Raw genomic sequence first — 55,843 nt, 5'->3', positions numbered from 1 at the left:
GCGGGCGGCGCGGCGCAGGTCGGCGTGCACGGCACGGAACGCGGCCGGCGAGTTGAGGTCGTGCCACGTCCCGTACGGGGTGGGCTCCCACTTCGACAGCCACTGCTCGTTGGCGCGGCGGACCTCGGCCCACAGGCGGGCGTCGGCGCGCCGGTAGGGCCGGAGGGTGACGGGACCGTCGGTCAGGACCGCCGGCCATCCAGGCTGACTCATCGCCGTCTATCCAACATGATGACGTCCACTGTAGAGCCCGCGGCGGCGCTGATCACCTTCTCGCCCAGGACCATGAGCCCGTTGGCGTCGGCGAGGCCCGACAGCGTGTACGGGCCACCGGCGAGCGGCATCACGGTGTAGCCGCCACCGCGGCGCTCGGTGATGTACGCGGGCCGGAACTCCCGCATACCGGAGGGCGAGCTGACGGTCTCCAGCAGGTGTGCGCGCACGCTGGGCCGGAAGACCGGGTCCGCGCCGGCGAGCAGCTGGATGACGGGCCGGGCGAGCACCTCGAAGCCGATGAGCGCGGCGCCGGGGTCGCCGGGCAGACAGACGATCGGCACGCCGTTGACGCCGGCGGCGCCGCCGATGGTCCCGTAGCCGAGCGACGAGCACGGATACACGGAGAGGTCGGAGAAGACCACGGACCGTGACAGGATGCGCCGGACCATGTCGCCTGGGCCGGTGCCGGTGCCGCCGGTCGTGATGATGAGGTCCGCGCGCAGCATCTGGTCGTCGAGCAGGCCGCGGAGCCCTTCGGGGTCGTCGTCGCAGATGCCGACGCGGTACGCGTGCGCCCCGGCCTCGGCCGCCGCGGCGGTGAGGGCGTGGGAGTTGGCGTCGACGACCTGGCCGGGCTGGCTGGCGCGGCCGACGTCGACGAGCTCGTCGCCGGTGGCGATCACGACGACGCGGGGGCTGGGGCGCACGACGACGTGCCCGATGCCGCTGGCGGCGAGGACGGACACCAGCGGCGGGGTCACGTACGCACCGGCGCGGGCGAGGACCGCCCCGGCGGGCAGCTCGTCGCCGGCGCGGCGCACCCCGTGGCCACGCTTCGTCGGGTGGTACACCTCGACCGCCGCCATGCCCTGGTCGGTCATGCCGGGCGGGACCACCACGTCCGCCGACACGGGCATGAGCGCGCCCGCGGCGACGGAGAAGCAGGTGCCCGGGGTGAGCCGGACCGGCCGCCAGCTGGAGGCGACGAGGTCACCGACGACGCTGAGCCGGACCGGGCGGCCCGGCTGCGCGTCGCTGATGTCGTCGAACCGGGCGGCGTAGCCGTCGATCGCGGAGTGGTCGAACGCGGGCACGGGGCCCGGTCCGACCACGTCCTCGGCGAGCACGTTGCCGTGCGCGGCGGTGATCTCAAGGTCCAGCGGGGGCAACGGGCGCAGGCCCCGGAGCACGCCGGCGAGATAGTCGGCGAGTGGGACGCGCGCGTTCGACCCGACGCCCGCATCGCGTGCGGCGTCGTGGTGGGAGCCCGTCGCTGGAACCGCTGTCACCCGCGCAGATCCTTCTCCACGAACTGGGTCAGCCACTCGCTGAACGCCGGGCCGAGGTCGTCGCGCTTGCACGCGAGCTGGACGACGGCCTGCAGGTACCCGAGGGGCATGCCGGTGTCGTACCGGGTGCCGCGGTAGACGATGCCGTGCACCGGGGTGCCCTCGGCGAGCAGCAGGGCCATCGCGTCGGTCAGCTGGATCTCGCCGCCGGCACCGGGGCCGATGCGGCGGATCGCGTCGAAGAGGGTGGGGGGCAGCACGTACCGGCCGATGACCGCGAGGTTGCTCGGCGACTCCGCCGGCTTCGGCTTCTCCACGAGGCCGGTCACCTTCAGTACCTCGCCCGCCTCCGCCGACAGGTCGGACGGCTCGACGGACGCGATCCCGTAGCGGCTGGTCTCGTCGGGCTCGACCTCGATGAGCGCGAGGACGATGCCGCCGGTCTGCGCCTGGAGGTCGAGCATCGCGGGCAGCAGCGGCTCGGTCTCCTCGACGAACTCGTCGCCGAGCAGGCACGCGAACGCTTCACTGCCGACGTGCGACTCACCGTACGAGATGGCGTGACCGAGGCCGAGGGGCTCGCCCTGCCGGCAGGTGTAGATCTCGGCGAGCTCGCTGGGGCGCTTGACCGCGGCGAGCCGCTCGTCGTCACCCTTCTCCTGCAGGCGCGCCTCAAGGTCGGGACGGCGGTCGAAATGATCGACCATCGATGTCTTGCCCCTGCCGGTGACCAGCAGGATGTCTCGGATGCCGGCTGCCGCGGCCTCTTCCACGATGTACTGGAGGACGGGCCGGTCAACGACCGGCAGCAGCTCTTTCGGCACGGCTTTGGTCGCCGGGAGGAAGCGGGTGGCCAGGCCCGCCGCCGGGATCACGGCTTTGACAGCCCGCTGGCGCTGCGCCGCGGGCTGGTGAGGAGTCGTGTCAGGCATGTGGCAAGGCTAGCCGCCGCGGCTCTGTCGTGGCGGTTGTGCCGCCTTTGGCGCGCCGGGCGTCACCTCCGTACTAGCCTTCGCGGGCCCCTGCGCACCCGTGAACGACTCCTGCCCACCCGGAAGCGCACCCGGAGGCGCGCCCGGAAGCGCACCCGGAGGCGCGCCCGGAAGCGGCACTGCCACGACCGCGTCGGGGGCGATCTTGTACGTGTCGCGGCCGGCGGCCTTGGCCGCGTAGAGCGCGTCGTCCGCGGCCTCCAGCACGGCCGCTCCCGTCGCGCCGTGGATCGGGAAGACCGCGATGCCGATCGAGACCGTCACCGGGATGCGCCGCGGCGGCTGGCCGGGCGTGGAGGAGACCACGAGGACCGGGCTGCGCCGTACCGCGGCACCGAGGCGCTCGGCGAGGACCGCGGCGCCGGCCGCGTCGGTCTCCGGCAGCAGCACGACGAACTCCTCGCCGCCCTGCCGGAACGCGAAGTCGACCTCGCGGATCTCCGCCCGGAGCCGGCGGGCGAACTCGGCCAGCACCGCGTCCCCGGCCGCGTGGCCGTAGGTGTCGTTGACCTCCTTGAACCGGTCGAGGTCCAGGGCGAGCGCGGCGAGGCTGCGGCCGAACCGGCTGGCCCGTTCGACCTCGCGGCGCAGCGACTCGCGCAGGTACCGGTAGTTGGACAGGCCGGTCAGCGGGTCGGTGAGGGACAGCCGCTGCGCCTCCTCGTGCACCCGGACGTTGTCGACGGCGACGGCCGCCTGCCCCGCGAACGTCCGCAGCGTGATCAGGTCGGCGTCGTCGAACTCGTCGAAGCCGTGCCGGTCGTACAGGGCCAGGACCCCGCGCGCGGCGGGCGGCAGGTCGGACTGGGGCTCCAGGCCGGTGGTGGGCCCCACGCCGGGCGCCGCGATCGGGACCGCGACGTACGTGATGCAGCGCGGCTCGACGGGCGCCAGGACCGGCCCGTCCCGGTCGACCCGGCCGCGCCGCGGCTCACCGGAGGCGGCGACCGTGCCGAGCAGCCCGTCGCCGAGCTGGAGCCGCAGGTCGGCGACGTCGAACCCGGCGAGCCCCTCGGCCACCTGCCCGCGCAGCTCGCCGCTGGCCGGGTCGACCATCAGCACCACCCCGGACTGCGCGCCGGTCGCGGCCGTCGCCGTCTGCAGGATGACCTGGAGGATCCGGTCGAGGTCATGGGTGCCGGCAAGGGTGTCGCCGAGGACGCCGAGCTGCCCGCGCAGCTGGTCGCGGCTGGCGGTCAGCGCCTGCACGTACCCCTGCATCTCGCGGGTCATCCGGTTGAACGTCTGGCCGAGCCTCCCGACCTCGTCCTGGCTGCGGACGGGCACGCGGGCGCTGAGGTCGCCGTCGGCGACGCGCTCGACCGCCTGCGCCAGCTCGGTCAGCGGGTGGGTGGTGGAGCGGGCCAGCCACCAGGCGACGCTGACCGCGACCACCCCGGCGCAGGCGACGACGGCGACGAGCACCGCGTAGAGGCCGCCGGTGTCGGGCTCGGGCACCGACAGGGCCAGGGTCAGCGGCTGGTCGGGCCGCGGCTCGAGCCGCCGGACCAGCAGGCCGCCGGGCGTGGTGCCGGTCGCGTCGCGGTCGAGCTTGGCGGCGACGCGCACCGCCTCCGACTCCGTCCGGTCCGTCGCGAGCGAGTCGACCCGCACGCCGCTGGCGTCGGTGAGCCAGGCGAGGAGGGTGGCGTCGACGGGCTCGACCGCGTACGCCCGGCCGATGCGCCGCGAGCTCGGGTCGAGCACGTCGACAGACGCGGCGATCGCGGCGAACGGCGCGCGGGCCGGCGCGGCGCAGTCGGCCCACGGCTTCGGCGGCAGCACGCCCGCGGTGGTGAGCACGGTGCCGTCGGCGCCGCTCACCTCGACCGCGCGGGCGAGCCCGCGCTGGACGGCCCGCTGGGCCGCGTCGGGCTGGTCGCCGTCGGCGGTGACGAGGGCCGTGGTCTCGGCGGCGAGCCGCAGCCGCTGGCAGGTGACGGCGAGGGCGGCCTCGACGTTCTGCGCGCCGGACTCGAGCCGCTCCTTGGCCCGCTGCTGGCTGACGGCGGACACGGCGATGCCGACGAAGATCGCGCCGAGCAGCACCGGTCCGAGCACGACCGCCAGGAAGGCGGCGGTGAGCCGCGCCCGCAGCGTCACGTCCGTCCTCCCGAAGCTGTGTTTCTGCGATGCTGTCACAGATGAGGAGGATTTGAGCGGTGCCGCCTGCGGTGTCCCCGAAATCCGAGCTCCGGTCGCACATCCGGTCCGCTCGGCGCTCCTCCGCGCACCCATTTTCCGACAAGTCGCTCATTGAGGCTGTTTCCGCCATGGTACGGGCAGCCGGCGCACGCACGGTCGCCGCTTACGCGCCGCTGCCGTTCGAGGCGGGCGGCCCGGGACTCCTGCCCGCCCTGGCCGCCGTGGCGCCACGGGTCCTGCTGCCCGTGCTGCTGTCCTCGCGCGACCTGGACTGGGCCCGCTACGACGGGACGCTGGCCGGCGGCCCGCTCGGCCTGTCCGAGCCGACCGGACCGCGGCTCGGCGTCGACGCGGTCCGGTCGGTCGACCTGATGCTGGTCCCGGCGCTCGCCGTCGGGCTGGACGGGACGCGGCTCGGCCAGGGCGGCGGCTCCTACGACCGGGTCCTCGCCCGGGTCACGGCCCCGACGATCGCCCTGCTGCACCCGGGCGAGCTCCTGCCGTCCGTGCCCGCCGAGCCGCACGACCAGCGGGTCTCGGGGGCCCTGGTGGGGGCTACCGCCAGGTATGAGACCGCCCACCTCCACTGGACGAAAGGATGTGCGATACCGCACTATTGGCACTCGATAGGGTTGAGTGCCAATGATGGAGGCTGAACGGTGCCTACCTACCAATACGCCTGCACGGCCTGCGGCCACCAGCTCGAGGCGGTGCAGTCGTTCACGGACGACGCGCTGACCGAGTGCCCCGAGTGCCAGGGCCGCCTGCGCAAGCAGTTCTCCGCGGTGGGTGTGGTCTTCAAGGGCTCGGGCTTCTACCGCACCGACTCCCGCTCCTCGACGAAGTCGAGCAACTCCTCGTCGACGGCGTCCTCGTCGTCCTCTGAGTCGAAGTCGTCGGACTCGAGCTCGTCCGCGTCGTCGTCCTCCGACTCGAAGCCGGCCGCGGCCGCGTCGTCGAGCACCTCCTCGGCGGGCGCGTCGACGAAGTCGGCCTCCTCGACCGCCTGAGGTCGCCAACGTCACCCGGCGCTACGCCCCACCGGTCACCGGTCCGGGGCGTAGCGCTGTCTGTGCCGGTCCGTCAGTCCCAGTGCGGGGGGCGGTCGGCGAGCAGGCGGTCGTCGTTGGACGCACTGCGCTCGCCCCAGCCGGCGTCGGTGTCGTCGGTCGTGGTGTCCGGCAACACGACCAGCTCGTCGGCGAAGTCTTCGAAGCTCACTTCGCGCTGCTCATCGGTGGATGCCCACTCGTTCGTCGTCGCCACGCCGCGAGCGTACTCCGGCGAGTTTGCGGGAAGTTGGCCGAATGACGACAGTCGCCCTTCCGTCGACAGGTCACACTCGGCGGCATGACAGACGACAGTGCCCCCCAGCACCAGACCGACCCGCAGCAGGCGGAGCAGGCGGCGGACGAGCAGCCGACCGTGCGCCTGGACCAGGGCGACCCGGACGCCACCCGTCCGATGTCGCTCGCCGATCTGCTGAACAGCGACTGAGGTTCCCCCACCGGGCCGGGTCTGGCGGCCGGGCCCGGTGGGTACGCTCGTGGCGTGAGTGACGACGCCTTCTGGCGGCGGCCGCCGGAGGGGGCCGCACCGCCACCGCCGGCAGCGCCGGCCGAGCCCGCGGCTGTCCCCTACACCGGCGCGCCGCGCAGCGCGCCGCCCCCGCGCGGGTGGCGGCCGCCGACCGTCGAGCGACCGGCGGCGCCACGGAAGCTCCCGGCCCAGGATCCCGAGCGGATCGACCGGGAGGAGCAGGCCGCGACGATCCTGACCAAGGGGATGGGGATCTTCGCCGGCGCGGTCATCCTCGTGCTGCTGCTGATCTTCTGCGGCCGTCTGCTGTTCTGAGGGCTAGAAGCCGTCCCAGACCATCTTGGCGCCGGTGTCGCCGGCCTTGAAGACGTAGTAGAGGGCGGCCACCGCCAGCACCACGGTCAGCCCGCTGAGCGCCCAGTGGGCGACGGCGGGGCCGATCGGCTCGCCCGGGGCGGGGCGGACGACGTACGCCATGACGAGCGCGACCAGAGCAAGACCCACCACGATCAGGAACAGCGTGCTGCCGAAGTCCTCGTGCTCGCTGATCTTCGCCTGCAGCTGGTCGGACTGGAAGTTGGGGCTCTCCTCGAACGCCTCGCCGGACTCCTTGGCGGCGAACACGGCGCCGGGGGTGGCGACGGCCAGGACGATCATCGTCCAGCGGGCGTGGCGGCGCGCGGCCGGCCAGACGGCGTACAGGATGCCCGCCACCGCCAGCAGCGGCACGAGCACGACTGCCGCATGGATGAAGAACGGGTGAGCCGGTAGACCGAGCACACGTTCGAACACGGGGCCTCCTCTTCGTCGGGTGCGATCCTCCCCCACCGGACGTGTACACAACCCGAGTACCGGCAGTTCAATCAAGAGCCCGGAAACATTTGAACGGTTCCAGGGTGCGTGGTGTTATTGAAAGCGTGTCGGGTGAGGACTTGCTGCGCGCCCGGGGTCTGCGGGTGACGCGGCCCCGGCTGGCCGTGCTGGAGGTCCTGGAGGCGTCGCGGGGGCAGGCACAGGGTCACCTGGACGTCGACCAGATCGCCGCGCGGGTCCGGGCCCGGCTCGACACCGTCTCCACCCAGGCCGTGTATGACGTGCTCAGCGCGCTGTCCAGGGCCGGCCTGGCGCGGCGGATCGAGCCCGCCGGCAGCCCCGCGCGATACGAGTCACGCGTCGGCGACAACCACCATCACATCGTCTGTCGCGGGTGCGGGGAGATCGCCGACGTGGACTGCGCGGTCGGCGACGCGCCGTGCCTGACGCCGTCGCAGGCGCACGGGTTCGTCCTCGATGAGGCCGAGGTCACGTTCTGGGGGCTGTGCCCCGCCTGCCAGCAGCGGCTCGCCGACGACACGGTCGAGGACCTGCCGAGTTGAGCGACCCGGGGCTCTTCGGACCGGACTCGGTCACCTGGCGGGTGCACCGGGAGCCCATCGTCACCGTCGGCGGCCTGCGCAGCCTGTACCTGCAGGCGCTGCTCCCCCGGGCGGTCGCGGGCGTGGAGCAGAACAGCCGGTACCGCAAGGACCCGTGGGGCAGGTTCCAGCACACCGCCATGTACGTGGGGACGGTCGTCTACGGCACGACCGAGCAGGCCGAGCGCGCCGGCCGCCGGGTGCGGGCGATCCACGCGAAGATGACCGCGACCGACCCGCGCACCGGCGAGCGCTTCCGCGTCGACGACCCCGACCTGCTGCGTTGGGTGCACGTCACGGAGGTCGAGTCGTTCATGGAGGCCGCCCTGCGGGGCGGGCTGCGGCTGAGCGGGCCGGAGATCGACCGCTACTACGCGGAGCAGACCAGGGCGGCGGAGCTCGTCGGCCTCGACCCCGCCACGGTGCCGGACTCGGCGGCGGCGGTCGCGGACTACTACGAGCGGATGCGCCCCGAGCTGGGGCTGACCGTCGACTCCGCGGCCACGGGGCTGTTCCTGACGCTGCCCCCGCTGCCGTACGGGTTAGGCCTCACCCCCGTCCGGGGCGCCGCGTTCGGGGTGTCGGCGCTGGCGATCGGCCTGCTGCCGGCGTGGGCGCGCCGCCTGTACGGGCTGCCCGGCCTCCCCGGGACGGATCTCATCGCGTCGGCGAACGCGCTGGTCCTCGGCCGGATGCTGAGCGTCATCCCGATCGACTGGATCTCCCCGCTGCGCCGCGACGCGATGCGCCGCCTCGCCTCCTGAGGACCGTCACCGTCACACCTGGGCGCTGCCTCGCGTTGAGCGGTTGGCATGAAATTTCCATGGCTCGCGCTCGCCCTGGCCACCGTCGCGCTTCCGCTGACGCTCGGCGCTTCCCTGCTCGACGTCGTCCGATATTTCGGATATTTCGTTTATGCCGTCGTCGTGCCGGGGACGCTGCTGTACCGCGCGATCCGGCCCACGCCGCGGTCGCTGCTCGAAGATCTCACGTACGGCACGGTCGTCGGGCTGCTCGCCGAGACGGTCTCCCTGACCGTCGCGAGCCTGCTCGACCTGCGCGGCTGGCTGTGGGTGTGGCCGCTGCTGGTGATCGTCCCGCTGGCCCGCTTCCGGAAGCGGCCCGACTATCCCGAGCGGCCGACGGCGGCCTGGTCGTGGGCGGTCGCCGGGATCGCGGCCGGGTTCCTCGCGTACCTGACGGCGGCGTTCCTGGCGGTCAACCCGGCGCTGCCGCCCGCCGGCGCGCACGACTACATGATCGACCAGCTGAACCTGCTCGCCGTCAGCGCCGACCTGAAGCACCACTTCCCGCTCACCGTCCCCGAGCAGGGCGACCGGACGCTGGGCTACCACTGGTTCGCGTACGGTCACGTCGCCGCGAGCAGCCTGATCAGCGGCGTCGACCTGCCGGTCGTGTGGTTCCGGCTGGACCTGCCGGTGCTCGCCGTGCTGGCCGTGTGCCTGCTCGCGGTCACCGGCCGGCGGGTCGCCGGGCATCCGTGGGCGGGCCCCGTCGCGGCGGCGCTGATGTTCACCGTCGGCGAGCTCGTCCCGCAGCGGCAGGCGCCGGCGTTCTTCGGCTCGATCACCGCCTACTACAGCTGGTCGAGCCGCTCGCTGCTGTTCGGCGCGGCGCTGAGCATGCCGCTGATCGCGGCGGTCGTGTCCGTGCTGCGCGGCGGCGGGCGGCGGGACTGGCTGCTCGTGCTGCTGTTCGCGGCCGGGACGACCGGCGCGAAGTCGACGATCGTCCCGCTCTTCGGGGCGGGGGTCGCGGCCGTCTGCGCGGTACACCTCCTGCGGCGACGCCCACAGCGGACCCCTTGGCTGCTCGGTGCGCTCCTTGCCGCGGTCACGGTGACTGCGGTCGCCGTCCTCTACGGGTTCGAGGGGCAGGGCCTGCGATGGGGACCCTTCGCGATCATGCTGGACTTCGTCGGGAGCCAGCGGCACGGCACCACGGTGCGCGACGTCCCGCTCATCCTGTGGGGCCTCGGCGCGTACGGCATCGCGATGGGCGCCCGCCTCGCCGGCGTGCTGTTCGTTCGCCGCTGGGATGACGCCTGCGTCTTCCTGGCGGGCACGACCGTGGCGGGTGTCGCCGGCACGCTGTGCGTCTGGCACGTGTCGTGGAGCGAGCACTTCTTCGTCGTCGCCGCCTGGCCGTGCGCGGCGATCCTCTCGGCGACCGGCCTGGTCCGCCTGCCCGGCGCACCGCGCGCGCTGTGGACGGCGCTCGCGGTGGCGGCCGTGCTCGCGGTGGTGTCGGTCGCGTTCACCCTGCCGGTGCCGCGGCATCGCTGGTGGGTGCCGCTGCCGGTGTACGCCCTGGGCGCCCTCGTCCTGGTGACGGCCCTGCTCCTGCACCGGCGCGCCGGGGTCTTCGGGGCCCTGGTCGTGGTGCTCTTCGCCGGCGCGGCCCGGCTGCCGTTCGACGCGGCGACGAACGCGAACCTCGGCGTCGCATACCACATCCGGATCACACCCGACCAGGTCGCCGGCGCCCGCTGGCTGCGCGCCCACAGCACCCCCGCCGAGTACGTGGCCACGAACGTGCACCGTGTCGGCGGCAGCGGCCTGATGCAGGGGCAGAGCCTCGCCTACTGGATCTCCGCGTACAGCGAGCGCCGCGTCCTCCTGGGCAGCTGGGGCTACTCGCCCGAGTCGACGGAGTCGCAGTCCCGCGCGCACCGCATCGGCCCGGCGCTCACCTACTGGGATCCGGAGCGACTGGCGCTCAACGACGCGGCCGTGCTCGACCCGACCCCGTCACGACTGTCGTGGCTGTGGCGGCAGCGCGTCCGCTGGATTCTCGTCGACCGCGCCCACGGTACGCCGACCGCGGCCCTGCCCGCACTCACCGACCTGTCCTGGCAGCGCGGCGACGTCGCGGTCTACCGGCTCCGCGCGCCCTCGAACTGCACGCCCGTCAGCTGCTCCGACAGGCACCTCGTCGGCGAGTAGCTCCTGGTGACACCGAGTGTCAGTCGTGCGCTTAGGTGCCATAGTTGTCGTACGGCGAATAGAATGCCGTGTGTGAGCCTCGCCGAACGCAAACGCCAGCTGGTCCGCGACGAGCTGACCGATGCCGCGCTGCGGCTCCTGGCGTTCCAGGGGTTCGAGGAGACCACCATCGACCAGATGGCCGCCGCCGCCGGCGTGTCCCGCAGGACGTTCTTCCGCTACTTCCAGTCCAAGGAAGACGTCATCATCGAGCACCTCAGCGACCTCGGCCGCCAGCTCACCACCACCCTGTCCACCCGCCCCGCCGCCGAACCTCCCGCCGTCGCCCTCCAGCACACCCTGCACACCTTCACCGACACCTTCCGGGAGCACCCCGAGAAGTCCCGCCGTCTGGCAAAGATCATGGTCACCACCCCACCGCTGCTGGCCCGCTACCTGGAGCGCCAGGTCAGCTGGCGCGCCGCCCTCTCCACCGAGCTCGCCACCCGGCTGGGCGCCGACCCCACCACCGACCCCCGCCCCGCCGTCCTGGTCGCGGTCGCGTTCGCCGCCTTCGACACCGCCCTGATGCGCTGGGTCGCCGAGGACCCCGCCCCCGACCTGAACACCCTCCTCACCACCTGCTTCACCGCCGCCTTCCCCGATTGATCGGATGACGGATCCGGCCGTGGGGATGACCGGATCCACGTTCCGATCACGCTTGACCGGCAGAACAGGTCGGGACGGAGCCGGCGCCGGTTGTCAGCGCCACAGAACCCGATGACACCGCCCGACCAGAACGGCCGGTCTCCAGCGTGACCCCCGGCCCTTCAGCGCGACGACGGCGGGGCATGACCAGCGCACAGCCCCGGAGGCAACCGGCAAACCTCGCCACCAGACACGGCACCCGCGGCACGCCCACGACCGCAGTCTCCGGCAATCGGGAGTTGGCCCCTGATCCTGGACACCTGAGGCCCGGACGGCCACCAGCCCGACCACCGCCAAGGTCGAGCACTGCGCACAGCAGGCCGGTCCCGCGCCGCAAGCCCGGCACCACGCTTGGCGTGCCGGCGATCCCGCCACCGGCCACCGCGAACAGGCTGCGCCGGCAACAAAGGCGCCAGCACAGACCACTCGCCACACCGGTTCAACGAACAAACCCATGATCCGCGAGACAGAACCCAGCCCCTCTACCGGCAACCACTCCGCCGGCGCCACCACTCAGCCCCGCCTCGCCCACACGGCCGCTTGAGCACCGCCGGATCGACTGGCAGGCCCTTCCTCCTCCCTCTCCCACCCACCCGCCCTCAACCCACAGACATTGATCAATGCCCGCGTTTGCACCCTTTGTTCCATCGAGGTTGCGCGATCCACCCACAAAATGATCTCCGATTTGTAGGTGGATCGCGCAACGTCAATGCCGAGATGGGACATCTTGGGGCATTGACCAACGTCATGGCGTGAGCCGGGCAACCAGACCGGGCAACCAGACCGGGCAACCAGACCGGGCAACCAGACCGGGCAACCAGACCGGGCGACCCAGACCCGGGCAACCAGACCAGGCGGCCGTCGGGATCGGTGTCGGCCAATCACTGATCCCAATCCGCATGAAGGACGGGCCCGTCCTGGTCGATACACCAGCGCCTCCTGCATCGAGGGCGCGTGAGGGCCAGACCAGGCGGCTGAGTCCTGCCTCGCGGATGCCGAAATGGGGCATCTCTGGGCATTGACCAACGTCATGGCGTGAGCCGGGCAACCAGACCGGGCAACCAGACCGGGCGACCCAGACCGGGCGACCCAGACCCGGGCAACCAGACCAGGCGGCCGTCGGGATCGGTGTCGGCCAATCACTGATCCCAGTCCACATGGAGGGCGGGCCCGTCCTGGTCGATACGCCAGCGCCTCCTGCATCGAGGGCGCGTTGAGGGCCAGAACAGGCGGCTGGGTCCTGCCTCGCGGATCATGGTTGTCGGGAACCGCCCGTAGCCAGTCGAGCATCTCGACCAGGTCGAGGGTGGCTTGGAAGCGGCTTCCCAATGTCGTTGCGGGTGGCCCGCCCGCGCCGGCGTTTCGCCGGTTGAAGCCGCGTCCGACCTGGTTGCGCCGGCAGTAGGCAAGCGCGGGCGAAGTTCGGTGGTCTGCCGCCGGCTCGCTGGACCGATACCCGATCCAGCAGCGACTCCAGCTGACGGGTGCCCGCCGCCCGGCCAGGGGTGATCCGGGTGGCGAATGAAACGAACCAACCCCATGATCCGGGAGACGGAACCTAAGGGGAACGGGGAGCGGGGCGGGCTACGTGGCGGGGCGGTCTACGGCGGTCCAGGGGTCCTTCGGGGTGGCGTCGAGGCCGGCGGGGCAGGAGCGGCGAAAGTCGCACCAGGAGCACTGCGGGCCGGGGGCGACCGGGAAGGCCTCGTCGGCGGGGGTGCCGGCGGCCAGGGCGGCGTCGGCGGTGGTGATGTCGGCGGCGGTGGCCTCGGCACGGCGGAGGTGGCGGGCGAGGGAGTCGTCGGTGTGGTCGTGGGCGGCGACGGTGCCGGTCGGGAGGTGGTGCAGCTCGACGCGGTGGCAGGGCTTGCGGAACACGCGGGAGGCGGCGATCGCGTAGAGGGCGAGCGCGCGCGAGCCGCGGGCGTCGTCGGGGGTGACGCCGGAGCGGCCGGTCTTGTAGTCGACGATGACGAGGTGGCCGTCGCGCTGGTCGATACGGTCGACGCGGCCGGAGAGGGCGAGGGTGTCGGTGCGGGCGGCGACGGTGCGCTCGACGCCGAGTGGCTCGTCGTGGGGGTCGAGGCCGTCCACATAGGACTCGAGCCAGCCGAGGGCCCGGCGGAAGACGTCGCGCTCCTGGGCCTCGTCGCGGTAGCCCTCGCTGACCCAGGTGGCCTTCAGCAAGGTGGGCAGGGCGGAGCGGTCGCGGCGGTCGGGGTCCAGCGCATACCAGCTGCGCAGTGCCGTGTGGACGGACGCGCCGAGCGAGTTGTGCGCCCAGGGCGGGCCCTTGGGCGGGGTGGGGCGGTCGACATAGGTGAACCGGTAGCGGCGCGGGCAGTCCTCATAGCTGCCGAGCTTGCTGGGCGTGCAGGTGAACAGGCGCCGGGGCGGGGCGAATAGGCCGAGCTGCTCGTTCTCCACACCCCCGATCCTGCCACCGAGGTACGACAAAACCTCAATGGGGCGAGTGCAGATACTCGGTGACGAACGCCCCGATGGCGTCGGCCAGCAGCTGGACGGCGATGGCGGCGACGAGCAGGCCGGCGATGCGGGTGACCACCTCGATGCCACTGGGCCGCAGGATGCGCACCAGGATGCCGGAGAAGCGCAGCACCAGGTAGACGATGGCCATGACGGCCACGATGCCCAAAGAAATAGCGACATATCCAGAAACATTCGACGCCTGCCGCACGAACAGCATCGTGGCCACGATCGCACCGGGGCCCGCCAGCAGCGGGGTGCCGAGGGGGACGAGCGCGACGTTGGAGGTGGCCTCCTGGCGGGGGTCGTCGGTCTTGCCGGTGAGCAGCTCGAGCGCGACGAGGAGCAGGAGCAGGCCGCCCGCGCCCTGCAGGGCGGGAAGGTCGATGTGCAGGTACGTGAGGATCTGCCGCCCCACGAGCGCGAACGCCACGATGACGCCGAGCGCGAGCAGCACGGCCTGCAGGGCGGCGCGGTTGCGGTGCTTCGCCGCCATCGATCCGGTGAGGGCGAGGAAGATCGGCACGGCGCCCGGCGGGTCGAGGATGACCAGCAGGGTCACGAATACTTCGCCGAAGAGCTTGAGATCCACTCCCGGATTGTCGTGGTGTGCCTACATAGACCGGAAACCAGGGTCTTGACGGCACCGGGCGGCGCCCCTACGTTGCCCATCAACAGCAAGGTTTCCTTACAGTCATGGAGGGTTCATGGGCAGACGCTCCGTCCTGGCCGGGTTGGCGGTGTCGCTCACGCTCGCGTCACTGGCGATCGTGCCCGGCACCGCCTCGGCGCACAGCGCGTCGCATCAGGACCAGTACAAGCGCGTCGGGTACTTCATCCAGTGGGGCATCTACGGCCGCCAGTACTACGTCAAGAACCTCGAGACGAGCGGGCAGGCCAAGAACCTGACCCACATCAACTACGCCTTCGGCAACGTCGACGCGACCGGCAAGTGCGTCTCCGCCGACCCGTGGGCCGACTACCAGCGTCCGGTCTCCGCCGAGGAGAGCGTCGACGGTGTCGCGGACGCGCCGGGCCAGGCGCTGAACGGCAACTTCAACCAGCTGCGCAAGCTGAAGCTCAAGCACCCCGGGCTGAAGGTCATGCTGTCGCTCGGCGGCTGGACGCTGTCGGCGAACTTCTCCGACGCCGTGCTGACCGACGCGTCGCGCAAGGCACTCGTGAAGTCGTGCATCGACACGTTCTGGTCGACCGGGGTCTTCGACGGCTTCGACTTCGACTGGGAGTGGCCGGGCTCCGAGGGCAACCCGGGCAACGTGATCCGCCCCGAGGACAAGCAGAACTTCACGCTCATGGTCGCCGAGTTCCGCAAGCAGCTCGGCAAGAAGGCCACCCTGACCGCGTTCCTGCCGGCGAACCCGGCGAAGATCGACGCGGGCTTCGAGGTCAACAAGATCTTCAAGTACCTCGACTTCGGCACCATCCAGGGTTATGACTTCCACGGTACGTGGGAGCCCACCACCAACCAGCAGTCCGCGCTGTTCGTCCCGCGCGGCGCGCCGACCACGCCGGACTTCAGCGGTGCCACCACGCTGAAGGCCTGGACCGACCGCGGTGCCCCGAAGAAGGCCCTCGTCCTGGGCATCCCGTACTACGGCCAGGGCTGGACCGGCATCACCAGCACCGCCAACCACGGCCTCTTCCAGCCCGCGACCGGCCCCGCGCCGGCCACCTGGGCCGCCGGCAACGAGGACTACAAGGTCCTCGCCACGCTGCCGCAGCAGGGGTACAAGGTGTACCGCGACCTCCTCTCGGGCCACGCGTGGCTGTTCAACGGCACCACGTTCTGGACCTTCGACGACCAGCTCACGGTCGCCCAGAAGTCGCTGTACGTCCGGCTCAACGGCTACGGCGGCGCGATGGTCTGGTCGCTGGACGGCGACGACGCCAGCGGCACGCTGACCAAGACGATCGGCACCGTCCTGAAGTAACACCCGAAAGCACCACGAATGGCAACACCACGAACAACCTGGGCCGCCTTCAAGGACGAAGGCGGCCCAGGTGCGTCTCGATCCCGTCCAGCACCCGTTCGAGGCCGAAGGAGTACGCGCGCACCGGGTCGCCCGCGCCGTACTCCTCCCCCGCCGCCTGCCCGACCCGCGCCGCCGTCGGGAAGCGCGCCGGGTCGAGGACCTCGCCGAGCAGCGGCGCGTAGGCCGCCCACCACTGCTCCTCGCTCATCCCCGTGCTGTGTTCGGCCTGGTCCGCCTGTACGGCCGCGCGCACGGCACCCGCGACGTAGTTGAGCACGAGTCCGAGGAGCAGGTCGGCGTCGACGTCCGGCACGGTGCAGGACTCGAAGGCCCGCAGCTCGAAGTCGTACTTCGCGATCACGTTCGGGCCCAGGACGGGCCGGCTCGTGGCCACCTGCAGGAGCCACGGGTGCCGCCGGTACAACTGCCAGTTCGACGAGGCGATCTCGACGAGCCGCTCGCGCCACCCCGCGGCCGTGAACGCCGGACGGACGGCCTCGGCGCTGACCGTGTCGACCATGACGTCGAGCAGCTCCGCCTTGCTGGGGACATAGGTGTACAGCGACATCGCCGTCACCCCGAGCTGCTCGGCGACGCGCCGCATGGAGACGGCGGTGAGACCCTCGGCGTCGGCGAGCGCGATCGCGGCCGCGGTGACGTCCCCGACGGTGAACTTCGCCTTCGGGCCCCGCCGCGACGGCGCCGCGGTGCCCCACAGCAGCTCGATGCTGCGTCTGGGATCGCCGGCGCCGCTGTACTCCGTGGTCACGCCGCCACCTCCACTGCGCTCCGGCGCCGGCCCGACCCGAACCTGCCACATGACGACCGGGCCGAGCCGCTTCGCTGCCCGGTCACCCGACCACACCGGACCCGGTCGCGGCCGCCACGATCCGCTCGAACACCTCGGGTGCCGTGGTGCGGGCGCCGAGGCGGACGGTCTTGTTGGTGCCGTGGTAGTCGCTGGAGCCGGTGACGACCAACCCGAGCCGGTCGGCGATCGCCCGCATGTGCGCGCGCTCGGCCGGGGTGTGGTCGGTGTGGTCGGCTTCCACCCCGAAGAGCCCTTCGCCGGCCATCTCCTCGATCGCCACGTCGGGGACAACCGGGCCGCGGATGCTGGCCCGCGGATGGGCGAAGACCGGCACGCCGCCGGCCCCGAGCACCAGCCGGATGGCGTCGAAGACGTCGAGGTCCTCCTTGCCCACCCGGTACCGGTGACCGAGCCACTCGGGAAGGAACGCCTCCGACACCGTGTCGACGAGTCCCCGGCGCATCAACGCCTGCGCGAGGTGCGGACGGCCCACCGTGCCGCCGCCGGCGTGCTCGAGGACCTCGGCCCACGTCACGTCGATGCCGTCGGCGCGCATCAGGTGCACCATGCGCTCCGCGCGGGTCTCGCGGGACGCCCGGATGCGGGCCATCTCCCCCGCCAGGGCCGGCTCGGCCGGGTCGAACAGGTACGCCAGCAGGTGCAGCGAGATCGGCCACGGCCCGCCGTGCCACCGGCACGACAGCTCGGCGCCTGGCACGAGCGTGAGCCCGGGCGGGCGGGCGGCGATCGCGGCGGCCCACCCGGAGGTCGTGTCGTGGTCGGTCAGCGCGACGACGTCGAGCCCGGCGGCGGCCGCCTCGGCGACCAGCCCGGCCGGGCTCGACGTGCCGTCACTGGCGGTCGAGTGACAGTGAAGATCGATCCGCACCCAACAAGGTTAGAGCAGTTCGATCAGCACGACGCCGTCGCTTTCGACGTTGAGCGGCTCGGAGAAGCCGGCCGCCCCGGTCGGGGTGATCACGCGGAACTTGCCCCCGCTGTCGACCACGAACGTCGTGGCGTTCATCCACACCGTCTTCGTGGTGACGGGCAGGGTCCAGGTCTTCACCGCTGCCGCCACCGTCGCCGCGTCGAAGACCTTCGTCAGGTCCAGCATCGCGACCTGCTTGAGGCCGTCGACCGGGTACGCGAGCCAGTGCCCGTCCGGGGAGACCCGGCCGCCGGCCTTCGCCGCCACCGGCAGCCCGCACCGCCGCTGCGCGACCCTGAACGGCTGGTCCAGGGTCAGCATCGCCAGGCACATGCGCTCGTCCTTGTCGCCGGGCTTCACCTCGGCGTAGACGCTCTTCGTCCCGGGGTCGACGCCGAAGATCCGCACGACGTTGGCGTCCCACGACTGGGTGTAGTCGCGGCCCGAGAACCAGACGTCGTAGCCGGCGCCCTCCTCGCGGCCGAGGAGCAGGTCGGAGCCGACGAACCCGACCGCGACCGCGGTCTCCGGCACGTCCGCCGTCACCTGCCCGGTCAGCTGCTGCTTCTTGCTCTTGTCGTCAGTGGTGGTGCGCGTGGCGACGGTGACCTTGCCCTCCTGCGCCCACGCGACCTTGTCGCCGCCCTTCGCGACGGCGATGTTCGACGCCTTCTTCACCAGGACCTGCTGCTTGTCGTGGTCGTCCTGGAGCACCAGCTGCTTGTCGCCGTCGGCCTCGGTGTTGACGACCAGGTAGCCGTCCTTCGCCTTGTACGCGGCGGCGACGGTGCCGTTGTCGGGCAGCTTGAGCCGCACCGTGGTGGACGGCTGCGCGTCCCCGTCGATCGCGGGGACCTCCTTGCCCACGGCCGGCGGCGCGGTCTGCGTGGTGAGGGGGGGCTGCGGCTGCGAGCTCTGCGGGTCGTGGTCGCCCTGCGCGACCGGCGCCGAGGGCGAGCCCTGGCCGACCACGTGGAACGTGGCGATGGCGGCGACCGCCATGACGACGAACGCGGCGAACCCGGACGCGGCGACGCGCCGGCGCCGGCGGACCCGCCCGGCGTTGCGGATGGCGACGTCGGCGATGCCGTTCAGCGACGTCGGCGGCGCGGTGCCCGCCTTCGCCTTGAACGCCTCGCGAAGCGCATCTTCGATCATGGTCACGTCACCAGTCCCACTTCCACCGGCCCGGAGGTCTCCACCAGAACGGCCTCGCGTCCGGACATGTCGCACTCGTCTTCGGGTGCGGGCTGCTCCTTCGGCACGTCTTTCTCTGCCTGTGCGGTTTTCGCCACGTTCGCGGTCAGGGCGGACATCTTGGCGTTCGCCGTGGATCTTGCCGTCGCGGACACCGCCGCGTTCGCCGTGGCGGGCGTCGCCGGCCTGAGCCGCACCGTCGGCGGTCTCGCCGGCCTTGCGGCGGGCTCGATGCCCTCCGCGCTGAGCCGCTGGCGCAGCGTGGCGAGCGCCCGGGACGCCTGGCTCTTCACCGTGCCGACCGACACGCCGAGCAGGCGGGCCGTCTCCGCCTCCGACTGGTCCTCGTAGAAGCGCAGGACCAGCACGGCGCGCTGCCGGTTCGGCAGCTCCCGGACGTGCCGCCACAGGGCGTCACGCTCCAGGCTCTCCTCGACCCGGTCCGCGGCGACGGACTCCGGCAGGATCTCGGTGGGGCGTTCGCCGTGCCACCGGCGCCGCCACCAGCTCGTGGAGGTGTTGACCAGGACCCGGCGGGCGTAGGGCTCGACGGCCTCGATGTGGCCGAGTCGCTTCCACGCCAGGTAGGTCTTGGTCAATGCGATCTGCAGCAGGTCCTCGGCGGTCGCCCAGTCCCCGGCGAGCAGGTACGCGGTGCGCAGCAGCGCACTGGACCTGGTCTCGACGAAATCACGGAAGTCTTCCTCACGGAACCCCGCCTCGTCCGGCACCGCCGCTCCCTCCCCCGCTCCGCCCACCAGGCAAGACGCGATGGAGGGGCGGCACGGTTGCAACCCCGGAGAAAAAGTTTCTAGGTTCCGTCGTCCTCGACGCCGGCGGCACGGCCCAGGCGGGCCTCGACGGCCTCCGGCTCGTACATCTCCTCGACGATGCGCAGGTAGAGCTCATTCGGGTTGGGCAGGTTGCGGATGTTTCGCAGCGCCTGGTCCTGACCGGCGGACTCCAGCTCGAAGTGCCCGTAGCCGAACATGCGGCCGGTCAGCGACTGCACGTATTTCATGTCGGTGACCCGCAGCAGCGGCATCATGGCGACATTGCGGGTGAAGATCCCGGAGACCACCATCACCCGTTTGTTGGTGAGGATGAATCGGTCATACCACCAGTCAGCGACCCGCCACGCGCAGTAGAGGATCACGACGGCCCAGATGACCAGGACGACGGTGCGCAACTGCGTCTGGTTGTGCTTGGTCAGCCAGCCCGCGATGTAGCCCATCGCGATCGTGGCGGCCACGGCGATCCCGCCCTCCTTGGCGAGCTGGATCCAGTGCCGCTTCCACTCGCCGCGGAACTTCTCGGTCGGGAAGAGATAGCGGGCCGCGTGCCGGCTGGCCTCTTCGTCGAGGGGCGCCATGCGGCTGCCGGGCGGCACGGAAGGGCCGGCGTCGCCACCGCCGCCGCGCAGGCCGGAGAACTCGTCCTCGGTGAAGGTCGGCGGGCCTTCCTCGACGTAATAGTCGCCGCGGTCGTAACCGCCGAGGGTGGCCGACTGGGCGCCGTCGCTGTAGGGGTCGTGGTCGGCATAGTCGGCGGGGCCGGGATTCGCGGGCCGGGCCCGCGGGATCGGCTCGGTGTCGCGATCTTCCCAGCGACGTGCACCCGGTTCTTCGGCGGAAGGCTCAGGCCCGGTTGACATCGCAGTCAGGCGACCAGACTGGAGAAGAAGTCCCCGAAACCGGTGGCGATGTCCATGATGCCGCCGCCGATGGACTTGAAGACCTCGGCCGCCGACTGCGGCCGATATGCCACAAAGAAGATGAGGAAAGCAATGCTTCCCCAGGTGAGGACCTTTTTGACCATTGCCGTCAATCCCCTCCCCACGGCGTCGTGCACGTGCACCGCGGCGAACTCAGCGTATCAGTTGCGCGGCACACGGTGAATGTATGGCGCGCCGACATCGACCCCATCGACTAAGGGTCGATCCTAGTCGTGAACTTCTACGCCTTGCCGTGAAGATACGGCGACGGCGCGCCGTAGACGAGATGGGTTGGCACATCGTCGGCGAGATCGTGCAGGTCGAGCTCCTCCTCCAGGAGGTAGCCCGCGGCGGCCGGCCACGTGACGACGTAGAGCCACACGCCCATCGCCTCACCGACGTAGGCGCAGCGGTCCTCGGGCGACTTCGCCATCCACAGCGGCGTCGGCCAGCCGGCGGCGCGGACCTTGGCGTGCGCGGTGGTGGTGGCGATGTCGCCGTCGAAGAACGGGCCGGGGTCGGTGCCGGGGATGCCGGCGAAGCGGGTGCCCAGGCCGATGCCGGGCTCCTCCGCGATGATCACGCAGTCGGCGGGCCCGTGCTCGACCGGACCGGGGCCGCTGCACGCGACGGCCGTGGCGCGCACGCCGGAGCGCTCGTCGCCGACCCAGCCGACGCCGGTCACGGTCCAGCCGGTCGGCAGCGGCCACGGGCACCACAACGGGGTGGGCCGCCGCTCACCGGCGCGCTGCGCCGCGGCGATCAGCCTGGCCTTCGCCGCCTCGACGATCTCCGGTCCGATGTGCTGCGCGACGTGCAGCGGCAGCACTTCGCCGTCCTCATCGCACCTCCACTCGGAGTGCATGAGGTCCGGTGACCGCACCGGGCCGCCACAACGGGGACAGCTGACTGCGACGCCCATGTACCCACGGTAATGGGTCCTATGGGCTGTTGTCGCCGTACGCCCGGATCCAGGTGTGCATCGCGATCCCGCTGGCGACTCCGGCGTTGATCGACCGGGTCGAGCCGTACTGCGCGATGGAATACACGGCAGCACATGCCTTCCGGGCAGGTTCCGAGAGGCCAGGGCCCTCCTGACCGAACAGCAGCACGCACCGGCGGGGCAGCTCGGCCCGCTCCAGCGGCAGCGCGCCCGGCAGGTTGTCGATCCCGATCACCGGCAGGTCCTGCGCGACCGCCCAGTCAAGGAACTCCTCGACCGTCGGATGGTGCCGGACATGTTGATAGCGGTCAGTGACCATCGCGCCGCGCTTGTTCCACCGGCGGCGGCCCACGATGTGCACCTCGGCGGCGAGGAACGCGTTGGCGTTGCGCACGACCGTGCCGATGTTGAGGTCGTGCTGCCAGTTCTCGATGGCGACGTGGAACGTGTGCCGGCGGCGGTCGAGGTCGGCGACGATCGCGTCGAGCCGCCAGTACCGGTAGCGGTCCACGACATTGCGCCGGTCACCGGCCGCGAGCAGCTCAGGGTCGTAGTGGGGACCGGCCGGCCAGTCGCCGTCCCACGGCCCCACGCCGATGTCGTCGTCGTTGTGCATCTACCGTGAATCCCCGGGCCGACACTCATTCACCCTGTGGCGCTCACCCGATACGCTACGTTCCTTGCAATCGCAGACCCGGAGGGGATTGCCGAAAATGGTCAAGAAGGTCCTCACCTGGGGAGGCATTGCCTTCCTCATCTTCTTCGTCGCGTATCGGCCGCAGTCAGCGGCCGAGGTGGTCAAGTCCATCGGCGGCGCCCTGATGGACATCGCCGGCGGCTTCGGTGACTTCTTCGCGAGCCTGTTCGGCTGAGCCGTCCGGCTTCGGCCGCAGCAGCAGCCGGCGGGTCCAGCGCACCGGCGTGACCTTCTCCAGGGGCAGGAAGCACGCCATCGCCACCTGGTGCGGGACGAACGAGATCGTGATCAGGCAGAAGGTCACGAGGTGGAAGGCGTAGAAGCCGGCGACGACCGCGGCGCGCACCTTCGGCTTCACCACGAACACCAGTGGGCTGAGCAGCTCGAAGCCCACGATGCCGATCTGGCTGGCCGTGGTGAAGCCGGGGATGCCGAGCAGCCAGTGCGCGAGCACGGTGCCGCGGCGGATGAACGCCCTGGTCAGGGTGGCGCCGGTCAACCATTCCAGCCCGCCGAAGCGCAGCTTGGCGAGCGAGGACAGGAAGTACGTGCAGACGACGCCGATCTGGGTGAGCCGCAGCGCCCAGCCGCCGGCCTCGGTGAGCTCCTTGTCGCCGTGCCTGGCGCGGCCCGCGGCCGGCAGCACGGCGAGCGCGACCAGCAGGCCGAATCTGTCGTGGTCGATCTTGCCGTAGCTCATCGCGACGATCATGTACTCGAGGTACAGGACGAACACGCTCCAGCCGAGGAGCCGGTGCGCGCGGCCGGTCGCGGCGGCGAGGCTCAACGGGATCAGCGCCCAGTAGATCGTGCCGACGACCAGCGGGGTGGGCGTGGGCAGCGGCAGCACCTCGCCGACGACGAGCGGCTGGTACAGGTTGCCGGGCAGGTCGCCGTGGCTCTTGATCCAGGCGCTGAAGAAGACCACGTCGAGGGCGACGAAGACGTAGACCAGGGTGCGGAAAGCGGCGATGCGCCCCTTCGGCACCGGCTCGAAGAGCCAGTCGCGCAGCTTGGTCACGGCCTTGTGGCTCATGATTTCCACCTGGCGAGCACGACCTCGGTGATCACGCCGGTCGGCTGCGCGTTGCGCAGGTGGTGCTGGACCTCGACGATGTCGACCTCCACGAGGGGCGGCTTGCCCGGGTTGCGGGCGGCGTAGGCGTCCTGGACCGAGCGCAGCAGGCTGGGGTCCGCCTTGAACCGGTCGATCTGCGCCTCGATCTCGGCCCGGCGCACCCCGGCGTTGCGCTCGTCGAGCACGATCCGCTTGCCGGTGGTGTCGACCCCGTCGGTGCGCAGCACCAGGACCGGCTCATTGGGCTTGTCGGCGATCGCGAACATCTGGAACGGCGCGAACGGGAACCAGAAGTCGTTGCCGACGAGCGTGCCGGCGAAGGTCAGCACGACGACCACCAGCGTGACCGCCACCCGCGTCACGCGCCCCCGCGTGCTCAACCGTTCCATCGGCGCCAGACTTTACCGTCCGCCGTCTCGCACTCCAGACGCCCACTACGCTGTGTAGTGAGACCATCGGCACAGTCCGTAGTGCTTGCGCTCAATTTTCGTCTCATTTCTATAACTGTGATCTGCGTCTCTATACGGAGCGTGGCCTTCGCGACCAAGATACTGATCACACAGCGTGGGCGGCGGGCGCCAGGGAGGGCCCCGCCGCTCACTGCGTTTTTGTCACACTCGGCTGAATTTCCCGTCCGTACCCGGCATGCTTGCAGACCCCACAACGACGAGGGAGTCGCTGATGCAGTTCGGCCGGTATTTCGAGGAGTTCGAGGTCGGCGCCGTCTACCGGCACTGGCCCGGCAAGACGGTCACCGAGTCGGACGACCACCTGTTCTGCCTGCTGACGATGAACCATCATCCGCTGCACCTCGACGTCCACTACGCGGAGACGTCGACGCATTTCCAGCGCAACGTCGTCGTCGGCAACTACGTCTATTCGATTCTGCTCGGCATGTCGGTGCCCGACGTGTCCGGTAAGGCGATCGCCAATCTCGAGGTCGAGTCCCTGCGGCATACCGCGCCGACCTTCCACGGTGACACCATCTACGGCGAGACCACGGTGCTCGACAAGCGCGAGTCGGAGTCCAAGGACGACCGCGGCGTGGTCACGGTGCAGACCAAGGGCTACAAGCAGGACGGCACGCTGATCTGCGTCTTCCGGCGCAAGGTCATGGTGCCGAAGAAGTCCCACGCGGGGCCGGAGATGCCGAGCTTCCCGGAGCCGCGCGAATGACGCTCGTTTAGGAGGACGGCAGTGGGGTTGCTGCGCAGGCTGCTGGGGCGCGAGCCGGCATGGGTCGAGCGCTGGGCCGTGTATCCCGGCGAGATCGGCGCCGGGCTGGCGATGTACAACATCGACCTCGGCGCCGTCGAGGCGGCTCCCGTGGCGCGGCTGCCGCAGCGCTTCGACGTCGAGTTCACCTACACCGGTGACGGCGCCAGCGGCATGCCCGCCGAGTCCGAGCTGGGCGCCATCCACGCGCTCGACGAGGCCGTGCGGCAGGCGCTGCGCGGCGCCCGCGGGGCGATGGTCGGCCGGGTGGTGACCGCCAACACCGGGCGCATCACCGGCTACCTGCCCGAAGGCGCGGCCGCGCCGGCGCTGCCGGACATCCCCGAGCTGTCCGCCACCGGCAGGCTCGAGCCGGACCCGGGCTGGAGCAGGGTCCGCGAGGAGCTCACCCCCAACGGCTGGCAGCGCAACATCATGGAGGACAACCAGGTCGTCCAGGAACTGGAGGGCCACGGCGACCGGCTCAGCCAGCCGCGGCCGGTCGAGTTCCTCGCGTACTTCCCCGACACCGACCGCGCCGAGGCGGCCGCGCAGGAGCTGCGCGACCTCGGGTTCGCGGTGACCGTCGAGCGCGGCGACGAGGCCGATTTCGTGCTGCAGGCGATCCGGCGGGACGCGGTCGAGCCGCCGGCGCTGCACGAGGTCACCTGGGAGGTGCGCGGCGTCGTCGAGCGCCACGACGGCGCCTATGACGGCTGGGGCTGCATGGTGCAGGCCTGACCGCTCTTGTGTGCGTTTGCGGCTTCTGTACGGCGGCCGGGTGTGTTGGAGGCCAGCCGGATGAGAAGGTTTGCCCAGCCCACCCGACCGGCGACCGCCGACGCGTCCTCTACTGGCGGTGCAGAGCCAGCGCCAATTCCCTGCCGATCTCGTTGACGAACTCCCGCTCGGCGAGCAGGATCTCCACCCCGCCGAGCCGGATCACGCCGGGCCGCCACGCGGTGCGGCCGACGCTGGCCGCGACGTCCATCAGCCACTCGCCGTAGGCGAGCGCGACGTCCGCGCCCAGCCGGGCGGCCAGCATCCGCACGGCCGCGCCACACTCCGCGAGGACACCCTCGCGGTCCAGCGGCTCGGTGCCCGTGACCTGCTCGTGCTCGGCGAAGATCGCCGCCACGACGCCCCGGACGAGCAGCGCCCGGGAGCGCTGGCCCGCCGCGATGGCCTCGACCCCGGCGACGGCGTCGACATTGTCGTCCCCGGCGCTGGCGACGACGAGGACGTGGCGGGGCAGCCGGACGAGCCGGTCCCACTCGTGCCTGTGCAGCGGCAGATCGACCCCGGCGCTGGGCTGGCTCGGTGTGGGCTGGCTCGACATGGCGTACCTCCCACTCGCGAGCGTATGCCGAAAAGCCCGGCTCAGCCGCAAATCTCCGGGTTTGCCCCCTTACCCGCCGCGCTCCCGGCTCAGCCGTGAGGTGGGCTCCCGGGTCAGCGTCCCGCTCGGGCGGGGTGGTTCGGCGGCAGCGCGCAGGCGGCGGTCCCGCCGGGCATGCGGTGCCGGTTGCGGGCGACCCACCGGTACACCGGCCACGCCAACGCCGAAACGAGCCGCAACCCCAACAGTGCGCCCAGCGGGCGCCACAGGAACCGCCCGGCCGCTCCGGGCACCGAGCGCAGCATGTCGGCGATCGCGACCGGGCCCGCGGTGGGCGCGCGACCGGCGGTCACCCACTGCACGGCGGCGCCCGCCTCGTCCTCGGTGACGCCGAGCTCGTCGAGGTCGGCGAACTGCCACGCCACGACATGCGCGGCCGGCCTGATACGCCGCTCGATGAACCGGGCGCATGATGAGCAGAACGCGCAGTCACCGTCGAAGACGAACGTCGGCCGATCCATGTCCTCCATCATGGATCACGCGCCGGCCCACGCCATCGTGAGCCCTGCCACCGGTTGGGAATGCCCGTAAGGGGTACGTGGTTATGACGGTGCGTACCCGACCGCCCGAAAGGATCGGACAGACATGGCAACCGTTGAACTGACCGCCGAAAACTTCGCCGAGAAGGTCGGCGGCGAGGGCATCACCCTCGTCGACTTCTGGGCCGAGTGGTGCGGGCCGTGTCGTGCCTTCGCCCCCACGTTCGAAAAGGTCTCGGAGAACAACCCGGACCTGATCTTCGGCAAGGTGGACACGGAGGCGCAGCAGGAGCTCGCGATGGAGTTCCAGATCCGCTCCATCCCCACGCTGATGATCGTGCGTGACGGCGTCGCGGTGTTCTCCCAGCCGGGCATGCTGCGCGAGCAGCAGCTCGAGTCGCTGATCCAGCAGGTCCGCGACCTCGACATGGACGAGGTGCGGGCGCAGATCGCCGAGCACGCCGCCAAGCACGACGCGCCCGCCAAGGCGGCGCCGGCGGCCAAGGCCGAGACGAGCAAGACCGAGGCGGCGAAGGCCGACACGAGCAAGACCGAGACCGCCGAGGCGGAGACCGCGAAGGAGCCTGAGGCCAAGCCCGCGGGCGTCACGGAGCGCGAGAACGCTGTGGGCGAATCCGTCGAGGCGTAGCTTGCGATTCGTTCGTACACGTGTTCGAATTGGCGTGTGCGATGGGACAACCTGAAGGCGACTGGCGGTCCCGGCACCGGTGACGCCGGGCCAGTGCGAGCGCTTCCGCTCGCACTGCCCGGGGCCGTCGCCCGCACCTTCGACACCCCCGAGTTCCGCGGTGTCACGTTCTATGAGGTGCAGGCAAAGTCCCTGATCAACCGGGTGCCGGGCCAGTCACGTGTGCCGTTCGAGTGGACGATCAACCCCTACCGCGGGTGCTCGCACGCGTGTGTCTACTGCCTCGCCGGCGACACCGCGATCCTCATGGCCGACGGCACCACCCGGCCACTCGCCGACCTGCGCCCCGGCGACGACATCATCGGCACGGTCCGTGACGGACGGTTGCGACGCTATGTCACGACGAAGGTCCTCGCGCACTGGTCGACCGTCAAGCCCGCGCACCGCGTCACCCTCCACGACGGCACCACCCTCGTCGCGTCCGGCGACCACCGGTTCCTGTCCGACCGCGGCTGGAAGCACGTCACCGGCGCCCGGCACGGCCGCGCCCGCCGGCCGCACCTGACCACCGCCAACCGGCTCACCGGCTTCGGCGCCTTCCCCGAGCGTCCCCGGGTGACCCCGGGTTACCGGCGGGGCTACCTGTGCGGGTTCGTCCACGGTGACGGGCACGTCGGCCCGGTCGCGCCCGCCGCGCTGCGCCGGGCCAGGGCCTACGCGACCGCCTGCGGCGGGCTGCACGCGATGGCCGCCGATGACCGGGAGTTCGCCGGCGCCAGCGTCCGCGACACGAGCGCCGTCATCGACTGGCCCGAGGTCCCCACCCGCGCGTGGCGGCAGGGGTTCGTCGCCGGTCTGTTCGACGCCGCCGGCGACATGTCCGGCGAGCTGCCCGCCTTCGACCTGGTCGACAAGGTGGTCGTCGACTGGCTCGTCGAGTGCCTGACGGTCCTCGGCTTCGCCACTGTCACCGAGGGCACGCTGACCAGGATCCTCGGCGGGGTGCGGGAGCGGCTGCGCTTCGGGCTGATGTTCGCCCCGGCCACCCCCACCGGCACCGTCGCCGGCGAGCTCGTCCGCGGCGACGAGAGCCTGCGGGTGACCGCGATCGAACCGCTCGGCGTCGACGTGCCCATGTTCGACATCACGACCGGCACGGGCGACTTCATCGCGGGCGGCGTGGTCAGCCACAACTGCTTCGCCCGCAACACCCACACCTATCTCGACCTCGACGCCGGCCACGACTTCGACTCGCAGATCGTGGTCAAGGTCAACGCCGGCGAGGTGCTGCGCCGCGAGCTCTCCGCCCCCTCGTGGACCCCCAGGCACCTGGCGATGGGCTCCAACGTCGACTGTTACCAGCGCGCCGAGGGCCGCTACCAGCTGATGCGCGACATCCTCGCCGCGCTCCGCGACCACGCCAACCCGTTCTCCATCCTCACCAAGGGCACGCTCATCGCCCGCGACCTCGACCTGCTGACCCAGGCCGCGCAGGTGACGACCGTCGGCGTCTCGATGTCGATCGGCTTCGTCGACGAGCCGCTGTGGCGCTCCGTCGAGCCCGGCACCCCCAGCCCCCGCCGCCGCCTCGACGTGGTGCGCCGCCTCGCCGACGCGGGCTTCGCCGTCGGCGTCCTCATGGCGCCGATCCTGCCCGGCCTCACCGACACCGCCGAGTCGATCGACACCACCGTCGCCGCCCTCGCGGCCGCGGGCGCCGCCAGCGTCGTCCCCCTGGCCCTGCACCTGCGCCCGGGCGCCCGCGAGTGGTACCAGGCCTGGCTCGCCCGCGAGCACCCCCACCTCGCCCCCCGCTACCGCCAGCTCTACGGCGACGGCGCCTACGCCGGCCAGGCCTACCAGCGCGAGGTCGCCGCCCGCGTCCGCCTCGCCTGCCGCCGTCACGGCCTGCCCACCGGCGACACCAGCACCACCCGCCGGCTTTCCGCCGCCCCGTCCCCACCCCCCGCCGACACCTTGCCGCTGCCCTTCCCCCCGACCACCACCGGCGCTTCGACCATCACCGGCGCCCCGCCCATCGCCAGCGCCCCGCCGGCCGGCGGCCCGCCCATCGCCGGCGCCCCGGCACCCAGATCCACCAGCGCACCGCCCAACAGCTCCACCAGCGGCCCGGCGACCAGCCCCACCACCGCCCCACCCAACAAGCTCACCGGCAGCCGGGCGACCACCGCCACCCCGCCGCGGCCCACCACTCGCACCCCGCCCGACAGATCCGCCGGCGGGTCGGCGACCACCACCGTGGCCTTGCCACTGCCCATCCGTCCGACCGCTGCCGAAACGCAGGTGAAGAGCACCACGCCACAGCCAGCTGCTGTGGTCGACCCAGCACCGCCGAACAGGCCCACCGGCCGGGCGGTGACCACCGCCACGCCCTTACCGCTGCCCGTCGGCCCGACAGCCACCAACCCGCAGGCAGGGAGCGTTACACCGCAGCCGGGCACGGGCGACACGGCCCCACCGCCGCCGCCCACGCACACCTCGACCGGCTCAGCAGCAAGGAACGCCACACCACAGCCGACCGCGGGCGACACGGCCCCACCGCCGCCGCCCACGCACACCTCGACCGGCTCACCGGCAAGGAACGCCACACCGCAGCCGGGCGCGGGCGACACGGCCCCACCGCCGCCGCCCACGCACACCTCGACCGGCTCACCAGCAAGGAACGCCACACCACAGTCGAGCGCCACCGGCGACCCAGCACCACCGCTCACTCACACCTCCACCGGCCCGCCGGGCAGCAGGTCTGCACGCGAGCCTGCGACCACCCCTGAGCCGCTGCCGCTGCCCATCAGCTCAACCTCCGCCGAAGCGCAGGTGAGGAGCACCCCGCGGCAGCCGGCGGCGATGGGCGGCCCAGCCCCGGCGGACAGGACCACCGGCGGGCCGGCGACCACCACCGAGCCGTTGTCGGCACCGGTCGTGGAAGGGGGCCGGGCGGGGGTGGTGGAGGTGGGTGAGCAGCTGTCGTTGCTGTGATCGGCGGTCAGGAAACGGTCAGCTAGCGTGCATAAGCTCGGTTGTATGCGTGCTCGTGCCGGTGACTTCCTGGTGCTCCTCGCGCCGACCCTCGTGGTCGGCGTGTTGGTGCCGGTGGTGACCAGAGACGACCCGGCCGCGTACGTGCCGGTGCTCCTGGTGTTGCTGATCGTCGCGACGATCGGGATCGCGTTCGGGTTGATTCTCCTGGCGCACACGACGCGAGGGCCGTCGACGTTTGCGATCGTGGTGTGGCAGGAGCAGGCGGCGTTCAGGGTGCAGCCGAACTTCCGGCGGCAGTGCGTGTTCTACGGGGTGCTGGGCGCGGCGCTGGTGCTGATGGCGTTCAACGGGTTCCGGGTCGGGCACCTGTCGGTGCTGCGCGCCATGTCGTACGGGATCATCGTCCTGACCACGCTGTTCCTGCTGGTGTTGTCGGTCAGGATGCTGCGCAGCGGCCCGCTCGTGCTGACCTCGGAAGGGCTGGCGATCGACGGGGGGCGCTCGTTCGTGCCGTGGGACGCCCTGGGCGCCAGGTCGGAGTCCGGCGCGTGGGCGGTCGGCAGCCCCGAACTGGTGCGGGGGCGGCGGGTGCGGGAGTTCCGGCCCGGCGAGGACGTGCCGCTCGAGGTGTCGCTGTACTTCCTGACCAGGGTCATCGACCTGTACGTCCGGCAGCCTGAGCGGCGCGCGGCGATCGGCACGCCCGAGGAGCTGGAGCGGCTCCGGGGCGCGCTCACCCGGCAGGTCACCTGACCGCAGGGCCGCCGTGGGGCACGGTGGAGCTGTGCGGAGACCGGTCCGGCGCGTCGCGTGCACGGTCGCGGCCGCCGGGTTCCTGTATTACCTGGTCCCGCTGCGCCTGATGCGCACCGCGGGCGACTGGGCGCAGGCCGGCGGTGCCGTGGTGCTGCTCGCGGTGCTGGTCGTGGTGTTCCGGCGGCAGCTGCTCCGGCAGGTCCGCAGCGGCGGGCGGACCGCCGCGCACCTGGAGGCGCTGGTGAATCTGCTGGTCGTCACCGTGTTGTCGTTCTCGCTGGTGTACGTGCTGCTCGCCGGCCACGAGGGGCAGTTCACCGGGCTCGCCACGAGGACCGACGCGCTGTACTTCACGCTGTCGACGCTCGCGACGGTCGGCTACGGCGACGTGCACGCGGTGGGGCAGGCGGCCCGGATCGTGGTCATCGCGCAGATCCTGTTCAACCTCGTCTACGTCGGCGCCGCCGTCACCGTCCTCGGCGGTGTGGTCCGCCGCAGGATCGGCGACGCCGGCGCCGGCGCGGGCGGCGAGGCCGATCGGGTGATGCCGGGCGGAGACGGGAGTGGCTAGCGTTTTGGCCATGAGCGCGCCACGTCGCAATCCGTCGAACTGGTTGTGGGTCGCGGTCCCGCCCGGGGTGACGCTGCTCGCGGGTGCGTCGCTGCTGGCGCTCGCAGGGCCGGAGGGCAGCTCGGTGCTGGGGCCGTTCGTGCTGGCCAACGCGGTCGTGCACGGCACCAACTTCGCCGTCAACGAGCTGCGCCGGCGGGACGAGGCGCCGGCGCGACCCGGGTGGGAGCTCCACCGGCCGTTCCGCGAGGCGTGCGCGCGGGTCGGGCGGGTGTTCGCGGTCGGGTCGGTGGTGCTCGTCTGGGCGCTGCTCGCGGACGTCGGGCCGGTCGGCGCCGTGCTCGCGCTCGGCGCTGCGACGGCCATGTACGTGTCCGGCGCAAGGGGCCTCCTGCGGCTGGTGCGCGGCACGCCCTCGGTGCGGCTCACGGGCGACGGCGTGCAGGTCGGCGGCCGCTCGTACACCTGGAGCAGCATCGAACGGGTCGAGCTCAACGGCAACCGGGCGCAGCCCAGGGTCGACCTGCTCGTCGCGGGGCGGTCGCGGCCGGTGACGGTGCGGCCGGAGGACGTGGACGGCAGTCTGCTGTTCCTGATGGACCTGATCGGCTACTACGTGGCGCATCCGGAGCGCCGGGCGGCCGTCGGCGAGCCGGGTGAGGCGGTGCGGGTGCATGCGCTGCTGCTCGACGCGCGACTGGCGGCAGGACTGACCGGCGGACCGACGCCCATCGCCGCGGCGTGAGCCGCCGGCAGGGCCCGTGGCCGACCCCCATCGCCGCGGCGTGAGCCGTCAGCGGGAACAGGGCGGCCGGCGCCCATCGCCGCGCGTGCATCGCCGCGCGCTACGGTCGAGGCATGCGCAGCGCTGAGCAGATCCTGCGGGAGTCGGCCACGATCGCCGTCGTCGGGGCGTCGCGGGACCCGCGGAAGACCGCCCACTCGGTGCCGCTGGCGATCCAGCGGCGCGGCTGGCGGATCATCCCCGTGAACCCCTTCGCGGACCAGATCTTCGGGGTCCGCGCGTATCGCAGCCTCGCCGACATCCCTGAGCCGGTCGACTTCGTGAACGTCTTCCGCCCGTCCGCCGACGCGACGCAGGTCGTGAAGGACGCGATCGCGATCGGCGCGCCGGCGGTCTGGCTGCAGCAGGACATCGTCTCGCCCGAGGGGCGCGCCCTGGCCGAGGCCGCCGGCGTCGACTACGTCGAGGACACGTGCATCGCCGTGGTGCGCGCCGTGCACGCGATCAGCGGACCCCGTACTCCTTGAGCAGCCCCCGGCTGATGATCGTCTTCTGGATCTCGCTGGTGCCCTCGCCGATGAGCAGAAAGGGCGCCTCGCGCATGAGGCGCTCGATCTCGTACTCCTTGGAGTAGCCGTAGCCGCCGTGGATGCGGAAGGACTCCTGCACGACCTCGGCGCAGTACTCGCTGGCCAGGAGCTTCGCCATGCCGGCCTCGACGTCGTTGCGCTGGCCGGCGTCCTTGAGCCGGGCGGCGTTGACCATCAGCGCGTGCGCCGCCTCGATCTTCGTGGCCATCTCGGCGAGCTTGAACGCGATCGCCTGGTGCTTGACCAGCTGCGCGCCGAACGTCTGGCGCTGCTGCGCGTACGCGATAGCCAGCTCGAACGCGCGGATCGAGATGCCGCACGCGCGGGCCGCGACGTTGACCCGGCCGACCTCGATGCCGTCCATCATCTGGTAGAAGCCGCGGCCTGCCTTGTCGGCGCCGCCGAGCACCGCACTGCCGGGCACCCGGACGTTGTCGAGGACCATCTCGGTCGTCTCGACGCCCTTGTACCCCATCTTCTCGATCTTGCCGGGGATGGTGAGGCCGGGCAGCGCCTCGTTCTCGCCGAAGCCGGGGGTCTTCTCCAGCAGGAACGTGGTCATGTTCCCGTACACCGAGTCGGCGCCCAGGTCGGTCTTGACCAGGGTGGCGACGACGGAGGAGTACGCGCCGTTGGTCAGCCACATCTTCTGGCCGTTGATGACATAGTCGGCGCCGTCCGGGACGGCCTTGGTGCGGATGGCGGCGACGTCGGACCCGCAGCCGGGCTCAGACATCGAGAACGCGCCGCGCACCTCGCCGGCGGCCATCCGTGGCAGGAGGCTCGCCTTCTGCTCCGCCGAGCCGTGCTGCGCCACCAGGTAGGCGACGATGAAGTGCGTGTTGACGATGCCCGACACCGACATCCAGCCGCGCGACAGCTGCTCCACGACCAGGGCGTATGTCAGCAGCGACTCGCCGAGACCGCCGTGCTCCTCGGGGATGGTGAGGCCGAACAGGCCCATCTCGCGCATGCCGTCGACGATGTCCGCCGGGTAGACGTCGTCGTGCTCCAGGTGCTGGGCGTGCGGGATGATCTCCTTGTCGACGAACTCCCGCACCGTCTCCAGAATCGACTGCTGCACATCGGTCAGACCGGGCGTCTGGGCGAGGCGGGCCATTGATCGACCTCCATTGGTCAGCGTCCTGCTTGTTACCGGCAGGTATGGAGGGAAGTATTCCGGCTCGGCCTAGCCCAGGCCAACGTGAGCAGCCCACACACCCCTGTGAAATGGTTCTCAGGTGGCCTACAACAAGATGGCGATCGCTGCCCTGGTCTGCGCGGTCCTGGTGCCGCCCTTCGGGATCCTGATGGGGCACATCGCGTGGGCGCAGACGGGCCGCACCGGCCAGCGCGGGCACGGGCTCGCGCTGGCGGCGCTGGTGATCGGCTACGTGGAGCTGCTGGTGCTCTGCGGCATCCCGATCGTGACGCTCGGCTTCTGACGCCGGTGTGACGCCTCCGGCGCCCGGGTCACCGGTACTGGGCCTCGCGGACGCTGTTGCCACCGTCGATCACGAGCATCTGTCCGGTGATGTACGAGGCGCCGGGCGAGCACAGGAAGGCGATCGTCGCGGCCACCTCCTCGGGGGTCCCGGGGCGGCCCATCGGCGTGCCGAAGCCCTGCTTGAGCTCGACCAGCGTCGACGCGCCGGTGTGGATGATGCCGGGGGCGACCGCGTTGACGGTGATGCCGTCGGCGACGAGCTCCATGGCGAGGGCGCGGGTGAGACCGACGACGCCGGCCTTCGCGGCCGCGTAGCCCGCCTCGGCGGGCAGGGCGTTGACCGGGCCGGCGGTGGCGGCGAGGTTCACGATGCGGCCCCAGCCGTGCTCGGCCATGCCGCCGACGAACGCCCGGCTGACCAGGAACGCGGTGGTGAGGTTGCGGTCGATCTCGGCGCGCCACTCCTCGTAGGTGAGCTGCGCGACGGGGCGCAGCACCTCGGGGCTGGCCTTACTGGCCAGGCCGGCGTTGTTGACGAGGATGTCGACGGTGCCGACCTGGTCGACGATCGCGTCGGCCAGCGCGCCGACCTCGGCCTCGACGGTGAGGTCGGCGACGAAGCCGGTGACGCCGAGCTCGGTGGCCCGGTCGTGGATGCGCCGGGTGGTGGAGACGATGGCGACCGCCGCGCCCATCGCCTTCAGCCGGCGGGCGGTGGCGTAGCCGATGCCGTCCGGGCTGCCGGCGCCGGTGACCAGCGCGACACGGCCGTCGAGGCGGTCGATCGCCGCGCCCTCGTCCTCCGCAACCGGCTCCTCGGCGAGCTCAGGCCCGGACGACGGGACGGCCCGCAGGGTGCGGCGGGCCGAGGAAGGGCGGCTCGCGTCGCGCCGGTTGCCTTTGCCCGCGGGGCCGGTGGAACGTAGGTCGGGTGCCATAGGGCAAATCCTGCCTGCCCGAGCCGCTCCCGGGCAATGCGACACGGATTTCTCAGGCCGCCGGGTTGCCCGGGGCGTGCCCGACCACGCGCGCGGGTCGCTCAGGCGGGCGGCGTGAACGACGTCGTGCGGGACATGCCGGCGGCGCGGCCCTTCGCGGAGATGACCAGGGCCATCTTGCGGGACGCCTCGTCGATCATCTCGTCGCCGAGCATGACGGCGCCGAGCTTGCCGCCGGCCTCCGAGGTGTAGTGCTCGTAGGCGTCGAGGATGAGCTCGGCGTGGTCGTAGTCGTCCTGGGCGGGCGAGTAGACCTCGTTGGCCGCGTCGATCTGCCCGGGGTGCAGCACCCACTTGCCGTCGAAGCCGAGCGCCGCGCTGCGGGTCGCCACCTCGCGGAACGCGTCGACGTCCCTGATCTGCAGGAACGGGCCGTCGATCGCCTGGAGGTCGTGCATCCGCGCGGCCATCAGGATGCGCATGAGGATGTAGTGGTACGGGTCGCCCGGGTACCCGGGGATGAGGCCGCCGACGACGAGCGACTTCATGTTGATCGACGCCATGAAGTCGGCCGGGCCGAAGATGATCGTCTCGATCCGCGGGGAGGCGGCCGCGATCGCGTCGACGTTGACGAGGCCGGCCGCGTTCTCGATCTGCGCCTCGATGCCGATCCTGCCGACCTCGAGCCCCATCGTCTTCTCGATCTGGGTGAGGGTCAGGTCCAGCCACTCGACCTGCGCCGCCGACTGGACCTTCGGCAGCATGATGCAGTCCAGGTTTTCGCCGGCGCCCTCGACGACCTCGATGACGTCGCGGTACGTCCACGGCGTGGTCAGGTCGTTGACCCGCACGACCCTGGTCTTGCCGCCCCAGTCGCCGTCGTTGAGCGCGGCCACGATGTTCTTGCGCGCGTCGGGCTTCGCCAGCGGCGCGACGGCGTCCTCGAGGTCGAGGAACACCTGGTCGGCGGGGAGCCCCTGGGCCTTGTCGAGCATCTTGACGCTCGAGCCGGGGACGGCGAGGCAGGACCGGCGTGGGCGCATGGCGGTGCTCCTTAGGCTTCATTAAGGGGACCTTCGCCACGGTAGCCTCGTCGCGTGATGGCACAGAATGCACCTGTGGGAGATCTCACCGGCCGCACGGTGGTGATCACCGGTGCCAGCTCCGGGATCGGCCTGGCGGCCGCGGTCGACATGGCCCGGCGCGGCGCGCACGTCGTCCTCGTCGGCCGCGACCCGGACCGGCTGAACGCGGCGGTCGCCCAGGTGGCCGCCGCCGGTGGGCGCACTCCCCCGGCGTACCGGGCCGACTTCAGCCGCCTCGACGACGTGCACGTGCTGGTGGATCAGCTGCGCCAGCGGTACCAGCGGATCGACGCCCTCGCGAACAACGCCGGCGGTGTGGTCGCCGGGCACGCCCGCACCGTCGACGGCTTCGAGCCGACCATCCAGTCCAACCACCTGGCCGGGTTCCTGCTGAGCCACCTCCTGCGCGAGCAGCTGCGCAGCGGCCGGATCGTCAACACCGCCTCCGCCGCCCACTCGATGGGCGCGATCGACCCCGCCGACCTGCGGGGGGACCGCAAGGCGGGGATGTGGAAGCGGTACGGCGCGGCGAAGCAGGCCAACATCCTCTTCGCCGCGGAGGCGGCCCGGCGGTGGCCCGACATCATGTCGGCGAGCTACCACCCGGGCTTCGTGCGCAGCCGATTCGGCGCCGGCGTCGGGGTGAACCTGATGTCGAAGGTGACACCGTTCGCGAAGACGCCCGAGCAGGGCGCGGACACGCTCGTCTGGCTGGTGGCGACGCCCCGGCCGCAGCTCGTCTCTGGCGGCTACTACGAGAAGCGCAAGCTGATCAGGCCCAACGCGGCCACCGAGGACCCCCGGCTGGCGGCGCAGCTGTGGGACGCGAGCCTGGCCGCGGTCGGCTTCTGACGCCGCTCTTCGTTACTTGGCGCCGCGGACCCGGTGCAGGCGGAAGGGGCGCTTCGGCAGGCGGGTCGCCGGGGAGGGCTTCGGCGGTGCGGCCTGCGAGTCGTCGGGCATCGGGACGAGCGGGGCGTCCTCGACCGGGGTGAGGCGGCTGACCACGCAGTCCGTGGCCCACCTGGTCGCGAGGTCGGTGCCGCCGTTGAGCCGCTTCCCGGCCAGCTGCGGCACGAGCTCCGCCCAGGCCTCCCCGGCCGGGTCCATGCGCTCCACCGCCGCGGTCCAGGTGACGATCCGGCCGCCGTGGTCGCCGCGGAGGGAGACCTCGACGGTGCCGGCCTCGGCCAGGCCGGGGGCGGACTGCTCGCCGGGGCCGCTCACGACCAGCAGCGACCCGCCGAGCCACGCGCACCAGACCAGGTAGGCCGGGCCGGCGCCGGGCACGGCGAGCCAGGCGACGGCGGCCTTCTTGGCGGCCTCTTCGACCAGCGGTTCCACGCCTGCCATCCAATCACAACGGTGGCCCGTCAGGTCGCCGTCGCCGCCCCGTTCAGCGGCGGGCGCGGGGAGCGGTCCTCGAACTCGGCCGAGGTGTAGGCCAGGGCCCGCAGGCCCGGCGGCCAGGAGGCCCAGCCACCCTTGCGGAGGAGGGCGTCGAGGAACTGGGGGGCGGTCGGCAGATTGGCCCAGACCGCCGGCAGGAAGGTGGCGCGGCGGGCGCCGTCGGTCAGGATCAGGCCGTGCACCCCGGGCTCCAGGACCGCCAGCAGGGCCTCCCGGCTGCCGGCGGCGGGCAGGTCGGCGGGCTCGGTGAGGACGGAGACCTTGATGTCGAGCTCGGGCCAGTCGGCGGCGGTGACCGGCGGCACCCGCGGGTCGCGCATGGACCGCACCGCGTTGTCCACGACGTCGTGGTGCAGCGGGCGGCCCGGCTCGAGGCTGCCGACGCAGCCGCGGAGGGCGCCGGCCCGCTCGAGCGTCACGAAGGTGGCGCCGGGGTCGTGCAGGGGTCCGGTCGACGGGATGCGGAACATGAGGCGCTCGCCGGTGAGGCGGGCGCGGACGGCGGCCGCCGCGAGTCCGGCCAGCAGCCGTCCGTCCTTCGGCGACAGAAGCCCAGACGGCGCCGTCACCAGTCCAGCATAGGCGCGCCGATCGTCGCGGGCAGCGGCATACGGCCGGCGACCAGGTCGGGGATCTGGTCGAGGCCGGTGATGCGGGCGCCGTCCCAGTCGAGGTCGGCGTGGAAGGTGAGGTGCCCGCCGAGGTCGGGCGCGTCGAGCTGGACGGCGGTGAGGCCGAAGCGACGGGCGCCGGTGAGCTCGTGACCGCCGCCGTCGCCCACGTACAGGCAGGCCTCGGGGTGGACGCCGAGGCGTTCGCAGGCCGCGCGGTACATCGCCGGGTGCGGCTTGGCGTGGCCGACCTGCGACGAGTAGACGCCGGCGTCGAAGAGGCGGCCGATGGGGGTGCCGGGCAGGACGGTCGGCAGCTCGAACCAGCAGTCGCTGACGACGGCGGTGCGGATGCCCTGGCCGCGCAGCCAGCGCAGGACGGGCTCGGTCTCGGGGCGGGGTGACGCGTCCTGCTGGAGCGAGGCGATGCGCAGCTCGGCGGCCTCGCGCAGCTGGGCCGGCGTGGGCTCGACGCCGAGCTCGACGCACAGCGCGCGGAGACCCGCTAAGACACTGCCGTAAGCACCCTTGGCCCGCGCGTCGAAGGTGCGGTCGAGGAGGCTGAGCCACGCTCCGGGGTCGACGCCGAGCACCTCAGCGGTCCTGCGATGACCGTCGCCGCGGACGACTGCGGTGGTGCACGTATTGAAGTAGTCGAAAAGGACAGCGCTAAACACCGTTCGGACCTCCTGGCATCGTCCGAAAGTACGAATGCAGACCGCTCCGGTCTACTGCCTAAGAGCGCTACCAAGTGTCGGATCGCTGACAATTTTCACCTGGTGACAACATCGGCGCATGCGCCAGATCGGGTTAGCCGCAATTGTCGCCCTCACGGTCGCGATCATCGCGGTCTCGGCGTCGGCGCCGTTGATCGCCTACGCGGCCGCGCCCGCGCTCGCGATCGCCTTCTGGCGCAACGCGCTCGGGGTCGCCGCGATCGCCCCGGTGGCCCTCACGGCGCGCCGCGAGGAGTTCCGGTCGCGGGCGATGCGCGTCAGCGCCGCGTCCGGCGTGCTGCTCGCGGTGCACTTCGCCACGTGGGTGCCCAGCGCCAAGCTGACGAGCGTCGCCATGTCGGTGGCGCTGGTGAGTACGACACCCATCTGGACGTCACTGATCTCCGTTGTGCGGGGCGTGCGGGTCCCGGCCAGCACATGGGCCGGGGTGGGCGTCGCCGTCGTGGGCGTCGCCCTGGCGACGGGCGCCGACCCGGACCTGTCGGGCCGCGCGCTGCTCGGTGACGCGCTCGCGCTGGCCGGCGGGATCGCGGCGGCCGGGTACACGATGCTCGGCGCCCACGCGCGGGGGACGATCTCGACCAGCACCTATGCGACCGTCTGCTACTCGGTCTGCGCGGCGCTGCTCGGGCTGGCGTGCCTGCTCGGCGGGCAGGAGCTGGGCGGCTACACCACGCGGACGTGGCTGGCGATCGTGGCGATGACCGCCGGCCCCCAGCTGCTCGGCCACACCCTGATCAACTACGCGCTGCGCCGGGTGCCGCCGACGACGGTCGCCGTGCTGCTCCTGCTGGAGGTGCCGGGCGCGCTGCTGCTGGCGTGGCTGATGCTCGACCAGCTGCCGGCGGCGCAGACGCTGCCCGGCATCGCACTGCTGCTCGCCGGCGTGACGATCGTGGTGGTCGGCGGCCGGCGCGCCTCGGCGCCCGCCGCCTCATCCGGATCGGATCAGCCCACGAAGTCCGGGTCGGGTCAGCCCACGAAGTCCGGGTCGGGTCAGCCCACGAACGGCGGCACGATCATCTCGCCGGAGGCGATCGGCACGACGTGGCCGGCCACGGTCGCCGACACCGCCTCGCCGCCGGTGGCGGTGATCGAGCAGCTCAGCAGCGAGGGCCGGCGCATCTCCGAGCCCTGACGGATCTGGTACCGGCTGAGCCCGTCACCCGGCAGCAGCCCCGACGCGACCAGCCACACCCCGAGCCCCATCGCCGCCGAACCGGTCGCGGGATCCTCGGCGACGCCGGCGTCGGGGACGAGGACCCGTACGTGAGCCTCGTGCCGCTCGGCGTCCCAGTGCAGGACGCTCAGGTTGTCGACGAGCCCGCGGGGCCGCAGCCGCCCCACCGCCTCGTCGGTCACGGACAGGAACGTGAACGGCAGCCCGCACCCGGCCCTGCGGGGCGCCGGCCCGACGAAGTCGGCCTCCGTCAGGCCGACGGCGGCGAGCAGCGGCGCCGGGTCGAGGGCCGGCTCGACGGTCGGGGTGCCGCCGGTGACGGTCGCGGTGCCGTGCACGTCGTCGATGGTGATCGGCAGCAGGCCCGCACCGCACTCCATGATCACGTCGGTGGTCTTGACCAGGCCGTCGCGGTGCAGGGTGACGGCGCAGCCGACGCTGGGGTGCCCGGCGAACGGCAGCTCGGTGCCGGGGGTGAAGATCCGCACCCGGTAGGTCGCCTCGGGCGTGGTCGGGCGCAGCACGAAGATCGTCTCGGACAGGTTGAACTCGAGGGCGATCGCCTGCATCTGCTCGCCGGCGAGGTGATCCGCGTCGAACACGATGGCGAGTGGGTTGCCGGTGAACGGCCGGTCGGTGAAGACGTCGACCACCTTGTACCGCAGCATGCTCATGCACCCGAGCCTAGGCGAGCGGGCAGGTGCGGGAGGCGGTCCAACGGCGAGCCGGTGGTCTTCTTCAGTAGTCTTGAGCCTCGTGAGCACCGCGCCCAGGGTCTATGTCGCGCGCCTCGCCGGCCTGAGCGTGTTCGACCCGAACGGCGACCAGGTCGGGCGGGTGCGTGACGCGGTCGCGCGGGCCCGCACCGACGACCAGCCGCCGAGGGTCGTGGGGCTCGTCGCGGAGATGCCGATGCGGCGGCGGATCTTCCTGCCGATCGGCCGGATCACGGCGATGGAGCCCGACGCGGTGGTGCTCAACACCGGCACGCTCAACCTGCGCCGCTTCGAGAAGCGGCAGGGTGAGCTGCTGGTCCTGGAGGACTTCATCGACCGGCACGTGAGCATCCCGGCGACCGGCCGCACCGGCACGGTCGTGGACGTCGCGATGGAGGCCGACCGGACGGGGACCTGGGCGTTGAGCCGGGTCGCGGTCCGGGAGTTCAGCGGCCGGTTGACCCGCCGCGGTCACCTGAACCAGCTCGAGTGGGGTGAGGTCGTCGGGCTCGCCGGCACCCCGCACGCGCAGGGCACGGCCGGCATCCTCGCGGTGCTGGACAACATGCGCCCCGCCGACCTCGCCAACGTGCTGCAGGACCTGTCCGAGACCCGCCGCGTCGAGGTCGCGACCGCCCTGGACGACGAGCGGCTCGCCGACGTGCTGGAGGAACTCCCCGAGCACGACCAGCTGGAGATCATGGCGGCGCTGGAGCCGGAGCGGGCCGCGGACGTGCTGGAGGAGATGGACCCCGACGACGCTGCCGACCTGCTCGCGGAGATGCCGAAGGGCGAGCAGGAGGTGCTGCTGGACCTCATGCAGCCCGACGAGGCGTCGCCGGTGCGGGCGCTGCTGGACTACCTGCCCGGCACCGCCGGGTCGGTGATGACGTCGGAGCCGATCGTCATGGCGCCGCACGAGACGGTCGCGGAGGCCCTCGCCCGCATCCGGGAGCCGCAGCTGTCACCCGCGGTGGCGGCGGGCGTCTTCGTGACCAGGCCGCCGATGGCGACGCCGACCGGGCGGTACCTCGGCGTCGTGCACTTCCAGCGGCTGCTGCGCGAACCGCCGTCGGCGCTGCTCGGCGGCGTCGTGGACAATGACATCAAACCGCTCGCGCCGCAGGCCACGCTCGGCGAGATCACCCGGCGGATGGCGACGTACAACCTGGTGGTCATGCCGGTCATCGACGACAACGACCGGCTCCTCGGCGCCGTCACCGTCGACGACGTGCTGGACCACCTGCTGCCCGAGGACTGGCGCGACCGGGAGCACGCCGCCTCCATGTCGTCGGGCTCCTCCGGCCCCGCCGGACGGGCGCTCGACCATGGCTGACCGGCGGCGGCTCGACCAGCCGCGGGAGCCGGGGCGCCTGAAGCTGCCCCGCTTCGACCCGGAGGCGTTCGGGCAGTGGTCCGAGGGGATCGCGCGGTTCATGGGGACCGCGAAGTTCCTCGTGTACATGACGGTCTTCATCCTCGTGTGGGTCGTGTGGAACACGCTCGCGCCGAGGACGTGGCAGTTCGACCCGTACACGTTCACGTTCCTGACCCTGATCCTGTCGCTGCAGGCGTCCTACGCGGCGCCGCTGATCCTGCTCGCGCAGAACCGGCAGGCGGACCGGGACCGGCTCGCCGCCGAGGAGGACCGCCGGCGGGCCGCGGCGCAGAAGGCGGACACCGAGTACCTGGCGCGGGAGATCGCGTCGCTGCGGATCGCCGTCGGCGAGATCGCCACCCGGGACTTCCTGCGCTCGGAGCTGACGCGGATGAGCGAGGAGCTGGACGAGGCCGCGGTGCGCCGGGCGAAGCTGGAGCGGAAGAAGGCGAAGAAGACGCTGGACGAGCCGGTGGAGGAGGACACCTTCAACCCCGGCGACGACCCGCCCCGCCGACGCGCCCGCTCCACCCGCTGACCCTATGTGCCGCTTTTGCCGTTTTTGTCGCTTGTACTGCGTGTCAGTGCGCTCTCGCTGCCACGAGAAGACCCTCTCCGAGGGGCAGGATCGCCGGCACCCACGCGTCGCTGTCCCTGATGGTCTTGACGGCCTCCCTGAGCAGGACGGTCTCCGCGTCGCGGATCGTGGGGTCGCTGACCCGGCCGCCGCCGAGCGCGCCGGCGAGCACCAGGGTCCCTCCGGGCCGCAGGAGCCGCTCCGCCGCCGCGGTCACGGCCGCGTACTCGCTCGGGTCGTGGTCGACGAACACCAGGTCATAGGCGCGGTCGGCGAGCCGGGGCAGGACGTCGAGGGCGCGGCCGCTGATGATCCGGGTCCGCGACGGCGGGTTGCCGGCGGCGGCGAACACCCGCCTCGCGACCCGCTGGTGCTCCGGCTCGAGGTCGATCGTGGTGAGGACCCCGTCGCGGCGCATGCCGCGCAGCAGCCACCCGCCGCTCACCCCCGTGCCGGTGCCCACGTCGACGACGGCCTTCGCGTTGCTGACCGCGGCGACGACCCGCAGCGCCGCGCCCTCACCCCGGCTGACGCTGGAGATGCCCAGCTCGGCGGCCTGCTCGCGGGCCGCGGTGAGCACGGGGTCCTCCAGCACGTAGCCGTCGACGAAGTCGGCGAACTGCTGCGCTGCTCTGACGGACGGCGGGATGTCGCACCTCCATGAGACGTCGATCCCCGCAAGCCTAGGAGACCTCGCCCTCACGTGTGGGATGCCGGCCCGTGTAATGCTGGATGCGAAACGGACGGAGGAGCCGATCGTGACAGACGGTTCGGCCTGGCGTCAGCCTGGCCACGGCGCATCGACCAGCCCCGCTGGCTGGCCGATGCCGCCCGCGCAGCCACGACCGCAGCCCGCCCCGGGCAGCTGGTGGTCCGACGCCCTCGCCGACCCGTGGCGGGACCCTGACGCGCAGGTCGTCGTGGTCAAGACGCCGGCGGACGAGCCGCCGGCGCTGGAGAAGGTCCCGCCGCCCGGCCCCGCACCGCGGGCCGGCCTCGGGCTGGTCCTGATGGTGTCGATCATCACCGCCCTGCTCGCCGGCGCGCTCGGCGGCACCCTCGGCTACGTGTTCGCCGGTGGCGGCGGTGGCGTCCTGGGCGGCTCCACCCTCGGCGGCAACCCGCCGCTGAACGGCCGCCCGCCGGACACCGTCGCCGCCCTCGCGAAGAAGGTCCTCCCCAGCGTCGTCACGATCAGCATGCGGGTGGGCGCCGGCACGTCCCTGGGCTCCGGCTTCGTGGTGTCCAACGACGGCTACGTCATCACCAACAACCACGTGGTGCAGGGTGGCAACGGCTCCGCCACGGTCCGCTTCACCGACGCCTCGGTCGCCCCGGCCTCCGTCGTCGGCAGCGACGACGAGTCCGACATCGCCGTGCTGAAGATCGACACCGCCGGCCTGCCCGAAGACCAGCTGAAACCCGTCGAGTTCGGCGACTCCGACCAGCTGCAGGTCGGCGACCCGGTCGTCGCGGTCGGCGCCCCGCTCGGCCTGACCAGCACGGTCACGTATGGCGTGGTCAGCTACCTCGACCGTCCCATCCGTACCAGCGAGGGCGGCACCGCCCGCTACTACTCGGCGATCCAGACCGACGCGGCCGTCAACCAGGGCAACTCCGGCGGCCCGCTCTTCGACGGCGCCGGCCGTGTCGTCGGCATCAACTCCGTGATCGGCACCCTCTCCGAGGACCAGGCGACGGCCGGCAACGTGGGCCTCGCGTTCGCCATCCCGATCAACCACGCCCGCCGCGTGGCCCAGGACGTCATCAACACCGGCAAGGCCCGGCGCACTGTGATGGGTGTCTCACCCGACCCGAGCTACCGCAATCCCGCGGGCGGCGCGCGCCTCGCCTCCGTCGAAGCCAACGGCCCGGCCGCCGGCGCCGGTCTGCACGCCGGCGACGTCATCCTCGCCGTCAACGGCAAGCCCGTGGAGGAGTTCTGGGACCTGACGGCCCTCATCCGCAAGTACGCTCCCGGCGCGGTCGTCGAGATCCAGTACCTGCGCGGCACCACCAAGGAGAAGACCTCGGTGACCCTGGTCGCCGACGCGAAGTGACCGGTGGGCCCTCCCCGCGGGGGCCACGGGTGCGTAGGCTGGCGGGCGAGAGCAAGGAGGCCGGCAATGGGCTTGGAAAACCTCGGTGGCTGGGAGTTCATCGTCATCATCCTGGTGGGGCTGTTCATCTTCGGCCCCGACCGGCTGCCGAAGGCGATCAGCGACGGCATGCGCATGCTCCGCAACGTCCGCCAGATGGCCCGCAACGCCACCGGTGACCTGAGCCGCGAGCTCGGCACCGACATCCAGCTCGAGGACCTCCACCCGAAGGCCTTCCTGCGCAAGCACCTGCTGAGCGAGGCCGACGAGGCCGCCCTGCGCCGTCCTCTCCAGGACATCGTCGGCGAGGTCCGCGGCGTCGCCGACTCGGTCAAGCGCGACGCGGAGGCGGCCGCCAAGGGCATCAACGCCACGGCGACGCCTGCGGCGACCCCCACGTCGCTCACCAAGTCGGCCGCGACCCCCGCCCCGGCTCCGGCCCGCCCCTCCTGGGACGACGTCACCTGACGCCTGCCGGCCGTGCTTCGCGGGGCTTCGGCCTCACCTGCGGTCAGACCGCCTGCGACCAGCTAGCTGCGCAGGCGGTCTCTCGTACAGTGGCCGCGGTTGTCGCTCTTGAAATCAGCGACCGGCGGGCTTGAGGCCGAGCGGTTTGCCGGCGAGGCTCTCCCGGCGCACGGCGAGGCGGTCGGCGACGGTGATCAGCGCGGCCGCGGCGGGCGCCGACGGGTCGGACAGCACGAGCGGGAGACCGGCGTCGCCGCCCTCGCGCAGGCGCGTGTCGAGCGGGATCTGGCCCAGCACCGGGACCTTCGCGCCGACGGCCCGGCTCAGCGACTCCGCGACCTGCGCGCCGCCGCCGCTGCCGAACAGCTCCATGCGCTGGCCGTCGGGCAGCTCCAGCCAGGACATGTTCTCCACGACGCCGACGATGCGCTGGTGCGTCTGCAGGGCGATGGAGCCCGCGCGCTCCGCGACCTCGGCCGCGGCGGCCTGTGGGGTCGTCACGACCAGGATCTCCGCCGACGGCAGCAGCTGCGCCAGGGAGATCGCCACGTCACCGGTGCCCGGCGGGAGGTCCAGCAGGAGGACGTCCAGGTCGCCCCAGTAGACGTCGGCGAGGAACTGCTGCAGCGCCCGGTGCAGCATCGGCCCGCGCCACACCACCGCCGCGTTGCCGGGCGTGAACATCCCGATCGAGATGACCTTCACCCCGTGCGCCGACGGCGGCATGATCATCGACTCGACCTGCGTGGGCCGGCCGTCCGCGCCGAGCATCCGCGGCACCGAGTGGCCGTAGATGTCCGCGTCGACGACGCCGACCTTGAGCCCCTTCGCGGCGAGCGCCGCCGCCAGGTTGACCGTCACGCTCGACTTGCCGACGCCGCCCTTGCCGCTGGCGACCGCGTAGACCCTGGTCCGCGAGCCCGGCTGGGCGAACGGGATGACCGGCTCCTGCACGTCACCGCGCAGGCTGCTCTGCAGCTCCTTGCGCTGCTCGGGCGTCATGACCCCGAAGTCGACCTCGACCCCGGTGACCCCTTCGACCGCGCCGACCGCGCTGGTGATGTCGGTCCGCAGCTTGTCCTTCAGCGGGCAGCCGGCCACCGTGAGCAGCAGCCCGATCACCGCGACGCCGTCAGGTCGCAGCACGACCTCGCGCACCATACCGAGCTCGGTGATCGGTCGGCGGATCTCGGGGTCGTCGACGGTCGACAGGGCGGCGGCGATCGCGGCTTCGACGGTGGTGGCCGGGGCTGACATGCCGCCATCGTACGTCGGCCGCCGCCGCTGTTCAGGCGCCCAGCCCGTGGGTCGTAACGCATCACACTCACCCGAACGGTGACAGGGTTGTCCCACGTCCGCGGCGATGGGAACATCGTTGCTAGCCGCGCGCCTCGCCCCTTGAGGCGCGCGGCTTTTCCGTCCCCGGAATTGTCGTACCCCTGTTCGAAAATGGGGGCATGACAGCACTCGGCACGACCACCAGCACCGTCCTGTCCGCCACGGCACCGTTCGACCTCGCCTGCTCGCTGCGCGCCATGGAGTCCTTCGCCCCCTGCAGCGGCGACCAGCTCGTCACCGCCGGCCGCGCCCGCCGCGCGTTCCTGCACCCGTCCGACCCGGCCCGTGCCGTCGTCGCCGAGGTCACCGCCCGCGACGACGGGCTCCCCGGCGTCGCGCTCACCGTGTTCAGCGACGGCGAGCTGAGACCCGGGGAGACCGAGGCGGTCGGCGACCGGGTCAGCGACTGGCTGAGCCTCCGCGACGACCGCGCCACGTTCCTGCGCATGGCCCGCGCCGACCCGGCCATGACCTCGATCCTCACCACCACCGAAGGCCTGCACCAGGTCCGTTTCGCCTCGTTCACCGAGGCCGCCGTCTTCTACACGCTCGTGCACCACTCCGCCCACTGGTTCGCCAAGGCGTACAAGCGCCGCCTCCTCACCGACCACGGCCCGCACGGCATCGTCGACGGCGTCCGCTATGCCGCGTTCCCGCCGATGTCCACGCTGGTGGCGCTCGGCGTCAAGGGCCTCACGCCCTATGCCAGCAACACGCTGAGCGCCCGCCGCGTCCATGCCGTGCTGACCGCCCTGAGCAGCCTCGACGAGCACCGGCTGCGCACCGCCCCCGCCGACGAGGTCTATGACACGCTGCTGTCCGTGCGCGGCATCGGCCCCTTCACCGCCCACGCCCTGCTCCTGCGCGCCCTCGGCCACCCAGACCGCGCTCCCCTCGAGATGCGCCAGCACCTCACCTCCGCCGAGTCGGTCTACGGCACCCCCGCTCCTTCCCCGGCCGAGCTCCGCGAGTGGTATGGCGCCACGATCGGCTGGTGGGCCTACACCGTCCGCACCGCCCTGGACTGGCTCGACCAGGACCGCCGCGCCGCCGCCCGCTCCGCCCGCTCCCCCGGCCGGGCGGCCCGCACGCCGTATCTCCTGCGCCAGACCGAGGGCGAGTTGAGCGCCTCCCTCACCGTGACGGCGCGACCAGCACCCACACTGCACGCCGCCGCACCCCACGACGACCACCCAGCCGCCCAGGCCTCCTGACCCGCCGGCGCCCGGCACTCTGCCTTTGTCGGGGCCTTTGTCGGGGCCTTTGTCGGGGCCTTTGTCGGGGCCTTTGTCGGGGCCTTTGTCGGGGCCTTTGTCCGGGCCTTTGTCCGGCCGACCCGGACACTCCCCCGCCGCTCATGCCGGTGGGGGAGTGTCCGGCCACCGGCGACGGCCCTCTGCGGGCGTTCCGGTCGTCCGCGCTCGCCTCGCTGTTCCCGCCTCACGCCCATTTTCGCGGCGCTGGGTCATCACGCGTCCCGACTCCCCTAACGCGCCGACCTTCCCGACTTTCCCGCCTGACTCTCCGACTTCCCGATCTCTGGGCTCCCCGATTTCCTGAAGCCGATCCGTCGCCTTGCCCCAACCACTTCGACTGCCGCGGCGCGATCGCGTTTGTCGGGCTCTTAGATCGCTGCCCGCCCGCTCGATTCGTCGAGTTCTCAGGTCGCCACCCCGCGCCCGCAGGCACCCGGAGCCGAGCCCCACCGCCACCGTTCAGTCCTCCTCCCGCCGCAACTCCCCGACCCACCCAACCCACGACCCGGCACGCGACGTCCACCGACCACCCGACCGGCCCCTCGACCCTCGGAGCTGCCCGGTTGCCGAATTCCTGCGGCATGCCCCGCTTCGCCGGGTTCTCCCATCGCTCCACCACTCCACGCCGGGGCCGAGTCACCAACCAGCACCGTCCAGCCGTCGTCAATCACAGCCCGGACGCCTTCACCCACGACGGCGCGGTGTGGCCGCCGGTGTGGCCGCCGGTGTGGCCGCCCACACCCACAGGCTCGCGGCCCGACGCCCGGCCGCCCTGCCCGCCCTCTAGCCTCACGGGCCTGCCCCGGTTTGCCTGACCGCTACGGACGCCCGTTTTGCCGGATTCTAGGGCTACATCGCCTCGCAGGTTCACAGCCGCTGTCGCGGTGCTGCACGGACCTCACACCTCGGGGTCCGGCATGTCCCGACCGGCCGCCGCCGCTAGCTGCCCGGTTGGCACCACCCGATCGGCGTCTCGGCCCGGGGCAGCAGCCGGCAGGCCGCGCACAGCACCTCCGTTCCGCAGTTGGGTCGCAGAAGCAAGATCCGTCTCGCCTCCGAACCGACAAGCCCCATGCCGACAACGCGGCCCTCTCCACGCCATCCACTTGATCGAAGAACAGCACCGGCCGCCACCACGACCAGACCCAGCCTTCGATCACCACACCGACCACGCCCCCGGCGGATCGGGGTACACCACTCGGCGCCACTGCTGCCCCCACCGCAGCCGGCACGACCAGCAAACCGTCAGACGCCCGGACCAATGCACAACGCGCGCCGCACCGACCGGCCACCCCACCCGCAACACCGCCCCTCCACGCCATCCACTTGATCGAAGGACAGCACCGGCCGCCACCACGACCAGAACCAGCCTTCGATCACCACACCGGCCACGCCCCCGGCGGATCGGGGTACACCACTCGGCGCCGCTACTGCCCACACCGCAGCGGGCACGACCAGCAAACCGTCAGACGCCGGACCAGAGCACCACGCGCGCGACGGACGCCGCACCAACCAGCCGCCCCACCGGCAACACCGGCCCCTCCACACCGGCCGCTTGATCCAAGGACAGCAGCGGCCGCCAGCACGACCAGAGCCAGGCTTCGATCACCACGCCGGGCAGGGCCGCCGCATCGCAGCCGTTACGGTCAGTAAACCGTCAGGCGGCGGACCGATGCACCACGCGCGGGACAGGCGCCGCGCCGACGGGCAGGGCCACCCGCAACGCCGGCCCATTCGCGCCGTCCGCTTGATCGAAGGACGGCGCTGGCCGTCAGCACGGCCGGAACCAGGCTTCGATCACCGCGCTGGCCGGGGGCGCGGTTGCAGGGGTCGGTGGGGTGGTGGCTGGAGGGGCGGGGCGTCAGGTTGTTGTCTCCAGCCAGCGCAGCAGGGTGCGGACGCCCCAGCCGGTGGCGCCCTTGGTGAGGTCGGCGTCGGGGGAGTCGGACCAGGCGGAGGAGGACATGTCGATGTGGGCCCACTGGTCGCGGAGTGGGCCGGTGAACTCGCGGAGGTAGAGCGCGGCCATCACGGAGCCGGCGCCGACGTCGGTGGAGTTGACGATGTCGGCGACGTCGCTGTCGAGGGCGTCTGCGTAGTCGTCGTGCAGGGGCATGCGCCAGACCGACTCGCCCGCGGTGTCGGCGGCGGTGGTGAGCTCCTTGGCGAGGGTGTCGTTGTAGCTGTAGAGGGCGGCGGTGCGCTTGCCGAGGGCGACGCCCTGCGCGCCGGTGAGGGTGGCCAGGTCGACGATCGTGTCGGGGCGCAGGCGCCGGACGGCGTAGGCCATGGCGTCGCCGAGGACGAGGCGGCCCTCGGCGTCGGTGTTGTGGATCTCCGAGGTGGTGCCGCCGTAGTGGCGGATCACGTCGCCGGGGCGGAAGGAGTCGGCGCCGATCGCGTTCTCCGCGAGGGGGGCGAGGGCGGTGATGCGCACCGGGAGGCGCAGCGCCGCGGCGGCGAGGGTCGCGCCGATCACGGCCGCCGCGCCGCCCATGTCCTTGCGCATGAGCTTCATGCCGGACAGGGGCTTGATGCAGATGCCGCCGGTGTCGAACGTGATGCCCTTGCCGACCAGGACCACGTGCCGCCGGGCGCCGCGCGGGCGCCAGGACAGCTCGACCAGGCGCGGGCCGCGGGTGGAGCCGCCGCCGACGGCGAGGATCGCGTTGAACCCCTGCTCGGCGAGGGCCTTCGGGTCGCGGACGGTCACCGTCAGCCCGGGCACGCCGGCGGCGGCCTTCTCGACCCGCTTCGCGAACCAGGCGGGGGTCTTCTCGTCGCTGGGCATGTTGGTGAGGTCGCGGGCGAGGCGGGTCGACTCGGCGACCACCTTCGCGGCGGCGAGGCCCGCCTCAAGATCGGCGGCGAGGCCCGCCTCGGGGTCGGACGGCCGGGCGGCGGCGAGGTTGACCCGGCGCAGCGATGGGGGCTCGTCGGCGCCGAGGCGGAAGCGGTACGACGCGAGCCACAGCCCCTCCCCGAGCCCCCGCACCGCGGCCGGCGTGACGTCGTCGGGCAGGAGGAGGGTGAGCGTCGGCTCGTCGCCGGCGGACCTGGCGAGCTTCGCACCCGCGGCCCGCCAGCCGGCCTCGTCGCCGGACCCGACGCCGACGAAGAAGAGCAGGTCGGGGCGGTGCCCGGCGCGCGGCAGCTTGTGCAGGGTGCCGGCCGACCCGGAGTGCTCGACATCCAGCAGGAACGCGGTGATGTCGTCCAGGTCGGCCGGGCCGAGCTTCAATCTCGCCAGCGACGCCCGCACGGCGGCCAGCCGTGTCGCCGCGGGGTCGTCGGAAGAGTCGGCGGCCGGCACGACAGCGGCGACCGCACCGGAGACGTTGCGGGCCGTGGCGAACCGGATGTCCAGCAAGAGCTTGCCTCCACTCGAAACTCACATGTTTCCGCGCACGCCTCGGGGAGCGACCGTCTCAGGGCCACTCGGTTGCGCGGGGTCGTGCCGGATGAGCGAGAAGACCTCAGCCGGTGGCGGTCTTCAGTGCCTCGCTGAGCTCGTTGGCCTCATCCTTGGTCATCTCGACGACGAGCCGCCCACCACCTTCCAGCGGGACCCGCATGACGATGCCCCGGCCCTCCTTGGTGACCTCCAGCGGACCGTCGCCTGTCCGCGGCTTCATGGCCGCCATGTTGTCTCCCTTCGCTCCCTGATGTCCCAGACATCAGGTGGCACAGCCGTCCCCGCATGCCCGCGCGGTCACCCACCAGCGTCGGCCGGAACCTGCCTCCCCGGCCTTCGGACTCGTGATGAACGCGCCAACAGATGATTTTCCCTGATGATGGCCCCAAGACCCAAACTGGGACGCGAACCATGTGACAACTCCTGGCGGTGAACGCCGGTCAACTGTCACAATAAGCGGCCATGCAGGCCCGGTCCGCCCTCTTTGATCTCTATGGCGACCATCTCCGTCCCCGCGGTGGACGGGCCGCCATAGCGGCCCTCGTGCGCCTGCTCGCACCCCTCGGCATCGCGCCACCCGCCGTCCGGACCGCGGTGTCACGGATGGTACGGCAGGGTTGGCTGCACCCTTTACGGTTGCCGACCGGTCCCGGCTACGGCATCACCCCGAAGGCGGCACGGCGGCTCGACGCGGCGGGTGCCCGCATCTACCGCACCCCCACGGGCGACGCCGGCTGGGACGGCCGCTTCGATCTCATCACGCTGGACCCGCCGCAGCACCGAGGCGCGCGGGCGAAACTCGTCGCCAACCTGGGATTTCTCGGTTACGGGGCGATCGACGCGTCCACCTGGATCGCACCGCGGCCCGGCGAGGGGGTCGACGCGCTGCTCGTCGAGGCCGGCGTCCGGTACGACCGGTTCAGCGCGGCGCACGTCGCCGGCGGCGAGCAGCTCGTGACGCGCGCCTGGGACCTGCGGGCGATCGGCGAGGCGTACGAGCAGTTCGTGACCGACCTGACGCCGCTGGTGTCGTCGCTCGGCCCCGGCACCGACGACGAGCGCGCGTACGCGGCGAGGTTCACGCTGGTGCACGCGTGGCGGGCGTTCCTGTTCCGCGACCCGCAGCTGCCGCCCGAGCTGCTGCCGCAGCACTGGCCGGGGACGGCGGCGGCGGCGTTCTTCGACCGGCATGCGGGTCGCCTGCGCCCCGCCGCCGACCGCTACGTTGACCAGTGTCTGCGAACGTAGAAGGAGTTCATCGCATGAGTCTGCAGGTCGAGCGCAATGAAGCGGTCGCCGTCGTCACGTTCAACCGTCCCGAGGCGCTCAACGCGCTGGACACCGCCACCAAGGTGGCCCTGCGCGACACCCTCAAGGAGCTCGCCGAGGACACCGCGGTCAGGGCCGTCGTCCTCGCCGGCACCGGCCGGGCGTTCTGCGTCGGGCAGGACCTCCGCGAGCACGTGGCGTTGCTGGAGTCCGGCAGCGACGCGCCGTTGTCGACGGTCCGGGAGCACTACAACCCGATCGCCGAGCTGATCCTGACCATGCCGAAGCCGGTCGTCGCGGCCGTCCGGGGCATGGCGGCGGGCGCCGGGGCGTCCCTGGCGCTGCTCGCCGACTTCCGGATCGGCGGGCCGGGCACCGGGTTCCTGATGGCGTTCGCCAACGTGGGTCTCGCCGGCGACACCGGCGTGTCGTGGACGCTGCCCCGGCTCGTCGGGCACGCGAAGGCGACCGAGCTGCTGCTGCTCGCCGAGCCGGTCGACGCGCCGGCCGCGGACCGTCTCGGCCTGCTGACCCGCCTGGTCGACGACGACGAGCAGGTGCTGCCGGTCGCCCTCGAGCTCGCGGCCCGCCTCGCCGCCGGCCCCACCGTCGCGTACGCGCAGATCAAGCGCCAGCTCGCCGCCGGCTCCTCCGGCACGCTGCGGGAAGCCCTGGAGGTCGAGGCGCAGGTCCAGGCGGTCTGCGGGCAGACGGCGGACCACAAGGCATCGACGGCCGCATTCGTGCAGAAGCAGAAGCCGGTCTTCGCCGGAGCCTGACCGCCGTTTTACGTGGCTCGAACACGCGGGGCCTACCGTTGGCCGCATGGCCGATCGGAAAGCACTCGCGCACCTGCTGCGCCGCGCGACCTTCGGGCCGACCGCCGAGGAGGTCGACGCGGCGGAGCGGGCCGGCCTGTCCGCGACCCTCGACGCCCTGATCAGCCCCGCCGGGGACGACGCGGGCGCGGCCCGGACACCCGTGCCGAAGCTCCCCCCGGTGGTCAACGAGAAGACCGACCGGGCCGCGCAGATCCGCACCGTCGGGTACTGGTGGCTGGACCGGATGGTCCAGGCCGAGGATCAGCTGCACGAGAAGCTGACGTTCTTCTGGCACGGGCACTGGGCGACGTCGGCAGACAAGGTGAAGTACGGGCCGCTGATGCTCGGCCACCAGCAGACCCTCGCCCGCACCGCGCTCGGCGACTTCGGCACGATGGTCCGCGCGATGGTCCGCGACCCGGCGCTGATCATCTGGCTGGACGGGCAGAGGAACACCGTCAAGGCGCCCAACGAGAATCTCGCCCGCGAGCTGATGGAGCTGTTCACGCTCGGCGTCGGTCACTACACCGAGCAGGACGTGCGGGAGGGCGCCAGGGCGCTGACCGGCTGGGTCGTGGACCCGAAGTCCGGCACCGCGAGCCTCAACCCGAAGCGGCACGACGCCAAGCCCAAGACCATCCTCGGCACGACCGCCGACTTCGACGCCGACGGTTTCGCCGCGCTGCTGCTGGGGCAGCCCGCGTGCCCGGAGTTCATCGCGCGGCGGTTGTGGCTGCGGTACTGCGGCGACAACCCGATCCCGGAGGCGGTGCTCGCCGAGGCGAAGCGGCAGTCCACGACGGCGGCGATGCTCCGCGTGCTGCTGCTCGCCGACGGCCACGCCGAGCTGGTCAAGCAGCCGGTGGAGTGGCTCGTCGGCGCGCTGCGCCAGCTCGGGCTGCGCCCCGGTGACATGCCGGAGCAGCAGCGCAAGCAGCTGCAGGGCGGCCTCAACCAGCTCGGCCAGGTCCCGCTGCGCCCGCCGAGCGTCGGCGGCTGGCCCGCCGGCGCCGCGTGGCTCACCACGTCGGCGACCCAGGCCCGGCTGAAGATGGCGCAGCTGCTGGCCGGCAAGGCCCCGCAGCCGGTCCTCGACCGGATCGGCGCGGCGCCGAAGGGCCAGCGGGCGGACGCCCTCGCCCGGCTGCTCGTCGTCGACGCGTTCACCGACCGGACCCGCGCCGCGCTCGACGCCGTCGCCGGCGACCCCCGCAGGCTCCTGGCCCTCGGTCTGGCGAGCCCCGAGTACGCGATTGCCTAGGTGGTTCTCATGGATACCGTCACCCGGCGCAAGTTCCTGATCACCAGCGGTGTCGTCGGCGCCTCCGCGCTCGCTGCCGGTGGTGCGTGGACCCTGCGGGACGTCTTCGACACCGCGACCTGGGACGACCGGCCCGGCGACGCGAAGACGCTGGTGCTGGTCACCCTGTACGGGGGAAACGACGGCCTCGCGAATGTCATCCCGTTCGCGGAGAAGGGCTACCGGGAGGCGCGCAACGAGCTCGCCTACACCGCCGAGGAGGTCATCCGCCTCAACGACACGGTCGGGCTGAACCCCGCCCTGAGCGGGTTCAAGCAGATGTACGACGCGGGGAAGCTCGCCGTCGTCCGCGGGGTCGGCTACCCGAAGCCCGACCACAGCCACTTCCGGTCCATGGACATCTGGCAGACCGCGCAGCCGGACCGGCCCGGCAACACCGGCTGGCTCGGCCGCTGGCTGGACACGTTCGGCGGCGACCCGCGGCACGCCGTGTCCTTCGAGCCCGTCCTGCCGCCGCTGCTCGCCGGGGCCAACAGCGCCGGCGCGGCCGTGCCGGTCACCGGTCTCGCCCTGCCCAACGGGGTGCGGACCGAGACCCTGTCGCAGCTCGGCGCGCCCGCCGAGGGCGAGCCGCCGCTGCAGGCGCGGGCCGCCCGCGCGTTCGCCGACCTGGTCAGCGTCGACGCCCTCGTCCGCACCGCCGCCGACGGCGACCACGACGACACCGGCGAGGAGACCACGGGCACCGGCACCGGCGGCCGCTCCGACCTGAAGGCGCAGCTCGACCTCGTCGCCCGCTGCGTCGAGGCGAACGTCGCCACCCGGGTGTTCTCGGTCTCGCTGGGCGGCTTCGACCTGCACGCCGAGGAGCGGGACTCGCAGGAGAACCTGCTGCGCCGGCTCGACGAGGCGCTGACCGGCTTCGCCGCGCGGATGGCGAAGACCGAGGCGGGCCGCCGGGTCGTGGTGGCCGTCTACTCCGAGTTCGGCCGGCGGGTCGCCGCGAACGGCTCCGACGGCACCGACCACGGCACCGCCTCGAACATGTTCCTGCTCGGCAGCCCCGTGCGCGGCGGCCTGTACGGCGAGCAGCCCAGCCTGTCCGACCTGGACAACGGCGACCTGAAGTTCACGACCGACTTCCGCGCCGTGTACGCCTCGCTGCTGTCGAACGTCCTGGACGCCGATCCGCAGCGGATCCTGGGGTACTCGTCGGCGCTGCCCGGGCTGTTCTAGTCCCAACGCCGTTCAGTTAGGTGGTTCGGTGGGTTGTCAAGGGTAGGGGTTGATGATGTCGATGCTGGTGGTGGCTTGGTAGCTGTGCCGGTCGAT

General features: G+C 72.0%; 59 protein-coding genes and 3 pseudogenes (1 of these 62 cut by a window edge). 29 read left to right on the top strand and 33 right to left on the bottom strand.

Translation table 11 applies throughout. The features are described from left to right. The 4 genes in view from AB0I21_RS33380 to AB0I21_RS33365 are tightly spaced (at most 9 nt apart) and all read right to left on the bottom strand, a layout consistent with a single transcriptional unit that may run on beyond the window. Positions 1-213, bottom strand: the beginning of a protein-coding gene (locus tag AB0I21_RS33380; RefSeq protein WP_344512213.1) for a GNAT family protein. 402 nt of this gene lie to the left of the window's left edge; 213 of the gene's 615 nt are visible here — the first part of the coding sequence; it begins with the start codon at positions 211-213; its stop codon lies off the left edge, out of view. Then, positions 210-1,505: a gephyrin-like molybdotransferase Glp gene (glp, locus tag AB0I21_RS33375; RefSeq protein ID WP_344512211.1), complete on the bottom strand. Its 1,296-nt coding sequence runs from the start codon at positions 1,503-1,505 to the stop codon at positions 210-212. Before glp ends, AB0I21_RS33380 begins: the two co-directional genes overlap by 4 nt. Continuing rightward, positions 1,502-2,437 carry a UTP--glucose-1-phosphate uridylyltransferase gene (locus tag AB0I21_RS33370; protein WP_360567140.1) on the bottom strand — a complete coding sequence of 312 codons (936 nt, stop codon included), beginning with the start codon at positions 2,435-2,437 and terminating at the stop codon, positions 1,502-1,504. The genes glp and AB0I21_RS33370 overlap by 4 nt, the downstream gene beginning before the upstream one ends. 9 nt (positions 2,438-2,446) lie before the next feature. Then, a complete protein-coding gene (locus AB0I21_RS33365; protein WP_360567139.1) occupies positions 2,447-4,600 on the bottom strand; it encodes a diguanylate cyclase in 2,154 nt (717 codons plus the stop codon). 59 nt (positions 4,601-4,659) lie between these two features. Here AB0I21_RS33365 and AB0I21_RS33360 point away from each other — a divergent pair, with 59 nt between their 5' ends. Beyond that, a complete protein-coding gene (locus AB0I21_RS33360) occupies positions 4,660-5,298 on the top strand; it encodes a 5-formyltetrahydrofolate cyclo-ligase (protein ID WP_360567137.1) in 639 nt (212 codons plus the stop codon). A gap of 3 nt (positions 5,299-5,301) precedes the next feature. Further along, complete coding sequence (locus AB0I21_RS33355; protein ID WP_360567136.1) at positions 5,302-5,652, top strand: FmdB family zinc ribbon protein; 351 nt, start codon at positions 5,302-5,304, stop codon at positions 5,650-5,652. 73 nt (positions 5,653-5,725) lie between these two features. Here AB0I21_RS33355 and AB0I21_RS33350 read toward each other — a convergent pair whose 3' ends face one another. Further along, a complete protein-coding gene (locus AB0I21_RS33350; RefSeq protein ID WP_344512267.1) occupies positions 5,726-5,908 on the bottom strand; it encodes a hypothetical protein in 183 nt (60 codons plus the stop codon). An 84-nt stretch (positions 5,909-5,992) separates the two neighbouring features. On the opposite strand from AB0I21_RS33350, the gene AB0I21_RS33345 reads away from it, so the two are divergent. Together AB0I21_RS33345 and AB0I21_RS33340 are read left to right on the top strand one after the other, a co-directional pair. Next, positions 5,993-6,139, top strand: a complete 147-nt coding sequence (locus tag AB0I21_RS33345) for a hypothetical protein (protein WP_344512203.1) — start codon at positions 5,993-5,995, stop codon at positions 6,137-6,139. A 54-nt stretch (positions 6,140-6,193) separates the two neighbouring features. Continuing rightward, complete coding sequence (locus AB0I21_RS33340; RefSeq protein ID WP_344512201.1) at positions 6,194-6,496, top strand: translation initiation factor 2; 303 nt, start codon at positions 6,194-6,196, stop codon at positions 6,494-6,496. Positions 6,497-6,499: 3 nt separating this feature from the next. Here AB0I21_RS33340 and AB0I21_RS33335 read toward each other — a convergent pair whose 3' ends face one another. Beyond that, positions 6,500-6,973 carry a DUF2231 domain-containing protein gene (locus AB0I21_RS33335; protein ID WP_360567134.1) on the bottom strand — a complete coding sequence of 158 codons (474 nt, stop codon included), beginning with the start codon at positions 6,971-6,973 and terminating at the stop codon, positions 6,500-6,502. A gap of 125 nt (positions 6,974-7,098) precedes the next feature. Between AB0I21_RS33335 and AB0I21_RS33330 the strand changes: the two genes are divergently transcribed. The 4 genes from AB0I21_RS33330 to AB0I21_RS33315 all read left to right on the top strand — a co-directional run bounded on the left by AB0I21_RS33330 (position 7,099) and on the right by AB0I21_RS33315 (position 11,210). Next, complete coding sequence (locus AB0I21_RS33330; RefSeq protein ID WP_344512197.1) at positions 7,099-7,557, top strand: Fur family transcriptional regulator; 459 nt, start codon at positions 7,099-7,101, stop codon at positions 7,555-7,557. Then, on the top strand, positions 7,554-8,360 hold the full coding sequence (locus AB0I21_RS33325) for an oxygenase MpaB family protein (protein ID WP_360567132.1): 807 nt from the start codon (positions 7,554-7,556) through the stop codon (positions 8,358-8,360). Before AB0I21_RS33330 ends, AB0I21_RS33325 begins: the two co-directional genes overlap by 4 nt. Positions 8,361-8,408: 48 nt before the next feature. Next, the gene (locus tag AB0I21_RS33320) at positions 8,409-10,562 is read left to right on the top strand and encodes a hypothetical protein (RefSeq protein ID WP_360567130.1); all 2,154 of its coding nucleotides are present in this window, start codon (positions 8,409-8,411) and stop codon (positions 10,560-10,562) included. A gap of 72 nt (positions 10,563-10,634) precedes the next feature. Continuing rightward, entirely contained in the window at positions 10,635-11,210 is a 576-nt protein-coding gene (locus AB0I21_RS33315; RefSeq protein ID WP_360567129.1) for a TetR family transcriptional regulator, read from the top strand. Positions 11,211-12,833: 1,623 nt separating this feature from the next. On the opposite strand, the gene AB0I21_RS33310 is transcribed toward AB0I21_RS33315, so the two are convergent. Next, positions 12,834-13,676: a PD-(D/E)XK nuclease family protein gene (locus AB0I21_RS33310; RefSeq protein WP_360567127.1), complete on the bottom strand. Its 843-nt coding sequence runs from the start codon at positions 13,674-13,676 to the stop codon at positions 12,834-12,836. Positions 13,677-13,710: 34 nt separating this feature from the next. After that, the gene (locus tag AB0I21_RS33305) at positions 13,711-14,328 is read right to left on the bottom strand and encodes a MarC family protein (RefSeq protein WP_360567126.1); all 618 of its coding nucleotides are present in this window, start codon (positions 14,326-14,328) and stop codon (positions 13,711-13,713) included. 115 nt (positions 14,329-14,443) lie between these two features. On the opposite strand from AB0I21_RS33305, the gene AB0I21_RS33300 reads away from it, so the two are divergent. Next, on the top strand, positions 14,444-15,688 hold the full coding sequence (locus AB0I21_RS33300; RefSeq protein ID WP_360567125.1) for a glycoside hydrolase family 18 protein: 1,245 nt from the start codon (positions 14,444-14,446) through the stop codon (positions 15,686-15,688). Between the two features lie 49 nt (positions 15,689-15,737). Here the strand turns inward: AB0I21_RS33300 and AB0I21_RS33295 are convergent, their stop codons facing one another. The 10 genes from AB0I21_RS33295 to AB0I21_RS33250 all read right to left on the bottom strand — a co-directional run bounded on the left by AB0I21_RS33295 (position 15,738) and on the right by AB0I21_RS33250 (position 23,463). Further along, entirely contained in the window at positions 15,738-16,499 is a 762-nt protein-coding gene (locus AB0I21_RS33295) for a TetR/AcrR family transcriptional regulator (protein WP_360567124.1), read from the bottom strand. An 82-nt stretch (positions 16,500-16,581) separates the two neighbouring features. Further along, entirely contained in the window at positions 16,582-17,430 is an 849-nt protein-coding gene (locus AB0I21_RS33290; RefSeq protein ID WP_360567122.1) for a PHP domain-containing protein, read from the bottom strand. 9 nt (positions 17,431-17,439) lie between these two features. Next, positions 17,440-18,630 carry a hypothetical protein gene (locus tag AB0I21_RS33285; RefSeq protein ID WP_360567121.1) on the bottom strand — a complete coding sequence of 397 codons (1,191 nt, stop codon included), beginning with the start codon at positions 18,628-18,630 and terminating at the stop codon, positions 17,440-17,442. A gap of 2 nt (positions 18,631-18,632) precedes the next feature. Continuing rightward, positions 18,633-19,400 carry a SigE family RNA polymerase sigma factor gene (locus tag AB0I21_RS33280; RefSeq protein ID WP_344512176.1) on the bottom strand — a complete coding sequence of 256 codons (768 nt, stop codon included), beginning with the start codon at positions 19,398-19,400 and terminating at the stop codon, positions 18,633-18,635. 80 nt (positions 19,401-19,480) lie between these two features. Then, positions 19,481-20,323 carry a PH domain-containing protein gene (locus AB0I21_RS33275; protein WP_344512174.1) on the bottom strand — a complete coding sequence of 281 codons (843 nt, stop codon included), beginning with the start codon at positions 20,321-20,323 and terminating at the stop codon, positions 19,481-19,483. A gap of 5 nt (positions 20,324-20,328) precedes the next feature. After that, complete coding sequence (locus AB0I21_RS33270) at positions 20,329-20,526, bottom strand: hypothetical protein (RefSeq protein ID WP_344512265.1); 198 nt, start codon at positions 20,524-20,526, stop codon at positions 20,329-20,331. Between the two features lie 98 nt (positions 20,527-20,624). Continuing rightward, positions 20,625-21,305: a DUF6758 family protein gene (locus tag AB0I21_RS33265; RefSeq protein WP_360567118.1), complete on the bottom strand. Its 681-nt coding sequence runs from the start codon at positions 21,303-21,305 to the stop codon at positions 20,625-20,627. A gap of 19 nt (positions 21,306-21,324) precedes the next feature. After that, on the bottom strand, positions 21,325-21,942 hold the full coding sequence (locus tag AB0I21_RS33260) for an RNA methyltransferase (protein ID WP_344512171.1): 618 nt from the start codon (positions 21,940-21,942) through the stop codon (positions 21,325-21,327). A gap of 166 nt (positions 21,943-22,108) precedes the next feature. Then, positions 22,109-23,059 carry an MFS transporter permease gene (locus AB0I21_RS33255; RefSeq protein WP_360567116.1) on the bottom strand — a complete coding sequence of 317 codons (951 nt, stop codon included), beginning with the start codon at positions 23,057-23,059 and terminating at the stop codon, positions 22,109-22,111. Then, positions 23,056-23,463, bottom strand: a complete 408-nt coding sequence (locus tag AB0I21_RS33250) for a hypothetical protein (protein WP_354901445.1) — start codon at positions 23,461-23,463, stop codon at positions 23,056-23,058. The genes AB0I21_RS33255 and AB0I21_RS33250 overlap by 4 nt, the downstream gene beginning before the upstream one ends. 319 nt (positions 23,464-23,782) lie before the next feature. Here AB0I21_RS33250 and AB0I21_RS33245 point away from each other — a divergent pair, with 319 nt between their 5' ends. Further along, the gene (locus AB0I21_RS33245; RefSeq protein ID WP_344512166.1) at positions 23,783-24,277 is read left to right on the top strand and encodes a MaoC family dehydratase; all 495 of its coding nucleotides are present in this window, start codon (positions 23,783-23,785) and stop codon (positions 24,275-24,277) included. 21 nt (positions 24,278-24,298) lie between these two features. Further along, positions 24,299-25,057 carry a DUF695 domain-containing protein gene (locus tag AB0I21_RS33240; RefSeq protein ID WP_360567114.1) on the top strand — a complete coding sequence of 253 codons (759 nt, stop codon included), beginning with the start codon at positions 24,299-24,301 and terminating at the stop codon, positions 25,055-25,057. A 109-nt stretch (positions 25,058-25,166) separates the two neighbouring features. On the opposite strand, the gene AB0I21_RS33235 is transcribed toward AB0I21_RS33240, so the two are convergent. Continuing rightward, positions 25,167-25,655 (bottom strand): hypothetical protein, encoded by a 489-nt coding sequence (locus tag AB0I21_RS33235; protein WP_360567113.1) that lies wholly within the window; start codon positions 25,653-25,655, stop codon positions 25,167-25,169. A gap of 113 nt (positions 25,656-25,768) precedes the next feature. Beyond that, entirely contained in the window at positions 25,769-26,176 is a 408-nt protein-coding gene (locus AB0I21_RS33230) for a DCC1-like thiol-disulfide oxidoreductase family protein (RefSeq protein WP_360567111.1), read from the bottom strand. 124 nt (positions 26,177-26,300) lie between these two features. Here AB0I21_RS33230 and trxA point away from each other — a divergent pair. From trxA to AB0I21_RS33200, 6 genes and pseudogenes are all read left to right on the top strand, one after another. After that, a pseudogene (trxA, locus tag AB0I21_RS33225) lies at positions 26,301-26,654 on the top strand (thioredoxin); the annotation flags it as partial. Between the two features lie 225 nt (positions 26,655-26,879). Beyond that, entirely contained in the window at positions 26,880-29,840 is a 2,961-nt protein-coding gene (locus AB0I21_RS33220) for an intein-containing Rv2578c family radical SAM protein (protein ID WP_360567109.1), read from the top strand. Positions 29,841-29,885: 45 nt separating this feature from the next. After that, the gene (locus AB0I21_RS33215; protein ID WP_360567108.1) at positions 29,886-30,596 is read left to right on the top strand and encodes a hypothetical protein; all 711 of its coding nucleotides are present in this window, start codon (positions 29,886-29,888) and stop codon (positions 30,594-30,596) included. A 31-nt stretch (positions 30,597-30,627) separates the two neighbouring features. Further along, positions 30,628-31,170 (top strand): potassium channel family protein, encoded by a 543-nt coding sequence (locus AB0I21_RS33210; RefSeq protein WP_360567106.1) that lies wholly within the window; start codon positions 30,628-30,630, stop codon positions 31,168-31,170. A gap of 10 nt (positions 31,171-31,180) precedes the next feature. Next, positions 31,181-31,915: a hypothetical protein gene (locus tag AB0I21_RS33205; protein WP_360567104.1), complete on the top strand. Its 735-nt coding sequence runs from the start codon at positions 31,181-31,183 to the stop codon at positions 31,913-31,915. 113 nt (positions 31,916-32,028) lie between these two features. Beyond that, on the top strand, positions 32,029-32,442 hold the full coding sequence (locus AB0I21_RS33200; protein ID WP_360567103.1) for a CoA-binding protein: 414 nt from the start codon (positions 32,029-32,031) through the stop codon (positions 32,440-32,442). Here the strand turns inward: AB0I21_RS33200 and AB0I21_RS33195 are convergent. Further along, positions 32,420-33,625, bottom strand: a complete 1,206-nt coding sequence (locus tag AB0I21_RS33195; RefSeq protein WP_360567101.1) for an acyl-CoA dehydrogenase family protein — start codon at positions 33,623-33,625, stop codon at positions 32,420-32,422. The two genes, AB0I21_RS33200 and AB0I21_RS33195, sit on opposite strands and share 23 nt — an antisense overlap. A gap of 121 nt (positions 33,626-33,746) precedes the next feature. On the opposite strand from AB0I21_RS33195, the gene AB0I21_RS33190 reads away from it, so the two are divergent. Further along, entirely contained in the window at positions 33,747-33,950 is a 204-nt protein-coding gene (locus AB0I21_RS33190; protein WP_360567099.1) for a DUF4190 domain-containing protein, read from the top strand. Positions 33,951-33,978: 28 nt separating this feature from the next. Here the strand turns inward: AB0I21_RS33190 and AB0I21_RS33185 are convergent, their stop codons facing one another. Together AB0I21_RS33185 and AB0I21_RS33180 are read right to left on the bottom strand one after the other, a co-directional pair. Beyond that, positions 33,979-34,890 carry an SDR family NAD(P)-dependent oxidoreductase gene (locus AB0I21_RS33185; protein WP_360567097.1) on the bottom strand — a complete coding sequence of 304 codons (912 nt, stop codon included), beginning with the start codon at positions 34,888-34,890 and terminating at the stop codon, positions 33,979-33,981. 101 nt (positions 34,891-34,991) lie between these two features. Further along, positions 34,992-35,933 (bottom strand): CoA ester lyase, encoded by a 942-nt coding sequence (locus tag AB0I21_RS33180; RefSeq protein ID WP_360567095.1) that lies wholly within the window; start codon positions 35,931-35,933, stop codon positions 34,992-34,994. 75 nt (positions 35,934-36,008) lie between these two features. Here AB0I21_RS33180 and AB0I21_RS33175 point away from each other — a divergent pair, with 75 nt between their 5' ends. Next, positions 36,009-36,827 (top strand): SDR family NAD(P)-dependent oxidoreductase, encoded by an 819-nt coding sequence (locus AB0I21_RS33175; protein WP_344512141.1) that lies wholly within the window; start codon positions 36,009-36,011, stop codon positions 36,825-36,827. A gap of 12 nt (positions 36,828-36,839) precedes the next feature. On the opposite strand, the gene AB0I21_RS33170 is transcribed toward AB0I21_RS33175, so the two are convergent. Genes AB0I21_RS33170 through AB0I21_RS33160 form a run of 3 tightly spaced genes read right to left on the bottom strand, consistent with a single transcriptional unit; the run spans position 36,840 to position 38,673 of the window. Beyond that, a complete protein-coding gene (locus tag AB0I21_RS33170; protein WP_360567092.1) occupies positions 36,840-37,328 on the bottom strand; it encodes a hypothetical protein in 489 nt (162 codons plus the stop codon). Between the two features lie 20 nt (positions 37,329-37,348). Next, complete coding sequence (gene amrA, locus AB0I21_RS33165) at positions 37,349-37,954, bottom strand: AmmeMemoRadiSam system protein A (protein ID WP_360567090.1); 606 nt, start codon at positions 37,952-37,954, stop codon at positions 37,349-37,351. Then, complete coding sequence (locus AB0I21_RS33160) at positions 37,951-38,673, bottom strand: HAD family hydrolase (protein ID WP_360567088.1); 723 nt, start codon at positions 38,671-38,673, stop codon at positions 37,951-37,953. Before AB0I21_RS33160 ends, amrA begins: the two co-directional genes overlap by 4 nt. A 118-nt stretch (positions 38,674-38,791) precedes the next feature. On the opposite strand from AB0I21_RS33160, the pseudogene AB0I21_RS33155 reads away from it, so the two are divergent. Then, positions 38,792-39,622 (top strand): annotated as a pseudogene (locus AB0I21_RS33155) (DMT family transporter); the annotation flags it as partial. 107 nt (positions 39,623-39,729) lie between these two features. Here the strand turns inward: AB0I21_RS33155 and AB0I21_RS33150 are convergent. Next, a complete protein-coding gene (locus AB0I21_RS33150; RefSeq protein WP_360567086.1) occupies positions 39,730-40,587 on the bottom strand; it encodes a PhzF family phenazine biosynthesis protein in 858 nt (285 codons plus the stop codon). Between the two features lie 82 nt (positions 40,588-40,669). Here AB0I21_RS33150 and AB0I21_RS33145 point away from each other — a divergent pair, with 82 nt between their 5' ends. Further along, positions 40,670-41,965, top strand: coding sequence for a CBS domain-containing protein (locus AB0I21_RS33145; protein WP_344512131.1), 1,296 nt, complete (start codon positions 40,670-40,672; stop codon positions 41,963-41,965). Beyond that, on the top strand, positions 41,958-42,545 hold the full coding sequence (locus AB0I21_RS33140) for a DUF1003 domain-containing protein (protein WP_360567084.1): 588 nt from the start codon (positions 41,958-41,960) through the stop codon (positions 42,543-42,545). The genes AB0I21_RS33145 and AB0I21_RS33140 overlap by 8 nt, the downstream gene beginning before the upstream one ends. Positions 42,546-42,588: 43 nt before the next feature. On the opposite strand, the gene AB0I21_RS33135 is transcribed toward AB0I21_RS33140, so the two are convergent. Continuing rightward, positions 42,589-43,179, bottom strand: a complete 591-nt coding sequence (locus tag AB0I21_RS33135; protein ID WP_360567176.1) for a class I SAM-dependent methyltransferase — start codon at positions 43,177-43,179, stop codon at positions 42,589-42,591. A gap of 163 nt (positions 43,180-43,342) precedes the next feature. Between AB0I21_RS33135 and AB0I21_RS33130 the strand changes: the two genes are divergently transcribed. Together AB0I21_RS33130 and AB0I21_RS33125 are read left to right on the top strand one after the other, a co-directional pair. Further along, positions 43,343-44,644, top strand: a complete 1,302-nt coding sequence (locus tag AB0I21_RS33130; RefSeq protein ID WP_360567082.1) for a trypsin-like peptidase domain-containing protein — start codon at positions 43,343-43,345, stop codon at positions 44,642-44,644. Positions 44,645-44,710: 66 nt separating this feature from the next. Next, positions 44,711-45,151: a twin-arginine translocase TatA/TatE family subunit gene (locus AB0I21_RS33125; protein ID WP_360567080.1), complete on the top strand. Its 441-nt coding sequence runs from the start codon at positions 44,711-44,713 to the stop codon at positions 45,149-45,151. 114 nt (positions 45,152-45,265) lie between these two features. Here the strand turns inward: AB0I21_RS33125 and AB0I21_RS33120 are convergent, their stop codons facing one another. Beyond that, positions 45,266-46,408: a P-loop NTPase gene (locus AB0I21_RS33120; RefSeq protein WP_360567078.1), complete on the bottom strand. Its 1,143-nt coding sequence runs from the start codon at positions 46,406-46,408 to the stop codon at positions 45,266-45,268. 200 nt (positions 46,409-46,608) lie between these two features. On the opposite strand from AB0I21_RS33120, the gene AB0I21_RS33115 reads away from it, so the two are divergent. Beyond that, positions 46,609-47,703 (top strand): hypothetical protein, encoded by a 1,095-nt coding sequence (locus AB0I21_RS33115; RefSeq protein ID WP_360567077.1) that lies wholly within the window; start codon positions 46,609-46,611, stop codon positions 47,701-47,703. Between the two features lie 32 nt (positions 47,704-47,735). On the opposite strand, the pseudogene AB0I21_RS33110 reads toward AB0I21_RS33115, so the two are convergent. The 4 genes and pseudogenes from AB0I21_RS33110 to AB0I21_RS33095 all read right to left on the bottom strand — a co-directional run. After that, positions 47,736-47,939 (bottom strand): annotated as a pseudogene (locus AB0I21_RS33110) (hypothetical protein); the annotation flags it as partial. A 1,271-nt stretch (positions 47,940-49,210) separates the two neighbouring features. Continuing rightward, on the bottom strand, positions 49,211-49,357 hold the full coding sequence (locus tag AB0I21_RS33105) for a hypothetical protein (RefSeq protein WP_360567075.1): 147 nt from the start codon (positions 49,355-49,357) through the stop codon (positions 49,211-49,213). Positions 49,358-49,606: 249 nt separating this feature from the next. Next, a complete protein-coding gene (locus tag AB0I21_RS33100) occupies positions 49,607-51,115 on the bottom strand; it encodes a leucyl aminopeptidase family protein (RefSeq protein WP_360567073.1) in 1,509 nt (502 codons plus the stop codon). 106 nt (positions 51,116-51,221) lie between these two features. Continuing rightward, positions 51,222-51,389 carry a DUF3117 domain-containing protein gene (locus AB0I21_RS33095; RefSeq protein ID WP_081971220.1) on the bottom strand — a complete coding sequence of 56 codons (168 nt, stop codon included), beginning with the start codon at positions 51,387-51,389 and terminating at the stop codon, positions 51,222-51,224. 233 nt (positions 51,390-51,622) lie between these two features. Here AB0I21_RS33095 and AB0I21_RS33090 point away from each other — a divergent pair, with 233 nt between their 5' ends. Genes AB0I21_RS33090 through AB0I21_RS33075 form a run of 4 tightly spaced genes read left to right on the top strand, consistent with a single transcriptional unit; the run spans position 51,623 to position 55,747 of the window. Next, entirely contained in the window at positions 51,623-52,408 is a 786-nt protein-coding gene (locus AB0I21_RS33090; RefSeq protein ID WP_360567071.1) for a PaaX family transcriptional regulator C-terminal domain-containing protein, read from the top strand. A gap of 14 nt (positions 52,409-52,422) precedes the next feature. Next, positions 52,423-53,208 carry an enoyl-CoA hydratase-related protein gene (locus tag AB0I21_RS33085; protein WP_360567069.1) on the top strand — a complete coding sequence of 262 codons (786 nt, stop codon included), beginning with the start codon at positions 52,423-52,425 and terminating at the stop codon, positions 53,206-53,208. 46 nt (positions 53,209-53,254) lie between these two features. After that, on the top strand, positions 53,255-54,511 hold the full coding sequence (locus AB0I21_RS33080) for a DUF1800 domain-containing protein (RefSeq protein ID WP_360567067.1): 1,257 nt from the start codon (positions 53,255-53,257) through the stop codon (positions 54,509-54,511). Between the two features lie 9 nt (positions 54,512-54,520). Next, the gene (locus AB0I21_RS33075; RefSeq protein ID WP_360567066.1) at positions 54,521-55,747 is read left to right on the top strand and encodes a DUF1501 domain-containing protein; all 1,227 of its coding nucleotides are present in this window, start codon (positions 54,521-54,523) and stop codon (positions 55,745-55,747) included. The last annotated feature ends 96 nt before the right edge of the window (positions 55,748-55,843 follow it).

The organism is Dactylosporangium sp. NPDC050588 (assembly GCF_040654975.1).
Lineage (GTDB): Bacteria > Actinomycetota > Actinomycetes > Mycobacteriales > Micromonosporaceae > Dactylosporangium > Dactylosporangium maewongense.
This window is presented reverse-complemented; position numbering and strand designations above follow the sequence as displayed.

Coding starts and splice junctions, on each gene's coding strand:
- AB0I21_RS33090 (WP_360567071.1), top strand. CDS start 51,623: ATGCAGGCCCGGTCCGCCCTCTTTGATCTCTATGGCGACCATCTCCGT.
- AB0I21_RS33275 (WP_344512174.1), bottom strand. CDS start 20,323: ATGTCAACCGGGCCTGAGCCTTCCGCCGAAGAACCGGGTGCACGTCGC.
- AB0I21_RS33265 (WP_360567118.1), bottom strand. CDS start 21,305: ATGGGCGTCGCAGTCAGCTGTCCCCGTTGTGGCGGCCCGGTGCGGTCA.
- AB0I21_RS33260 (WP_344512171.1), bottom strand. CDS start 21,942: ATGCACAACGACGACGACATCGGCGTGGGGCCGTGGGACGGCGACTGG.
- AB0I21_RS33140 (WP_360567084.1), top strand. CDS start 41,958: ATGGCTGACCGGCGGCGGCTCGACCAGCCGCGGGAGCCGGGGCGCCTG.
- AB0I21_RS33170 (WP_360567092.1), bottom strand. CDS start 37,328: ATGGCAGGCGTGGAACCGCTGGTCGAAGAGGCCGCCAAGAAGGCCGCC.
- AB0I21_RS33075 (WP_360567066.1), top strand. CDS start 54,521: ATGGATACCGTCACCCGGCGCAAGTTCCTGATCACCAGCGGTGTCGTC.
- AB0I21_RS33180 (WP_360567095.1), bottom strand. CDS start 35,933: ATGCGCCCACGCCGGTCCTGCCTCGCCGTCCCCGGCTCGAGCGTCAAG.
- AB0I21_RS33255 (WP_360567116.1), bottom strand. CDS start 23,059: ATGAGCCACAAGGCCGTGACCAAGCTGCGCGACTGGCTCTTCGAGCCG.
- AB0I21_RS33245 (WP_344512166.1), top strand. CDS start 23,783: ATGCAGTTCGGCCGGTATTTCGAGGAGTTCGAGGTCGGCGCCGTCTAC.
- AB0I21_RS33200 (WP_360567103.1), top strand. CDS start 32,029: ATGCGCAGCGCTGAGCAGATCCTGCGGGAGTCGGCCACGATCGCCGTC.
- AB0I21_RS33150 (WP_360567086.1), bottom strand. CDS start 40,587: ATGAGCATGCTGCGGTACAAGGTGGTCGACGTCTTCACCGACCGGCCG.
- AB0I21_RS33370 (WP_360567140.1), bottom strand. CDS start 2,437: ATGCCTGACACGACTCCTCACCAGCCCGCGGCGCAGCGCCAGCGGGCT.
- AB0I21_RS33125 (WP_360567080.1), top strand. CDS start 44,711: ATGGGCTTGGAAAACCTCGGTGGCTGGGAGTTCATCGTCATCATCCTG.
- AB0I21_RS33285 (WP_360567121.1), bottom strand. CDS start 18,630: ATGATCGAAGATGCGCTTCGCGAGGCGTTCAAGGCGAAGGCGGGCACC.
- AB0I21_RS33320 (WP_360567130.1), top strand. CDS start 8,409: ATGAAATTTCCATGGCTCGCGCTCGCCCTGGCCACCGTCGCGCTTCCG.
- AB0I21_RS33215 (WP_360567108.1), top strand. CDS start 29,886: ATGCGTGCTCGTGCCGGTGACTTCCTGGTGCTCCTCGCGCCGACCCTC.
- AB0I21_RS33185 (WP_360567097.1), bottom strand. CDS start 34,890: ATGGCACCCGACCTACGTTCCACCGGCCCCGCGGGCAAAGGCAACCGG.
- AB0I21_RS33115 (WP_360567077.1), top strand. CDS start 46,609: ATGACAGCACTCGGCACGACCACCAGCACCGTCCTGTCCGCCACGGCA.
- AB0I21_RS33235 (WP_360567113.1), bottom strand. CDS start 25,655: ATGTCGAGCCAGCCCACACCGAGCCAGCCCAGCGCCGGGGTCGATCTG.
- AB0I21_RS33080 (WP_360567067.1), top strand. CDS start 53,255: ATGGCCGATCGGAAAGCACTCGCGCACCTGCTGCGCCGCGCGACCTTC.
- AB0I21_RS33095 (WP_081971220.1), bottom strand. CDS start 51,389: ATGGCGGCCATGAAGCCGCGGACAGGCGACGGTCCGCTGGAGGTCACC.
- AB0I21_RS33230 (WP_360567111.1), bottom strand. CDS start 26,176: ATGGATCGGCCGACGTTCGTCTTCGACGGTGACTGCGCGTTCTGCTCA.
- AB0I21_RS33120 (WP_360567078.1), bottom strand. CDS start 46,408: ATGTCAGCCCCGGCCACCACCGTCGAAGCCGCGATCGCCGCCGCCCTG.
- AB0I21_RS33195 (WP_360567101.1), bottom strand. CDS start 33,625: ATGGCCCGCCTCGCCCAGACGCCCGGTCTGACCGATGTGCAGCAGTCG.
- AB0I21_RS33205 (WP_360567104.1), top strand. CDS start 31,181: ATGAGCGCGCCACGTCGCAATCCGTCGAACTGGTTGTGGGTCGCGGTC.
- AB0I21_RS33085 (WP_360567069.1), top strand. CDS start 52,423: ATGAGTCTGCAGGTCGAGCGCAATGAAGCGGTCGCCGTCGTCACGTTC.
- AB0I21_RS33300 (WP_360567125.1), top strand. CDS start 14,444: ATGGGCAGACGCTCCGTCCTGGCCGGGTTGGCGGTGTCGCTCACGCTC.
- AB0I21_RS33345 (WP_344512203.1), top strand. CDS start 5,993: ATGACAGACGACAGTGCCCCCCAGCACCAGACCGACCCGCAGCAGGCG.